The following is a 43734-nucleotide window of genomic DNA, read 5'->3' as shown; positions in this document are numbered from 1 at the left end:
ACTATAAATATAATCATAAAAATTTTCATATCTCGGACTTTTTTTCTTTTTATACAACGTAAAACTAAAAGATAACAATTCATAATATTATTTTTTTAAAAAACAATACTTAAATGTTTATCACACACAAATACATATAACAATCCTTATATAGTTAACTTTATAAATATTCTTTTATTCTTGTAAAAGCAAATTGTGAAAAATATTTCCAAAAGTCTATTTTCTGAAAAATATTGTATAATATAAATGAATTCAAGATTAAACACCTTTTACATAACACATTACTATCAGCAAAAATTAAAAGAGTCCTAACCGCGAAGGACTCTTTTTTCTACTTTAAAAGATTTCTATTTGCGGGATAAACCTGAGGACTTTGCGCATTACTGTCCATGTTATGATATACTATTATATCCTGCTGTTCATTTTTATGAGCAACTGTCGGAAAGGAAAAAGTCATAAACCAAAATTTTATTTCAAAGATTTATTGACTACTGTGGAAACAGATTTGCTATACAATAATAACGGAGTGATTATATTATATGAGTAAAGCTAAAGGTAAAGGTGGAACAGGTAGAGGAACAGGCAGTAAGGGCTGGAACAGATGGAAAGCCAGTGCCAACAAAAAAAAGAGTGCCAAACCTTATACAAGCAAAGGTGTTAAAAAAGCGGGTGGCGCAAAGACAAACAGTAATACAGGTGACAAATCCGAAAGATAGGGACTGTTATTTACGCTTGGTATCTTTCGTGTAAGTGTAAGATAGATGTTGTGTGGGTTTATTTTGCGAAAAAAAGCAAAGGTTTAAACCAACAAAACAAGTGGTTACTCATTGTAAAAAGACAACTTTTAAAATTCATTAATACGATAATCTATATTATGAAAAAAGCTATTCTTTTAGTAAGTACTTATACAAAAGAATAGCTTTTTTATGATGTGGATACAATTTTCTATTTACTCGATGACGATATGACAGAACCACTTATAGAAATTTTCAAGTTATATTTAAAGCACAATATCGTAATTCTTTATTTTAATCGTTTCTATATTTCGTGTTCATTTCTTTTGCTCTGCTCGAACTATATCATATAATTCCTGTGAGTTTTTATTAATTTTAAGTTTATTTTATTGAATTTTCAGAAATATAAGTTTATACTTGTGGACAAATAAAAAGGAGGACGAAAAATGCAACCAAAACGAAAACTATCCATTGTTCTTATTCTTATACTTTCTACGCTCTTATCAGCATGTAATCAAAACAAATCAGAAACAGCCACTACTAAAACGTCAGAAAAAAGAAAACCAATTTTAAATATTGTAGAATCAGGCGAAATTTCAACTTTAGATTCTTCTATCGCATCTGATGGCTTATCCTTTGGCGCTCTCAATAACGTTATGGAAGGCTTATATATGCCTGGTCTTGAGGGAAAACCGGTACCTGGAGCTGCAGAATCTCATACAGTAAGTCAAGATGGATTAACCTATACATTTAAACTACGTGATACGAAATGGTCAAACGGCGATCCTGTAACAGCTCATGATTTTGTGTATGCATGGAAGCGTGCTATAAACCCTGAAACAGCTTCAGAATATGCACAAATTCTATTCGATATTAAAAATGCAAAAAAAATTAATAAAAAAGAACTTCCTTTAGATGAATTAGGTGTAAAAGCACTCGATAACAAAACATTAGAAGTTCAGCTTGAGCACCCCGTTCCATACTTCCTTGGATTAATGGGATTTGCTACGTTTTATCCTTTAAATCAAAAATTCGTAGAATCACAAGGAAAAAATTTCGGATTAGAAGCTAAAAATGCAATCTATAACGGACCATTCGTACTAAGTGAATGGAAACATGAACAAAGTTATAAAATGACGAAAAATCCAAATTACTGGGATAATAAAAACGTAAAATTAGAAGAAATTAATGCTCATATCGTCAAAGATACTTCAACAGCTGTCAATCTATTTGAAGCAAAACAAGTAGATCGGGTAACTATTAATGCTGAATTCGTAGATAAATATAAAGATAGTGATAGCTTAAAAAAATTAGCACGACCAACGACAACTTTCTTACGTTTCAATCAAGAAAATCAAGTTCTTGCAAATAAAAATGCACGAAAAGCCATTAGCTTAGCTTTTGATAAAAAAGGGGTTGCCAATACAATTTTAAACAATGGTTCTATCCCAGCCAATGCACTCATTCCACAGGGATTTGTAAAAGGACCTGATAACAAAGATTTTCGCAGTACAAGTAATGTAAAACTAGAGACAAATGTTGCAGAAGCAAAAAAATTATGGGAACTTGCTAAAAAGGAATTAGGTACCCAAACTATAACATTAGAAATTTTAAGTACTGATGATTCGAATGATAAAAAGATTACCGAATTTTTAAAAGGAGAGCTAGAAAAGAATTTACCGGGACTAAACATTACATTAACGCAACTTCCTGTTAAAGTATATTTAGATCGCGAATCTAAAGGCGATTACGAGATTTCTCTTTCTGGATGGGGAGCTGATTATCCAGATCCAATGACATTCTTAGACATGTTTATAACAGGGAGCTCATTTAACCGAATGAACTATTCCAACCCAAAATACGATGAGCTTATCCATAATGCCGGTTCTTCCCTGCTAACAGATTTACCAGCTCGCTGGAAGGCATTCCAAGATGCCGAAAAAATTCTCATAGAAGATGATACAGCTATTGCTCCTATTTATCAGGCTGGACTTGTGTATCTGGAACGACCATTTGTGAAAGATGTTTGTATTCGACCTTTTGCTGGAGTTTACAGTTATAAATGGGCGTATATTAAACAGTAAGGGGAATTATCATTGTAACTAAATAATAAACTTCTTTAAAAGTGAAAGCCGACACTAAAATTTTATTAGTGTCGGCTTTTTTAATTATCATACGATTGATGTTGAAATATTCAGAGTTTTAATATTTATTCTATGTACTTTTAACTTAGTTTACTTTATAGTTAAGTTAACTTAATTATTAAGTGAGGTGTTAAGTGTGGAAATTGATCTTATTCAACAAATTAACAGTTTACAAAATCATTTAAACGTTCAATTAGCAAGTAGATTCGAGCATAAAATTGATAATCAACTTACAGCTAAGCAAGTTTTATTATTAGAGCTAATCCGGACAGGTGTCACGTCAACTAAGGATTTAGCTACCCAATTGAATATTTCAACGAGTGCAGTTAGTCAACTTCTAAATAAATTAGAAACAAAAGAATACATTACCCGTAATATTAATAAAGAAAATCGTCGTGAAATCATATTAAAATTGACGACGAAGGGCGAGCGGTATTTCGAAGAATTGCAAATGCTTGAAGATGAAATCAATCGCACTATTTATGGACAGCTACCCTTAGAAGACTTGAAACATTTGGTCCGTATACTTGAAAAATTAAATACGATTGTAAAAGGGGAATAATTTATGTATGTGATTAAAAGAGGAAAGTATATTTGGTTATTATTGTTTTTCGCTATTTTATGTAGTAATTATATTCTCTATCACACTCACATAGGGAATAATCTTCTCCCACCGGAAACGAATGGGGTAGTATTAGGGTCATTATTAGACCTAGTTATTATGCTGCCTTTATTCTTTATGTTGTATAGCAAGAAGTTTTCTGTAAAAACAGCGATTATTTTATCAGCGGCAGGATGTATACTAGCTAGATTTCTAATTCCTAATCATCTTTTAGAACCCTTTGTAGCTATTACTTGGGCTGGAATTGTAGTAGAAGCTGCGTTAATCATCTTTGAAATTATATTAATTGTTACATTTGTTCGTTACATGCCAAAAATCGTGAGAAAAGTGAAAATGAGCGCATTACCGGTAGTTTTTTCTTTCCCACATGCAATTGATGAATATGTAAAGAAAAATCCAATTATTCATGTGATTTGTTCAGAGGCGATGATGTTTTATTATGCTTTCTTCAGCTGGAAAAAGACACCGCTTACAGGTATAACATTGTATAAAAGCTCAAGTTACATAGCATTTCAAATTATGATGATTCATGCAATTGTTATTGAAACATTAGGTTTCCATTGGTGGCTTCATGATAAATCGATGATTATCTCGATCATCTTATTAGTTCTTAATATTTATACTGTGATTTTTTTCTTAGCGGATATTCAAGCTATTCGATTAAATCCAATTTATATAAACAACGGATCTATGTTTCTCTCTCTTGGATTATTAAAGCGTACAGAAATTCAATTTGAAAATATTGAGTGTATTATCGAAGATCCTGCAATTCTAGAAAGTAAGTTATCGAAAGATACGATTGATTTTATTGCGCGAGACCTTGTAAAAGTTTATCCAGACATGATTTTAAAGATGAAAAAACCTGTAAGAGCAACACTATTCATGGGAATTCAAAAAGAATATTCACAAATAGCTATTCGCTCTGACAATCCAACACAACTTAAAAAAATTATTTTAAATAAAATGGAGAATAAAAACCTAGATTTTTAAAATAGTTTATTAATCTATCTATTTGAGCTGTTAGTCCTTCTTGAGTAGAACCAAAACCAAAAATTCATATTTTCTTTTAGGGGGCTAACTTTAAAGAGCCTTGCTACATAAAATGAAACTTCCATCAGCGGGGGTTCTCTTCATCCCCCACTGATGGTTAGTTGAACCAATCGGACTTTTACGGGCAGTTATCCCCCACCTATCTTCTTCGCTTTTCTTTGAGCCTTGAAGTGGGGGTCTTACTGCCCGTTAATGCGGGATAAAAAATTGTAGGAAGGCTCTGACTTTTTCAGCTGAAAATTAAACGACTTTATTAGTGTAGCTTTGAAATAAAGTTTAATTAAAAGCATCTTATAAACACGTATTTTATAGCAAATTAAAAGGATTCATTTTGGATATAGTTTAGTCAAAATGAATCCTTTCTTTTTTAAATAATCTTTCAGTTTTATAAAAAAGTTTGATCAAACCTCATTTATGTTCCATTTAAAAAATGTATTAGACTGAACTTTATTGATACAATCATATTCTTCTTCCTTTCTTCACCTTAACTCATAAAAGAAAGATTTAGATTCACCCTTATATGTCATGAATGGTGAATGGGTTGTATTAAAATAAAGTATTAGACCAAATAGAGGATATGCGATTTTTATACGGAAAGTATGGACAATTCAGATAAATCATTCTTAATAAAAAAGGTATGTATACATTTTTGTATAAAGCTCTCAAAAGAGAAAAAGGCTTAATCCTTGTAAAAAATGGGATTAGCCTCTTTGTTTACTACGTGTAATGATATGTTATGTAAATCTCACATGAATATGATACACAACATTGTATTTTACAGACAGTTTAACTTATGTGAAACAGAATTAAATATAATTCTAATAAAGGAGGAAATCATGAGAAATTTTATTATATTTGGAGCAAGCAAAGGATTAGGAGATGCTTTTGTGAAAGGATTACCTGATAGAGGCGATAAGGTGTGGATCGTCTCCAGAAGTCGCCCAGAGAGTTTGAAAATTAATGATGGAATCCATAGAATTTGGATAGATGCTGACTTATCATTACCTACTTCATGCGATAACATTGCTCGTTTTTTAAATGACGATATCATAGATGTATTAATATATAATGTCGGAATATGGGAGAGAAATGGATTTAGAGATGATTATAATTTTGAGAAAGATGATTCCCAGGAAATTACAGAAATTATCAATGTTAATGTAATCTCCACAATTACTTGTATACAAAGGTTGTTGCCTAATCTAAAAAAATCAGAAAATAGGAAAATTTTGCTGATAGGTTCAACAGCTGGTCTAGAAAATACTGATTTTACGCAAGTTTCATTTGTGGCTTCAAAATTTGGATTGCGCGGTATCGGCAATTCTTTACGGGAGCATCTAAAGAAGTATGGCATAGGTGTAACATGTATCAATCCAGGTGAAATAGCTACACAAATTCCTTATGAAGACGGTATAGAAAAAGTTATATCGACTTATAATGGCACACAAATTCCACTCCAAGATATTGTTTTATTGGTTAGATGTGTAATTAATCTTTCTAAGGCTTCTTGTGTAAAAGAAATTAATATTCCAGCGATGTTTGAAACAAAAGTCTAATTAATCTGTTGAATTCCTTAAAGATCAGATACTTAACTACCGATAACACTAATTATGTGAATGGAAAATCCCTTCAGTTCTTCTGAAGGGATTTTTAAAGGTTTTGCGATACTTTGATTTTATGTTAACAAAAGGTGCTTTCATGTACAGAAAACACCTTTTCAGTCTACAACTATTTTTTAACAGTCTAATACTTTTTTCTATAGTCTAAAACATTTTTTTAATAGGACAATTTAGAATTCTTTGATTGAAGAGATAAAGCATCGCAACTTTATTCAAAACTTCGCGTCTTTTTTAAAAACATCGTGATTCTATTTCAAAGTTACATGCGTCATTCCACTTTTTTCTCTGGCGAAAATTAGGCCGTTTCAGTATTTTTAAGTTTGATCTTTTCTTGTGTTGGGCGGAAAGCCGCCGTTCACCATATTGACCTATTAACCCCAACATAACAAGCTGGCTAGCCTCCCCGCGCGCCAAATCCATGCCATGAATCTAAAGCTTCAGAATTGAAATACAATATTTCACATATATATCCATCTACTTAAATTGACTTTTTTGTTATTTTCCTTTAAATCTGTGTAAGAATATAAACGAGCGGTTCTGAACGGTCTTTCGTACCAAAAAAATATAAATTGTTAGCGAGGAAAAGTTCGTAATAACGATGTTTCGAAGGCTCTGGTTTTCCTCTTAAGCCTATTCTGATCTGCGGAGGAGCATCCGGTACGATATCAAATTTTAAATCTTCCATTAGTTGCATCAAAAAATACATCGCTACAGTAGAATTGTAGGTAGTGGGTGTTTCATCGTCCAGTAACCAGTTCGGTTGTCCCCCTATTTTATTTTCACTACGATCAGTTTCAGAAGTAAGTGTAAGATTCCATCGTCTAAATTGAACTTTCTCTTTGTAATCGTTTCTCAAACTTCCTTCATTTGTTTCAAAAATAATGATTTTAAAGTTCCGTTGATAAGATTCCAGAAAGCCTTTTGGGACATCGACGCCTAGTAAAGTGTCGTGAAGCATTTCCGGGATAAGATACTCTTCATGAGCACAAGAAGTACACGCAAACACAGCCATTGAGAAATCATGCCAAATATGATTTTCTGGAAATGCTACTTGAAAAAAGAACGTTTGCTCAGCACCGCATAATCGACAAACAGGAATCTCTATTGAAGAAGGTATGCAAGGATGACCTCCAATAAACGATAGATCGCTTTCGTTTTGTTGCTGATTGGACTGATCCATCTTTAATAAATAACTAGACTCCATTTCCTTTCATCTCCCGTTTCAGTATTTTAAAAACAGTTTATCTTACCTTATCGTCCACTAAAATTAATAATTTTGATTGTAAAAAAAGCTGTCCCTTCTTCAAAACGTTCAAATTCGTTTAATTTATGGGTTTGGAAAAATCCTCGAGATCGTTTCCCCATTGATTCTTACTTGATATAGAACTTCATACGGTCTTTCTGAACCGGCAGCATATTTTGGTACGACACGAACAAAAACAGTTTTACCGGCTTTAACTTCTTCTGCAATCATTCCTTCAAATTGGCTGAATCTCCCTCTGTTAACGGACAGGTTTTGTGGAAAAATATTTCCTGAGTTCTTTGATCCAAGACCACCTAGTCTGGAACCAATTCCGTGACCGGCATCGTCTTTATTATTTTTTCCAAGTTTTCTTACAAATTCTCTGGAAGCTTTATTTGTATCTGTCCCCGTTTTAATATGACGCCGTTCGATTTTCGCGAAAACAGATCGTAGTTCACCGTTACTTCCATGTATTGTTCGATAAGTTAGCCCTCCTGTAGTCGTAATTTCATGCCTTGTAAATCCTTTTGCAGTTTTTAATACTTTTGCTGCAGCAATCTTACCGAATGGAAAACGACTTAACCCCAGAGTAAAGATAGTTGCAGCTGCATATTCAGGTGTAAGTAATTTTCTGGGATTCCGTATCATATCTGCTGTTTGATGACCACTGGCTGCAAAGCCAACCCCGGCTGAAACAGCTCCAATAGCAGTCCAAACCCCAAGAAAAGGGACCGATACGGCAAATGCCCCAGCAATAATTATTCCCTTCTCCCATCCAGATAGTCCGTTCCACCAGTTTTGCAGACTGTCAAATAAACAGGCAAAACAAGCTTCCTGGCTGCCATATGAACTTTCCCAATTGACTAGAACAAGTGCAAACAATAAGACTATTGCTGCAATTAGAGTTACCGCTTGATAATACTTCTGAACGCTTGTCATTAATACAGGTAAACGATTCTTTGCTTCTGTATTTCCATGTATCATTGTAAAACCAAGGTCTCTTCGTTCACGATAAAAATACAGTAAATTGCCAAATCGCCGTCTATCCTTTATTAGAGATTTGATCAGGTTCCACAATTCGGTTACAGGATTAATGTTTTTTTCATCTTCAAGTTTCGGAATATGCTCCCGTACTCGATTCAATTCCCAATAATCAATGAGTAAAGCAACAACTAGCATCAGTAAGAATACTGGTTTTGAAGCATAACCGCTTCCAAACAAATCATGAATTCCCGCCAGCCATTTCGGAGCATTATAATCCGCATTCCAAATGGCATGATCTAAAATGGACCATATCAATAGGAAAACGGGAAAAATGTAGGTATAATTCTTAAAGCGATTTTTATATCTCACAGCTAACCCGATTCCCAATGCAACCATTGCGGTGAGCAACGAATGCCCAGCGGACATTTTATCAGGCAAAAAACTTTCCTCAAAATACCCCGGAAACAATGTGAACAAGTCCCAATGAAGCACTTTGCCTGCAAGAAAGGAAACTCCATAATGATCTCCAGATATTAAACGGCGGGTTGTTTCCTCTAAAAATTGAAAACCGGCTCCCGATGCCGCTCCAATAAGGGCATAATCGGATAAACTTAAGGATGAGGCACGTCGTGACAAAAAAAGATAGACACCAAGTGGGATCAATTTCAACATTTCTTCCGCAATGGGTGTTAAAACAGCTTGGCTCCATACATTAGAAGCCTCGCCGCCGAAAACCACGGTAATCGAAGCAACTAAAACTGAATTCAGCGGCACGATCAGCCATGCTCCTGCCAGAAAGAAATAGGTATACTGTTTCCAAGACAACGTTTTACTGCGACAGAGTAACCAAAATTGTAAAATCACGTAAAACGACCAAAAAAACTGAACGAATATTTTTCGTGAGTCTTCCATGAAGATTAAACTGAGAACAAAAGCAATCAAAGAAATCCAAGAGAAAATGGTATAATATCGTAAAACCGATGGATGTTTACGGATCCATTCTTTCCAAAAATGAAAGGTGGACTCCAGATTCGTCCTTACTTTTAATCTAATACTTTCGATTCTACTTGTCATACTTTTCACTCCTATCACGAGTTTAGCAAGCATTACTATATGATTGATGCTGGTATCGTCTGCTTACATACTATACCCTATAACATTAATCGTTTGAATAGCTCAAATTTTACAAATATTATACTCTTTAATGTGTCTTTAAAATAAAGTTTGATCTGTAGCATTTGAATAATGTTTGATCAAATTGATACTAAAAACCTTGATAAACGAACAAAAAGAAAGAGCATGTTTTGAAAAAAAGATTGATCAATACACGCTCTTAATATACTCAATTGAATCATTCTATTATAAAAAAGTTTGATCATTTCTGTGATCTTTCCTCCATTAAAGCGCCCGTTTGTGGCATAAAATGACAAGGTCACGGAAATGAGCCACTTTATTTAAAGTAACGTTCTTTCTGCATTAAAGTGAATAAAATCAATTTAAGGAAATAAATTAAAAATAATAAAGGAGTAAACAAAAAAGAGAAAGAAGAAACCGGGAATTTCCAAGGAAGGTTGTGGTGAACATCAAGGTTAGAAATTTTTATTATCTGATTGCAGGCGTCCTTGCGATGCTGTTTGCCGTCACGCACGCATGGAACGGGCAATACGCTGTGCTACCGACGCTCAACATTGAGGCGATATCCGTGGGTACCCGGACAGTATTCACGTATGTCTGGCACATCATCACGGCGGAAAATCTGGTCTTCGGCATCGCTTTCATTTTCATGTCATTCCAAACCGAGCGATCAAAGATCCGGTTTGCCGCATGGTTGATTGCGGCGATCCTGATCGTCCGACTGATGGTTATTCTTGGTGTAACGGCATTGCTTGACGTATCGGGGCTTACGAATACGCTTATAGATTCGATTGCCATCGTAATCTATGTCGCCCTCATCATACTGGGCACAAGAATGAAGAAAAAGCAGTACGATGGTCAGCAACCACAGTAACAGAGATGTCCGAGTTGTCTTCTAACTCTGTAAGAGGGTAAACCCCATGCCCATCAAGCTAATAACAAAAAACGAGTTACATACTACCGTTTTTCTCAAAATCCGAATCAACTGGGACCTGAACAGAATGTCGTACAGACCTAAATGAGCGTTATCAAGATAGAGGACATTAACACCAGGAATTAAAGATTCTAATGTCCTCTAAGGCTTAACCAAAAAGGATTTTATTATTTCCGCTAAAGTTTAAATGTAAAAGTTACAGGTATCTTGGGGTTACCCGTTATTCCAGAATATGGACCTTTAGTGGAGTAACTTTATTGCTACTCAACAGTTCCTTAATCCGCCTTTCAGTTCCGATCTTCTTTTCACTTTTCACTATAAATACCCCCCTTTAGATAAACAGATTCAAAGGGGCAAAACATCGCATCTTTTTTATAAACACCGTGACTTTATTTAAAAGCGACAATTAGCTCTATATAATCATTATGTATACACAAAGATGTTTGCTACAAACAAGCAAACATCTTTTCTTTCAGCATTCTTTCTCAGAACAGTATTCACTTAGTCTACTTCGGTCAACCGCTTCGTTTCAAAATATAACACTTGAATAAATTTCTTCGTATTAATTCTCGTATGTCCAGATGAGGCTAGTTCATCTTTTGTCAATTCCGACATACGTTTTCGTACAATTGTAAAATCGAAAAATTTCGGGGCATAGCTTTCAAACTTCGGATTTGAAAAATCTGTTAAACCGAGAGAAGCCAAATGATTTAACGATTGATAAATCGCTCGGCGTACTCGTTGTTCAGAAGCTTTTCTTTCTTTATCAACCTCCGCTTCCGAAGCCGTTTCTCCTAATTTTTTAACAGTAATATGTTGAAAAATATCTTTTAATGCTGGGAATCCATACTCGAAGGTTTCTTTCTTTTCTTGCCCGAATAAATACTCTAGCATACTCAGTAAATCTTTACTTCCGTTCTCTCCGGCAATTCCGAGTTCCGATAATAAATATTGACCCGAATCAATAATTTTTTTCTCTTCTAACTGTGGTTCACTTCGTAACCCAGGCTTCTCCCACTGAAATACATTATTTAGTGACTTTTGAATATCTTGAATGGATCGTTCTAAACGAATACGCTCTATCACTTTTTGTACAACTGACAAAACCTCAAGTTTATTAAGAGGTTTTGTAATATAATATTCAACACCAAGAGAATAGGCTTCACCAATTAATTGCTTCGATTCTACTTGAGAGATCATAATCACTTTTCCTGCAAATGACGGGGCAATGCTTCGAACAGTTTCAATCCCATCTCGAAGGGGCATTAATAAGTCAATAAATAATATATCTACTTTTTTAAAATTCAACTGATCTCCTTCTATGAGAGCACCATCTTCTGCTTCTCCTACTATTTCTCCAAGGTCTTCATCTTCAATGATTTGTGATAGCATAGAACGAAATACTTCGTCATCATCTACGATGTAATAAAACATCTCCTCACCCTTCCTTAGTCAAACTAGACTCCGGCAGTCTCACAATAAACTTGCAGCCTCTTTCATTGTCTCCGTCTTGTAGTATAACCTCTCCCCCGAGTTCCGTCACCATTTCTTTTATATAAGACAGTCCAATTCCTGTTGATGGCGTTCCTGTTTGATCATACTTCGAGGTAAAACCAGGCTTAAACACTAGCTCCTTATATTTCATTGGGATTCCCGGACCATCATCCATCACTTCAAATATGACGAACGCATCTCTCTTCTTTACATGAATCATAATGGTACCATTACTATCAATTGCTTCTACAGCATTGGCAACTAAATTATTTAAAATCGACAAAACAGTGTATACATGATACTGCGTATGCTGCCCTTCTAAACGTTTAGAAAATGATATTTCTTTCTCTAATAACTGCGCATACTTCTCGTTAATTCTTATAATCATTTCTATTAGTTCATTTCCATTTATATATTCTGAAAGATTTTTATCTAAAAGAAGTTTGGATAACCCTGCAAAAATTCTTTGATTATCTTTTTTTATTTCGTGTACTTCCCCTGCAATTTTCAGCGCCTTTTTACTATACGCTTCTATATCATTTTCAGTGTATCCTACTTTTTTCTGTTGTAAGTTCCGATATAGTTGATATGCTTCTTGTGTGATCATTTCTGCATTTTGCAGCGTTTTCTTTAAATGAACAGATTCCACATACAAATTAGAAAGATGCATAAACATCTTTTCATTTTCTTTCCGAACCTGAGCTTCTTTTAATTTTGTTTCATATAAATTCATCATATTTAAAAAACCGAGAGCAAAAAAGCTCCGAAAAATAGCAATGATAATAATTTTATTGAATTCTGAAACTGTAATCATCGTGCCAAGCACAAAAACGTGATAGAAAGCAAGTTCTGACATACTCGAGATAATTTCAATCGTTATCCCAAAACATCCAATGATAAATGGTTTTTGGTGAAATCTGTTTACTTTACATAGTGAAAAAAGACTTCCATAAACGAAATAGTAAAAAAAGACTGGGTAACGCATAGAAAAGGAGGTTGAAAAATGAAAAGAACCTTGCAACATCCAGTCAAGACCCATGCGAAATGTTACAACAGCCGCACCAACAAGTAAACCTGCTAAAGCAGCTGGAATTTTCCTTAAAAATAATAATAAAAAGAAAAAAATTGGTGTTCCAAAGCTAACACGAAATGTATCATTAAATGGATGAAAATTCAGTTCTCCAGCTATCGGAACAATCAAAATTGCAATGATTAAAATTGAAAAATCTTTCTTCCATAATTGGTGCCAGCTCAAATATGCCACTTCCTATTATTTATTATTCTTATCTTGACTCGTAATATTGAAATATAATAAGGAAAGCCCGCTTATTATATAAACGGGCTTTATTTCTATATTGTCACCTTTTCAACTGCTTTTATTTGACGATAAACAGGTTGCCACATTGCAGCTTGAACAGCCTTCCTGATATCGTTATCATTTAATTCCTCACGAGCAACGCCTTCAGAAACTGCCGCTTTTGCCACTGCAATCGCAACTATCTCTGAAATGTTACGTAGTTCTTCTACTTCTGGAAGAATCGGTGCACCAAGCTGACTTGTATCTACCATACTTGCTACCGCTTCTGCCGCTGCCGCAAACATACCATCTGTCATCACACGAGCACGAACAACAATTGTACCAAGGCCAAGACCTGGGAAGATAAGCGCATTGTTAGATTGTCCAATTACATGGGTAACACCATTATATGTAACTGGCTCGAATGGACTTCCAGTCGCGACAAGCGCTCGTCCTTCTGTCCAAGAAATTAAATCAGCTGGCTTCGCTTCCGCAAGAGGCGTCGGATTAGACATTGGTAAAATAATTGGTCGTTCCACATGAGCTGCCATCTCTTTTACAATCTCTTCTGTAAATGCCCCAGCAACTGTTGATGTCCCGATTAAAATAGTCGGTTGTACATGTTTCACAACTTCAGCAAGACCAATCGCTTCAGTTTTCTTCCATTCTTTTATTTCTGATTCTTCACGCGCATACGGACGTTGGAAATCAAGAAGATCGCCCATGTTATCTGTAAGTAAACCATTACGGTCAATACACCAAAAACGACGGTTTGCTTCTTCCTCTGATAAGCCTAAACATACCATCGCATCACGTACTTGATCTGCAATTCCAATTCCAGCAGTACCCGCACCGAAGACAACAACGCGATGTTCACAAAGTGGAACACCAGAAGCTTTCACAGCTGATAACACAGCTGCAAGTGAAACAGCACCCGTTCCTTGTATATCATCATTAAATGTACATACGTTATCACGATATTTATCTAAAATTTTGCGTGCATTACGTGAGCTAAAATCTTCCCAGTGTAGTAATGCATTCGGAAACTTGTTACATACAGCCTTTACGAATAAATCAATAAATGAATCATACGCTTCTCCAGCTACACGTGGATGACGATTTCCAATATAAAACGGATTATTTAATAAATCTTCACGGTTCGTACCAACATCTAAAATAACAGGTAATACGCGGCTTGGATCGATACCAACTGCTGCTGTATAAACGGCTAACTTTCCAATGGCAATATTAATACCACCTACGCCCCAGTCTCCAATTCCTAAAATACCTTCACCATCTGTCACAACGACTAAATCGATGTCTTCTGCAGTTGCACCAATGTTAGAAAACGCTTCTTCAATGCCGCTTGGATCATCAATTGATAAATATACACCACGTGGTTTACGATACTCATGACTATATCTTTGGATCGCCACACCAACAGTTGGCGTGTATACAATTGGAAGCATTTCTCGCAAATGATCTGTAAGCAAACGATAAAATAATACTTCATTACGATCGTGCAACGCTGTTAAATATACGTTCTTTAACAAGTCATCGGGCTGTGAGCAAAACTGCTCATACGCACGACGTGCTTGTTCGTCTAACGTTAACACAGCTGGTGGTAACAATCCTTTTAATCCTAGTTCTTCTCTTTCCTCTGCTGTGAAAGCGACACCCTTATTTAAAAGTGGTGTTGCTAATACTTCTACTCCTCGTAGTGTTGTTTCTAACGTTCCATCCGAGGAAACCATAAATTTACTCATACAATCCCTACCTCTATTTATATATATCATTTCTATATTGTAAACAAAAAAAGGGGGAAAGTCCCCCCCTCTTTTAATTTTTCTTTAAAAGAGCTGCTCCCGCAATTCCTGGGTGCGTCATTTCATATGGATCTAAAATTAAGTCTAATTCTTCTTCTGATAATACACCGTTTTTCAAGCAAAGTTCTCGAACAGATTGACCAGTTGCAATTGCTTCTTTTGCTAAACGAGCTGCTGCTTCATATCCAATATGTGGATTTACAGCTGTAATAATACCAACGCTTTTCTCAACATACTCTTTTAAGCGTCCTTCATTTGCTTCAATTCCTTTTAGACAGTTATCTGTAAAAGCACGGAATCCATTATTCATAATGCTGATGGATTGAAGTAAGTTAAAGACAAGTACTGGTTCCATTACGTTTAGCTCTAATTGGCCCGCTTCTGAAGCAAGACAAATCGTATGATCGTTCCCAATTACTTGGAACGCAATTTGGTTAATAACTTCTGGCATTACAGGATTTACTTTTCCTGGCATAATAGAAGAACCAGGTTGACGAGCTGGAAGCATAATTTCGCCTAATCCAACGCGTGGACCTGATGCCATTAAGCGCAAGTCATTTGCAATTTTGGACATATTCATCATACATACTTTCAGTGCAGCTGATACTTCTGTATAAGCATCTGTATTTTGCGTTGCGTCAACTAAATCCTCAGCTCCAACAAGAGGAAGCTCACTAATAGCAGCTAAGTGTTTTACTACAGCCTCAATATACTGTGGATCTGCATTTAATCCTGTACCAACAGCTGTCGCTCCCATGTTTACTTCATATAAGTGTTGACGAGATTGCTCAATACGCTTCATGTCACGTCCAAGTACACGAGCATACGCTTTAAACTCTTGTCCAAGACGAATTGGTACAGCATCTTGCAAATGTGTGCGTCCCATTTTAATTACATGATCAAATTGTTCTGCTTTCAATTCAAAGATATCATGCATATAGCCCATTGTTTGCAATAATTCTTCTAACATATTTAACGTTGCAATATGAATTGCCGTTGGAAATGCATCATTTGTTGATTGTGCCATATTTACATGACTATTTGGGCTAATATAATGATAGTCTCCCTTTTCCATTTCTAATAATTCAAGGGCACGATTGGCAATGACTTCATTTGCGTTCATATTCATAGAAGTCCCTGCTCCTCCTTGAATCGGGTCAACGATGAAATGCTCATGCCATTTTCCTTCTAAAATCTCTTGTGCTGCTTGTGCAATTGCTGAACCTTTCTTTAACTCTAATCGTCCAACTTCTGTATTCGCAAGCGCAGCCGCTTTTTTCACGATTGCTAATGCTTTAATTAATCCTTCATGGATTTTATAACCTGTAATCGGAAAGTTTTCAACAGCACGCATCGTTTGAACACCATAATACGCATGCATCGGTACTTCTTTCTCACCTAAAAAGTCTTTTTCAATTCGTACATCTTTTGTAGCTTCAGTTATTGTTGCCATGTTTGTTCACTCCTCAATCTATTTTGTCCCTCATTAACAAACAATCATTCCCATACCTCAAAAATTGTGCAAGAAATAAAAAATTGGGCAGGAGATATACTACTCGTAAAGATCCGATTCGTTCAACGAATAATCAGCGAGAGATAAAAATCCCTCACTGATTAAAATTTCGTTTTTTACGCTGCTTCTGTTGTTTTTACAGCTTCTAGATAATTCTTCGCTTTCTCTTGATCGAATTCACCTTCCCATTTCGACATGACAATCGCTGCTAATGCGTTTCCTAACACATTGACAGCCGTGCGAATCATATCTAAAATGCGGTCAATACCAGCAATTAAAGCAATTCCTTCTACCGGAAGTCCCATAGAACCTAACGTTGCCAATACAACAACAAAGGAAGCACCAGGAACACCAGCCATTCCTTTAGATGTTAACATTAGAACAAATAACAATGTAATTTGCTCCGTCAATGACATGTGTACATTATACATTTGTGCTACAAATAGTGCTGCCAGCGCTTGATAAATAGCTGATCCAGTTAAGTTAAATGTATAACCAGTTGGTATAACGAAAGAAGCAACAGCCTTCGGACAGCCGAACTCTTCCATTTTGCGCATAAGATTTGGTAAAACTGCTTCTGAACTTGCTGTTGTAAAGGAAAGAATCAATTCTTCTTTTAAAACTTTCATTAAGGTGAAGATATTTACTCCCACCATTTTTGCATTTAGACCTAATACAACAATAACAAATAAGATAACTGTTACATAAACGGCAAGCACTAATTTTCCTAGTGGAAGCAGCGTACCTACTCCAAATTTTGCAACCGTTACAGCAATAAGTGCAAATACGCCAACCGGAGCAAATTTCATAACTTGGTTTGTCACCCAAAACATCGCTTCTAATACACCTTCAAAGAAACTAAAGACCGGTTTGCCTTTTTCTCCAATTGCAGCAACCCCTAAGCCGAATAAAACTGAGAAGAAAATAATCGGTAATAAATCACCTTTTGCAATCGACTCAAACACGTTTGTTGGTACAATATGAACAATTGTATCTGCAAAGCCTTTTTTCTCCGTTGCCTCAGCCGATGCTTGGTATGATGAAATATCAGTTTGCTGCAAATGACTCATATCAACCCCCGTGCCCGGATGGAACACGTTTGCTGCGATTAAGCCCATTAAAATTGCAATCGTTGTAATAATTTCAAAATAGAGTATTGTCTTTCCGCCTAATTTGCCAAGCTTTTTCATATCTCCTACACCAGCTACTGCTACAACAAGTGCAGAAATAACAATTGGAACGACAATCATCTTAATTAAATGAATAAAGATATCTCCAAGCGGTTGAATATAGGAAATAGCTGTTTTATTACCAGAAAAGATTGCTCCTACTACAACCCCTAAAACAAGTGCTACAAAAATTTGTGTAGCTAATCCGAATTTTTTCATGTATTTTCATCCCCTTCATGCGAACGCTTTCAATTTGTATGTATAAAAGCTTTATTCACATGATATAGATGAACCTACAAAATCAGACAAAAATCTACAAGTTTGTCACAAAACTTTCAAAAATTTTTCTTAAAATGTTCATTAATGCGCATCTTCAGTATACAATCAAAAAATAGTATTGATAAAACATCTAATTATTTTGTATAATCTAAAAAATATGTTTATTTTAAAAATGAAACAAAAAGGAGTGGATGTTATGAAAAAACATACAATGACTTTCATTATATACCTTTCTTTTCTGTTTCATTTTCTCGTAAAGGAGCAAAGGCATTCGCCTTCGCTCCTTTTTTATTGTCATTTTTAAAGGGGGAAACATCGATGAAGCCGTATAAGCGAGTATTAATCAAACTAAGTGGAGGCGCTCTCGCCGATCAAGATGGAAACAGTTTTGGTTCCAAGCACTTAGAACATATCGCTACTGAAATTTTATCTATTGTTGATTTAGGTATTGAAGTTTCTATTGTTGTGGGTGGAGGGAACATTTTTAAAGGGAATTTAGCTGAAACATGGGGTATTGATCGCGTAGAAGCAGATAATATAGGTACATTAGGCACAATTATTAATAGCCTAATGTTACGTGGTGTCTTAAAAAGTAAAACAAATAAAGAAGTTCGCGTCATGACATCTTTTCCCGTTACAGCTGTTGCCGAACCCTACATTCATTTACGAGCTATTCATCATTTAGATAAAGGATACATTGTTATTTTGGGTGGTGGAAATGGCCAACCTTTTGTTACAACTGATTATCCAAGTGTACAACGAGCAATCGAAATGAATAGCGACGCCATTTTAGTCGCAAAACAAGGCGTAGATGGTGTCTTCACAAGTGACCCTAAACAGAATAAGTCAGCAAAAATGTATCGTCATTTAAATTATAATGATGTCGTTCCAAACAATATAAAAGTTATGGACCAATCAGCTTTACTACTTGCTCGTGACTATCATTTACCAGTCCATATCTTTAACTTTGATGAATCAGGAGTAATGAAAAAAATATGCTTAGGGGAACATATCGGCACCTTAATCAGTCATGAGCTAACACAACTTGAAGATGAAAAATAGCCTTTTCAAACCGTTATGAAATAAGGTGCGAATTATACCGCACCTTTTACTTTCTACAAGAGGGAGCGAGAACATAGAAATATTCAACTCCCATAGTTCATAACTTTACAATCACAAACCGTTAAATACAACTACCGGTTCTTCTATATTATTATTAATCAAAACCACATCTGTACAATCCTTTGGCGCATGCTCTTCTATGTACATGTGACAAGCCGCATGATATCGCTGTAAAAACATTTCGCCTGCCTTCTCTTCACTTCCAAAAGCTTGCGCCTCTCGCTTACACCCACGTTCTCTAGCAATATTAAAATCTGTATCTACAAATATTTTATAATCAAACAACTGTTTCAGCTCTTGCTTAAATAAAAAGGTTCCATCTACTATAAATATCATATCTTTTGAAGCCAATATTGGATTTGAATGAATATACATATCTGTCTCTAAATCATGTGATTTTATCTCATAGCGCATCGCACCATTAGGCCCTAATGGAATTAATAACCGTTCAGAAATTGCTTTATAATCATGAGCATCCTCATAATATCCTTTCGCTGATTCCTTCCCTTGTGAATATCTAATTGCCCTCGGATGATGGAAATGATCTATACTCGTTCGAATTACTTTTCTTCCTTGATTTTGAATTTCTTTCGCCAATTCATTTGCAAATGTTGTTTTCCCTGAAGCTGTAACACCGCTCACACCTACTCTTACAGGATGATTGAATTCAAGCATGCATATATGCTCTGCAATCTCATGAATAGCAGTTTGACGTTTCACCATAATTCCTCCCCCATGGAATCTCACCACATATTTTCCCATATTAACGGAAAATAATTCCTCCCTGCCATTTCAGTTTATCACCCAAAATATATGTTGTAAAAATATGTTTTCGTTTCTCGAGTGATTATTACAAACAAGAAAAAATGCCGCATTACGCCGCACTTTTTCTTATTTATATTACTAATCCTATAAATAGTAATCAAACAACCCTGCTATCTTTTCTTTACACCGATCCCAAAAAGATAACTTATCAAAGAATGATATCGTCATTTCTTTTGAATCTTGAAAATCCTGTGCCAATACCTTATTTACTTGTTGAAGAATAGGACCACCCTTTATATAGAAATTCATCTCGTCATTAATACGAAAACTACGTGAAGTAAAATTTGTTGTTCCTGTAACGATTGTTTCATGATCAAATACCATAGCTTTTCCATGAAACATTCCTTTTTTATATCCGTATACGGAAATACCATTCTCGATAGCTTGACGAATATAAGGATATGCAGCCTCTTTTATAAGAGGAATATCTGGCTTAAAAGACCAAAGTATTTTAACGGAAACACCACGCTGCCTCGCTTGAATTAAAGCGTTCATAAGTTTTTCATCTTTTGGTATAAAATACGGTGTGGCAATAACGATAGATTGTTTTGCCTGCTTTATTAATTCAATGTACTTTTTAATCACATCATGACCATTATAACAAGACAATGTATGTAACGTTTTACCTGGGACAATCTGCTTAAAAGTGCTTGTTATTCCTTCAGAAGTATCTCGTTTCCAGTCTGATACAAACTGTTTTTCTAAATCTTGCACTCCTTCTCCTTGTATTCGTATATGATAATCTCGCCAATATCCAAAACGCTTGTCTTTTCCTAAGTACTCATCACCTATATTGAAACCACCGCTATATCCTATTTTCCCATCAATCGTTGTAATACGACGGTGATTCCGATGGTGTAATGAATAAAAAAAGAATGGAAATTCAGGTTTTCTACTATATGTAAAATGAACACCGCTCGCTTGTAATTCATTTTTCATTTTTCTTTCGAAAGACAAATCATTAATCCAATCGACTGATAAGTATACTTGTACACCTTCTTCTGCTTTTTCTTTTAACAACTTCAAAAAAGAATGACTGCTTTTATCATCTGAAATAATGAAGAAATAAGTGAAGATGGAATGTTTCGCTTCTTTTATATCAGAAAATAACTGCTCATATAAGGATTTCCCCTCAGCAAATAATTGGAAATCACTATAGTGCAGCTCATATTCTTTAGATTGATTTTTTTTCGCTTCTATTTTTCTTCCCAGTGTTACATCAAAATGCATCCAAATTATGAGAAAAGCTAATATGGCAATAATAATAGAAATAATCCGAAATACCTTTTTCATCATTTTGTTTTCCTTCCGCACAAAATAATTTTCTCTACATAGTATTTCAAAAGCAGCTGCTTTTAATGCTCGTTTTAATGCTTAACGTCATTACGAATAGTATTTTTCTTTTAAAAGGAGACTGTATGGAACTCTATAAAAGCATATCAATATTACAAAAGCTGCTTTAGTCAGCCAAGATACAAAAGGGATGCAGTATCAAACTGCATCCCTTTTGTATCTTTAATTAAATAAAATTCCTTGCATCGTTATTACGCCCAAACTTATAAATTGCGATTAGGAAAAAGGCAATGGCAAAGGCAAATAAAATTAAAATGTTTAAATATAAATCTGCGAACTGTGTCCCTTGCTGTAATTTCGTGATTGTGTCTAATAGCCAACGCTGCGGAAGAAATTCAGCAATTTTTTGCACAGATGCTGGCATAATTTCAAATGGAAAGAAGCATCCGGCAAGCAAACATGTTGGTGTAATAATAATATTTTGCATTGCATTCGCAGAAGTTGAGTTTTTCGCAAAAGATACAATCGCTAATGATAAACCAATTGCGACTAAACCAAACAACATCAGTACTCCAATCATAACAATTAAAGGCATATTTATATCAATATGAAATACATTGGTCATAAATAATACTGTTACAACAATTTGCACGATCAAAATAAGCATATTAACAGCAACATTAGATAAAATATATTTCTTCCCATCTATCGGTGTTGATAATAACCTGAAATACGTTCTGTTCTCTTTTTCTTTCAAAATTAATTCTGAGAAATTCACTGCTGAAAAAAGCATAAACATAATGAGATAACCAACTGTTTGATTCGTCATATCTTTATTTTTTGAAGTGTCCTTAAGCGTCTCGGCTGTTAACTTAAATGAATTTTTTTGATAATCTGCATACATTTTCTCGAACATATTTTGATCATTTTGTGCTACTTTACTAATTGCCGTTATATTATCAATATAATTATACAAATACGATTTTATAAATTCTGTTACTTGAGCACCTTTAATTGAGGAAATTTGAATGTGACTCGGTTTACCATTGCGAACACTTTCTGAAAAACCTGAATCTAACGTAATCACTCCATCCAGCTTTTTCGAGGCAAGCTTCTCCTCTATTTCCGATGCTTGAATTTTACTCACTTTTACATGATTTAATCCTTCTATAAATTTCACTGTATCATTTGCTATATAATGATTTTCATTATTTACAACCCCAATGTTTAATGTCCCTTGTCCTGCATTTCCATACATTAGAAACGCAATGAGTGATCCCGCTATTGGCAATCCAATAATAATAAGTAACCCTTTTTTATTTTTCAAAAGTACAGATAATGTTTTTTGTATGAGCCATAAAATATCTTTCATATTATAGCCCCTCCCGTCTACGTAATGCGATAATCGCAATCAATAAAAACAATGCTGAAATTCCAAGATTTAAAGAAATTACCGGAAGTGCTGCCCCTAAATCATTCGCATAAATAATTTTCATAATCGCTGTATTTGCCCATGTTAATGGCGACATATTTGTAAGCATATTTTCTTCGACCACAAAATATGCTCCTCCAAAAATAGAGGCCAATTGTACAACAACCATAATAACCGCTTTAGCTGCCTCACCTGTTTTCGTAATATATCCTATCCCTAGTCCAAAGCTAATCGCGAGTAATACTTCTGTCAGTAAAATAAGAAAAACTACTCCAAGATGGTCACCCCAATTTGCCTTATACACAAACTTACTAAAGAAAATAACAAGAAGAAGACAAAGCCCATTTGCTACAAGACTACCAAGTATTTTCCCTATGAAAATCTCCGCTTTACTAACAGGTGCCGCGATTAAACGATCTCCCGTTCTTCGTAATCGCTCTCCACGAATGAGATAACTCGCTCCCATCGCTCCGTACAAGGCAATCATTGTCGTCATCACAATTGCATAGTAATCCATAGAACTTGGTTTTTTAGCAGCTTGTAAAGATCTTTCTTTTATATAATCATCATGATTTCCACTCGAAATAACTGTACTAACTTTCCCAGGATCTACTTTCGCAACTTCTACTGCTACGTTGTACTTATCGACAAATGTAGTAAGCATTCCCTCAACAATACTTCCTTCAATACTATTCCGATCACTCTCATATAACTTCACGCCATCTTGATTCATTTCTACATAGCCAGCATATTTATTTTGTTTCACTTCTTCTTTTCCATCTACATCGGTTGAAGCTTTTTTAAAGTGAATTCCCGATTTACCTGTTTCTTTTATAAATGCTTCAAAGGACTGTGAAAACTTACTATCGGCTTCATCTTTATATAATACCTGTATATTGTTAATAGAAAGACTGTCACTATTAAATGCATTTGTTAAAGCTGTTCCCAAGACTAGCATAAGCACAATTGGGAATGCTAACATAAAAACTAATGTTCTTATATCTCGAAAATCTCTTTTAATTTGCATGAAAGCAATATTGAAGATGTTCAAGCGATGAACCTCCTTTTTCTATTCACTCTTAATCTTGTTAGTCTCGTAATTTTCTCCCCGTTAACGTCAGAAACACTGTTTCTAAGTTGGGTGCCTGTTCTTCTACTGATCGTATTTCTATATCATGACTAATAAAATATTGAATAATTTTATTTAAATTGTTCACTCCTGTATCGGAATTCACTTTAATTACGTTTTCTTCTATTTGAACAGCTTTAACCCCGCTAATTTCTTTTAGTTGGTTCACATCCATATTTTCAAGTGATTTTACTTCAATCCAAATATCTTTCGTATCAGTAATGATAGCTTTTAACTGTTCTTTCGTTCCTTCCGCAATAATCTTCCCGTGATCAACAATCGCAATCTTCGTACAAATCTCTTCTACTTCCTCCATATAGTGACTTGTATAAATGATTGTGCTACCCATTTCGTTTAATTTTCGTACAGACTGGAGAATGTAGTTTCTTGACTGTGGATCAATCCCTACTGTCGGCTCATCCATAATAATTAATTTCGGATGATGCGCAATCGCACAAGCAATGTTAAGTCTTCGCTTCATTCCACCAGAGAAATTTTTCGGATAGCTTTTATGTTTATCACTGAGGCCTACAAACTGGAGCGCTTCTTCTACTCTCGCTTTCAGTTCAGCTCCTCGTAACCCATATAATCCTGCAAAGAATTTTACATTTTCATAGGCGGTTAACTCCTCGTAAATCGCTAAGTCTTGCGGCACAATACCGATGTTCATTTTTGCAAATCGGCTATGCTTCTTACTATTTTTTCCTAATATATTAATCTCACCTTCGTTACTTCTTAGCAATCCAGCAATCATATTAATTGTTGTACTTTTACCAGCACCATTTGAACCTAAAAATCCAAATATCTCTCCCTCTTTAATCGCTAAAGACATATTATCTACTGCGATGAAATCACCAAATTTTTTCGTTAAGTTTTTTATTTCCAATGCGTTCATCATTTCACCCCTATTTCGGTTTCTCTGCTGTTATTATAAACAAAAAGAATGAACCTGCTCAGTGCAGAAGTTCATTCTTTTCACATGAGAATATTCACTTTTTTCCTGTGAGATCATTCATCTTATCTATTCCTTACTGTATCGGTAATAACATTGTTACTGAAAAACCATTTGTACCATCTACAATAATCGTTCCGTTAATAGATGCGGTACGTTCTTCCATGCCAATAATGCCAAGTCCTTTTTTTACTTGAGGTACACCTTTTCCGTTATCTTTCACTTGCACCTTCACAACAGTATTGAGAACATGTATATCGATTGAAATAACAGTTGCCTCCGCATATTTCATAGCATTCGTTAACGTTTCCGTTACATTTTCTCCAATGATTTTCCATTGAATTGGAGAAATAGCATCCAAATTCCCTTTATATAAAAATGAAATTTTCGTATCATGTTTCGCTGCAAATTCGTCTATGAATAATTTCATACGATGAATACCGATTTGCTCAGTTGGTGGTTTCATGTTCTTTAACGTAATTCTAATACTTTCAATTCCATCTTTGGAAATATGAATAGCATTTTGAAGAAGCTCCGCCGCTTTCTCCTTATCGATATCCATCAATCTTTTTGCCGCTTCCATTTGAATTAACGCACCGGTCATAGAATGACCAATTTTATCATGAATTTCTTGTGATAATCGATTTCGTTCTTCTAACTTAAATGTGTATTCAGATTGTCTGATGTATTCTTTATTTTCATTCAAGTTTTTTGTGAGCCTTTGCATATCTTTTCGCATGATGTCATTTTGCGTCTCAAATTTCAACAACCTTTCCGTATATAGCCTTGCCATTGTGAAAATAACAAAATTAAATACAGCAATTAAACCGTATGTCATACGTAAATCTTCCTCAACAAACACAATCGGAAGAAGCACAATGAAAAAAATCAGCCATTTTTCATTTATGTAATAAGAAATAAATTCATATAAATTCAGAGGTAACAATAAAAGTAATAACGGATGAATCTGTCCATATGAAACAATTGCAATGACAATCGATGTAAATATAACCACTTTCTTCGCTGCATCTTTTTTCAAAATATAAATCGTAACATTTATACAAAGATACAGAAGTAAAGCAAATACAATCCATGGTAGATTCGTAACGTTGGAATGGATATAACTGAACACAATATATAGAAAAACTATGAGCTTACTAATAATGATCCAAAATTCCATATTTCTAATCCACTGTTCCTGTTAAATAGTAAATTGCGATTTGCGTACGATGCTCAAGCCCCGTTTTACTAAGAATAGAGGTAATATAGTTCGCAATCGTCCCTTCTGATATAAAAAGCTGTTTTGAAATCTCTTTATTCGAAAAACCTTTAGCAATAAGAGCAATAATACTAAGTTCTCTTTCTGTGAAAAGATTCTTATCTATTTTCGGTTCTTCTTCTTTATTTTCTTGTAAGTTTGATTTAATTTTATCGAGGACTACATCTTGAATCACAGTATGTCCGTGATAAACACTTTTTATCGCATCTCGGATTCGTTCTGGATCATTATTTTTTAATAAATAACCTTTTGCTCCATTTTTCACTGCATCTAAAATATATTCGTCATCATCAAATGTAGTTAAAATGAGCGGCTTCGTTTTTGTTTGTTCACAAATTAATTTCGTTGCTTCCACGCCGTTCATATTCGGCATACGTACATCTAAAAGTGCAATATCCACATCATATTTTTTGCAATACTCTAGCGCTTCTTGACCATCATTTACCGTTACTAACACTTCAAATTCCGCGTATGTACTTAAAATGATCTTCATGCCTTCTCTAATAAAGGAATTATCATCAGCTATTATCACTTTTATTTTCATAGTTGTTAGTATAGGTGTTACCTTACTAACATTCACATCCTTTCAATATACACATTGCATCATTTCATAAGTAACATTTTTTATTTTCTCTCCTACTCTACAGTTACAGAAAAAGTTTCTTTCTTATCCTATTAAATTCACATTTGTGGTACCCTTATTACTGAAATATTAATAGTTCATTTAGAATTACACAGTTTTATAAACAAATTAACTGTCCGATCTGATTACATTCTTCTGCAAACCATATTGCTCCATCTGGTCCTAGTACAATCCCATGTGGTTCAGAGTTTTCCTTAGGAATTTGATATTCCGTAATTTCTCCATTCACCGTAATTCGTCCAATCTGATTGCTTGCCCACTCTGTAAACCAAAGTACTCCATCCATCCCTGCAACAATAGCATGTGGTCGGGCATTTAAAGTTGGGATAGGATACTCGCTAATTTTTCCCGATGTAGTAATTCTTCCTATTTTATTTCCGTTTATTTCTACAAACCATAGCGCTCCATCAGGTCCATTTGTAATGCCTACTGGAGCAGAATTCATTGTAGGTATAGAGTATTCGACAATTTGACCAGATGTAGTAATTTTCCCTATTTTATTACTTTTGTTCTCCGTAAACCAAAGTGCCCCGTCTGGTCCTGATACGATAAATGACGGATAAGATTCCAAATTAGGTAATGTATACTCGGTAATCTCGCCTAACAATGAAATTCTTCCTATCTTATTACCTGTTAGTTCCGTAAACCATATTGCTCCATCAGGTCCTTCCGTTATTCCATAAGGAGCTGATTTTGTAGTAGGTAGCATATATTCAGTAATCTCACCTTGCGTTGTAATCTTTCCAATCTTATCGGTCTTGTATTCTGTAAACCATAAATCCCCATTCGTATCAGATGCTATGCATGAAAGCCCAGCATCTGATGTAGGAACGAAGAATTCCTGTATTTCACCGGTTACAGTCATTCTTCCTATTCTATTACCCTTATGTTCCGTAAACCAAAGAGCTCTATCAACACCGACCGTAATTCCATATGGACCTGATTCAACCATAGGAAGACGATATTCATTAAATCTTACTTGCATTGTACGAAAACCTCCTTTTTGTTGATACATGTACTTATCATATGAAAACAAATATGTAAGTATTTCCGTGAATATAATTCATATACCTTCATTACTTAGAAGAAAAAACTATAAAAAAATTGCACTCAATAAAACATTGAAGACAAAACGCCATAAAAAAACCTTTCACTGCTACATTTCAAGCTGTGAAAGGTTTTAATTCCTATCTTTTATATGTAGGAATATGATATATATTTTTCCTTATCACTATTCAAGTTGTTTTTTATTATATAACCGCTTTTAAGCTTTCCAAAACCAATCCAATCATAAATCCACAAACAGCGCCATTTACACGAATCCACTGCAAATCTTTTCCTACATTATTTTCAATCATCTCAATAAGTGTTTTATCATCTAATTTATCTAAATTTTCCTGTACAAGTTTTCCGATTTTAGAATGATTGCTTTCAACTAATTTTACAATTTGTTTTTGTAACCAATCTTCCATACGCTGAACTGTTGCTGCATCTTCTTTCATTTTATTCATTTGTGTTGTCAGAAACGGCAGAAGATATTTGTCCGTAAACTCATCTTTTTGAATAAAATCTACAAATTTTTGCTTTGCTTGCTCAAGAAATTCTGTTATCTTCTCAGCTGCCTCCCAATTCACAATCCAATTTTCTTTCCAATTCTCCAGTTCTTTTAATACCGCTTCATTCTCCTTAGTATGTAGGATTTCGTAGCGAATTTTCATCAATAGAGCTTGTCTCGTGCTATTATCAACGTTTTGCAAACTACTAATATTATTAATAATAAACTTTTGCAGAATGCTGCCAACTTTTTCTTCATCGACAATACTCATAAAGGATTTAAGCGTAAACTGTAAGAAACCGTCTACTTTTATATTTTCCAGCGCCTTCATACCTAAACTACCAAGTTGATAGCGTGCTGCATCTTGCGCTGTCCATTCTTTCGCTTTGACTAACAGATAATCTAACGCCTTTTCATCATATTGTTGCGTAACTATTTGATCGACAAGTACTTGAAGAATATTACCTACGTTAATTGTATGTAAATACCTTTTTAATTCTTTTTCCAAAACAATAGCTAACTGTTTTGTATTCAATTGCAGAATCGCCTTTTCAGCAATTGTAACAATCCCTTTCTTTAACGCATCGGAATGCAGCTCTCTTTCCGCAATATGTAATACCGTTGCAGCCAACTTCATTTCTTTTATTTTATCGGTAATACTTTCTTTCGTAAGCCAATCATTCTCCAGTGTGGAAACGAGCCCTTTTGTAATCCGTTTTCTATTTTTTGGCAATAGAGCCGTATGCGGAATTGGTATCCCCATCGGATGGCGAAACAGTGCCGTAACTGCAAACCAATCCGCGAGTCCCCCTACTAAACCAGCTTCAAATCCACCTTGTATAATATTCCCTACTATCGTTCCTTGAAACGGGATTGTTGCAACAAAACCAACTCCCATTACTCCAAGTGAAATTCCTGCTAAATATTTTGACTGTAGTGACATTGTATTCCCACATCCTCTTATTATGTAAAGTAAACCTCTCAATTTGTAAATTCATTGAATCATTTAGACCTTTATGTATAGACCCCAAATTTTCTTCAACAAAAGCATATATATATACTATAATAAACCACGTCGAAAATAACAAAGAAATGCATAACAAAAACGAGAGGATTATACGCCCCTCGTTTTACAACTTCATGAAATTGTTAGCAATTCAGCAATCCCTTATTGATGAAAGGTTTCCTTTCGCATACTACTGACTATAAACCGCTACGAAAAAAGAAAGTGCAATATACAAACAAAGCGGACTGTATAACCACGTATCATACACTGAAAATTTTGTTCCCTTTACCTTTTTAAAGATTCCGACATACTTTCTATCACCAACTGCACGTAAAAAGAAAATTCCCGCTAGAATCATACATCCCCATTTTGTGTAACGACTCGCATTCCAAAAAGACAAATATCCACTTTGAGCTAATAGCATCATAGCAAAACATAAAATGGCAAGTGCCACTAGAAAAGTCCCTGTTTTGTGTGGAATAAAAGCATATTCTCCGCTATCTTTTTTCATCGGAAGAACAACCTTACTTCCCCAAGTTCCACCACATGCCCAATACATATGAATAAGGCTGATGAATGCAAGGATACCAGCGTCTACAATGATTAAAAATGATATCATTATATATTCCCCCCTACTTGCATCATTCTTTCTCCTCCATAATTTCTCTAACTTCTAGTAACTTACCTCCTATTTCTTTTGTTCAATGTGTACAAGTGTCAAATTTATCCCGCACTAACGGGCAGTAAGACCCCCACCTCAAGATTCAGAGAAAGCGAAGAAGCTAGGTGGGGGATAACTGCCTGTAAGAGCCCGATTGGTTCAACTAACCATCAGTGGGGGATGAAGAGCCCCCACTGATGGAAGTTTCACTTTATATTTGTACCCTTTAATCAGTAGCATATGTACTAAAAAAAGGAAGCATAACTTTACGTAAATTGAAGGTTTATGCTTCCTTCTTTATTACGAAAGAGTAATCTTTAAAATTTGTATTTTTATTAGGCTTTTTTTGGTTTAATGCATAGTAAAGATAATAAAGCTCCTATAAATGCTAAAAAAATTGACAGATAAAATATATAATTATCCGGCCCTTTCATTAATACTGCAAACAACGGAGGGCCTGCGGCTACTCCTACAAATCGCATTGAGCTATAAAGAGATGTAATCGATCCTCTCTGTTCCTTCTGGATTCCTTCTGTTATTAGAGCGTCTAAGCTAGGAAGAGCAACACCAATCCCAATTCCACTAATTACAAGACTTATTATAATCATGTAAATATTTTTGAGAAATATTGGAGTTATTAATGTTATTCCTAATAAGAAAAAACCAATACATATACACCACTTCATTATTACTTTCTTATCTCCAATCTTTTTTCCTGTTATATAAGAAGTAAGAGAAAGTGAAGCTAACGGAATAGCTAATACAAAGCCTTTCCAAACGCCCTCTAAGTGATATCGCTTTTCTAAAATTGAAGATAAATAAAAAAGGATACCAAACAGAATAAACATAATAATACCTCCAAGTAAAAAAATAGGAAAAAGCCAACGACCTTTCTCGCATAAAATCAACTTTACATTTTGAAGAAAAATACGTAATGGAGGAGCTTCTTGTTTTTGTTTAGGCGGCTTCACAAAAAAGAAAATTAAAATGATGGATATTATACACAAAACCGGAATGAACCAAAAAGGAAGAAACCAAACAAACGAAGCTAGTAAAGATCCTAAAATTGGACTTAAAACCTTACCTAAAGTATTCGATGTCTCGACTAGACCTAGGCCACTGCTCACTTGTTTTTCATCTTGAAACATATCGCCTACACAAGGAATCACAACAGGCATTGCCCCAGCTGAGCCAATTCCTTGAATTATCCTCCCTATTAAAATCCATATATAAGGATTTTCAAGCTTCCATGATACCCAACCTGTAATAGCTCCTCCTATAGCCGCTATAAATAAACTAGGTATAATTACTTTCTTTCTTCCCCACTTATCAGATAAATAACCCGCTATAGGAATTAAAATAATAGCGACAACAGAATAAACGGTAATGATAAGAGAAGCTTGAAAGTCATTAATATTTAATTTCTTTTCAATTACTGGAAGTACAGGGATTAACATGGAGTTTCCAAGCGTCATAACTAAAGGAACAGATGAAAGGGCCCATAAGCTCCATTTTTCTTTTCTATCCATATCTACAAATCTTCACCTCTTAATGAATATATTTCAAAAATATAATTTTTATTTTTTAGCAATAAATTTACTATTCCCAATACCTATATTTATGTTGCATGAAAGCATTAAGTAATTTATTAAAGCTGTTCGGGGTTATACTTTTTTTAGCAAGTCCACTTAATAAGAGAGAAAATGTAAAAGGAGTTTACTCTTATAGGAAGCAAATTAAATCAAGGATCAAAAAGCAGTTTAGACAATAACATGATTGTTTAGTTAATCTTATTTGTTTCGTATGAAAATTCCCCCAAGTTTATTTGGATTGACTATTTTACTATAATTTTATAAATCACAGTACTTTATCTAGAATCCTATGAAAAAATCCCCTCCAGATAAGTAATCTAGAAGAGATCTTTTGTTCACATATTTATTTTTGTATCTTATTTCTATTAGTGCTCCATTTGTTTAACAAGAAAAATGATACCAAATCTTTAGCTAATAAGACGCGTAATTCGCTTCTTCTTCCACGACAACCTATAATATCCGTATTGTAAAAGCAAGCTCGCAATAAACGCAGCTGGATATCCAATCCATATACCTTTTATTCCAAGGCTCGTATGATACGATAGGAAATAGGCTACCGGAACTTCTACAAGCCAAATCGATACAACCGCAAAAATAGTCGGCCACAATACAGTTCCGCTCGCTCGCATTGTTGCACCAATAATTTGCGCATGACCGAAAATTAAGTAACTCCATAACGTAATCATAATGAGACTATGTGCAATATCAATCGTACTCTGACTCGTTAAAAACAGCGCTAAAATTTCTTTTGAGAACAAATAAATAAGAGATACTAATACTCCTCCGATTACATAGTTCATTACAATTCCTGCTCGGATTACTTTTTGCAGGCGATCAAATCGATTAGCTCCAATGGACTGAGCTGCAAATATAGAAACGGTAATCCCAAGACTCACAGCTGGCATCTGTACATAACTTGCCACTTGGTTCACTACTCCGTATGCCGCAGTTGCATCTGATCCAAAGCGATTTACAAATGAAATAACCGCAATCTCAGATAATGAAACTAGTATCATATTAATACTTGCTGGAATACCAAGACGTAATAATAATTTTAACAAGTCCCAATCCATACGAAGATACTTTCGAACTGTTGCATCAAATTGCAATGGATGTTTCGTTTTTCTTAAATAAACTAACAGAATAATAAATGTAACAATTGTTGATATAACAGAAGCATATGCTGCGCCGTACACACCAAGTTTCGGCAGGCCTAACCAACCAAAAATAAGAATAGGTAATAATGCCATATTTAGTCCTGTACTAACAATTAAAAAATAAAATGGTGTTTTAGAGTCCCCTGTACCACGCATAAAAGTCGTATAAGCAAAATATAAAAACAGAATTGGCATAGAAATAAATAAAATTCGTGCATAATGAACACTCATGTTAATTATGTTTTCTGGCGTACCAACAAGGCGCATAATATCCATCGCAAACATACTACCCACTACCGCTAAAATCGCTCCAAGAACAAACGTAAATGTCAACGTTGTACCAACAATCGCCTTTAAACGTTCTTCATTCCGAGCTCCATAAGCCTGACCGATTAAAATCGAGCTACCAGAACCAATACCAATTACAAATGAAATAAGTAGAAAAAACAACGGGAAGAAGGCCGAAATAGCAGCTAAGTCATTAATGCCAAGCCAACGCCCCACTACTACCATACCAAACAACTGTCCAAGCGACTGCAATACATTACTTAACAGTAAAGGAATGAGAAACATAGACATAGAACGCCATATCGGTTTACTTTCTGTTCCTTCTTCAATTTTTTTCAAATTTCATAACCCCTTTTATCGAGATGTTTCGCGGTTATATCCACGCTCTCCATATGGCTGCAATTCCTCTAACCATTTCTCTTCTAATTTTTTCAATTCTTCTTTTGCGTTAAAATATCCAGTCTCTTTCTTTTTCAACACTTCTAATATTTCAAACTCAAAAGCATCTGCCCCGTATTCCTTCCAATCATCTTGCAATGCCTTATTCATATGAGTACCCATATTAAGTAAAAGTCGTCTTCCACTCATTGTTTTCAAATTCATCGTTCTCTCAACATACACTTTTTCATTTTTTGTATTTTTAATACAGTAAACCCCAGCCTCTATTTCTGTTTCTTTGTACAGCTGTTTTAATTCTTCTCTTCTATTCAATTTCCTTTCTCCTTTCATGTTATCTGCATTTTTTTCTATAATTTCACCCAGTACTGACTTCCATCAGGTGTTCTATCTAGAAAGCCATATTCAATCAAATATCTTCTTAACGTGACATAGTCAGAATACACATTTTCTAAAATCTCATTAACTTCTTTTTCTGTATACTTTTGATTACTATCAAACTTTTTCACTAAATGTTTCAAAATAATTAGCTTTCGCTTTTGTTTCTTCGGAAATTTAGAAAGTGGTCCATCTAATCCTTCTGTAAAATGTAACTTCAAAATTTCTTCATTCTCATCTTCCGTAATATTATATCTTTGGTCGACCATTGTAGCTGTTCTATGAATTGGCAAGAATGTAGGCTGATTCGATACCTTTTCTTCTGACAACTCCATCAACGCAAGAAACACTTTTGCTTGCTTCATCTTCTCTCTTAATGTAAAACGATGATTCCGAATTGTTGATGTGCTTCCACCGTCCATTTCTTTTACAATTTCTTTATCGTTTAAGCCCATATGAAAGAACTGTACCATCTTCTTCTGTAAATCTGTTAAACCTGTTAGCTTCTTATCCAAACCTAATAAATAATCAAACATAGAAGTATGTTCGTTTGCGATGTGAAGCTGTGCAAACTTCTCCGCTTCATAAAAAACGTTTTGCTCTTGATAAATCACACCTTTCACAAATCTTTCTCCGCACGCTAAACAAATGTATTCTTCAGTTTCCTTCTCAAATACATATCCTTTTTTCAATTCTTCTACTGAGGCATTCCAAAACCATTCCGAAATATCATTCACACTAAACAATCCCCCAAAAAGTTTATTCTAAAAACAAGCAAATTATGATTTAGTTTACTCCATCATATTATCATAACAAAAATAAACTTTTCAATACATTGTTTACCTATTTTCAAACAAAAACAAATAATGTTTACTATTTCACTAAACATTCTTATTATCAGTTACAGAGTAAATTTATTTTTTAAGTATGTAAATACAAGACAAAGAAGTGTAACAGATATGATAATTATTATTTACATCTCTTAGTCCACATACAATAACGTTTGCGATTCATAAACGTTACATGTATTCCTAAATAAAGTAAAACTTCCATCAGTGGGGGATAACTGCTCGTTAATGCAGGATAAACGAATGCCAATTTTTTTTACGTATACATACAAAAAACAACAAATAGGATTCTCAAGTGAGAATCCTACTTGTTATAAAACATTTCATTTATTCCATTGGCTCAATCATTTTCTTTGGATCTACAATTTCATCGAATTGTTCCTCTGTTAATAATCCTGATTGTAATGCCGCTTCCTTTAATGTTAACCCTTCTTTATGTGCATGCTTGGCAATTTTTGCTGCATTTTCATAACCGATATGTGGGTTTAAGGCTGTTACAAGCATCAAAGAGTTATTTAAATGTTGTCCGATCACTTCTTCGTTTGCTTCAATACCTACTGCACAATTATCGTTAAATGCAACAATTGCATCTGCTAATAATCTAGCTGATTGCAAAAAGTTATATGCAATAACCGGCTTAAAGACGTTTAATTCGAAATTCCCTTGACTTGCCGCAAATCCAATTGTTGCATCATTTCCCATTACTTGCGCTGCAACCATCGTTAAAGCTTCACTTTGCGTTGGATTTACTTTCCCTGGCATAATCGAACTTCCTGGCTCGTTTGCTGGAATAATAATTTCGCCAAGACCACCGCGCGGACCACTTGCAAGCCAGCGTACATCGTTTGCAATTTTCATTAAATCAGCAGCTAACGCTTTTAGGGCACCGTGCGTATAGACAACTTCATCATGACTTGTTAGCGCATGAAATTTATTTGGTGCTGATACAAATTGTTTTCCTGTAAAGTTACTAATTTCTTCCGCGGCCATGTCACCGAATTTTGGATGGGCATTAATTCCTGTTCCAACCGCAGTACCACCGATTGCGAGTTCTTTCATATATGTACTGCTTTCTATAATCATACGCTCTGTCTTTTCAAGCATACGATGCCAGCCACTCACTTCTTGTCCTAACGTTAATGGCGTTGCATCCTGCAAATGAGTACGACCAATTTTAATAATATGCGAAAATGCAGTTACTTTTTCTTTTAACGTTTCCTTTAATTTAGCTATTGCTGGTAATACTTGTTCTTCTACTGCAATAACACACGCAACATGAAGTGCTGTGGGGAACGTATCATTTGAACTTTGAGACATGTTTACATCGTCGTTTGGATGAATATGTACATCCAGCCCTTTTTCTTTTAAAATTTGATTCCCGCGGTTTGCGATCACTTCATTCACATTCATGTTAGACTGTGTACCACTTCCTGTCTGCCAAACAACAAGCGGAAAATGTTCGTCCCATTTTCCAGATAAAATTTCATCAACCGCCTCTACAATCACAGCTGCTTTTTCGTCTGCCAGTTTTCCTAACTTCTGATTACTAATCGCTGCACTCTTCTTTAAAATCGCAAATGCTCGAACAATTTCAAGCGGCATATGCTCTGTACCAATCGGAAAGTTTTCTTTACTGCGCTGCGTTTGTGCTGCCCATAATTTATCAGCTGGAACTTTTATTTCTCCTAATGTATCTCTTTCAATTCTGTACTTCATTTTTTCATCCCCTTAAATTGAACTACCTTCTTTTTCATTTTACTAAAAATACTAATAAATGATAAATATTTCCATTAATAATGAGAGTCATTTATTACTTTCTATAGATTCTATTAAATGATGATTTTTATAATATAAATTACTACACAAATATAATAGCCCATTAAAACAAAAAATCATCCCCCGCTATAAGCAAAAGGATGATTTTTTCATACTATGATACTTGCTTGCTTTTCTCCACATCATCTACATACCAAATAAATTTACCTGTATATCCGTAAATAACAGCAATCGCTAACGATACAAAGCTCAGCCACATAAACGGAAGGTAAGATAACGTCGAAACGCCTAGAATACCAGCCATAAAAATACCGTTATCAGACCATGGAACCATCCCCGACGTTAGTGTTCCGCCAACCTCTGAGTTGCGCGCTAAAATGCGGCGATCTAATTTTAATTTATCATAACTTTCTTCCATAATTTTTGGCGTTAAAATTAGTGATACATACATTGCACAGCCAAATACGTTTGCTAAAAAAGCAACGATTAAAGTCGAAAGTGTTACATTACCTGCTGAGGTTAATTTTTTCTCAAACTTAGATACAATAACTTTTAAAACACCAAGCTTTTCTAATAGGCCACCAAAACCAAGTCCAAAAATAATAACGGCAACTGAGCCGAGCATTCCTTCAATTCCACCACGATTTAATAACTTATCAATGAAATCGATTCCAGAATCAATAGAAAAACCTTTATAAGCTGTGCCAATCGCTTCTCCAAAAGGCATACCTTGGAACAAAGCTGCCCAAATGGCACCAAGAAGTGCTCCCATTGCAATTGTAGGCATAGATGGACGTTTCATCGCCAAAAGTATAATTACAATTACTGCTGGAACGAGCATCCATATGTGAATATCAAACTGCTTTAGTAAAGATGACTTTAGAAAATCTACTTTTTCTAAATCTACATTCTTACCGCCATATATCCATCCTGCAACCGTAAACATAATACCCGTAATAATATAAGCTGGAATATCTAAATACAACATCGCACGGACATGCGCAATAACATCTACTTTCGCCATAGAAGCTGCAAGTACTGTGCTGTCAGATAATGGTGATAATTTATCTCCGAAATATGCACCGGACAGAACTGCACCTGCTACAAGAGGAAGTGGTAATCCAAGTCCTTCTCCAATTGCCATCATTGCAATACCAGCTGTACCTACCGTCCCCCAAGAAGTACCTGTTGCAATAGATGTAATAGAACAAATAATTAATGTTGCTAATAGAAAGATACTCGGATGAATAAATTCTAAACCATAATAAATTAATGTTGGTACAACGCCGCCAGCAATCCACGTTCCAATAAGTGCGCCAACCGATACTAAAATTAAAATCGCTTCAAGACCATTGGAAATTCCTTTCGTAATCGCATCTTGTAATTCTTGATAACGAAACCCAAGCCTTAATCCAAGCGCAATGACAAGAAACCATGAAATAAATAACGCCAGCTGAATTGGTAAATCAAAAATTGTCTGAAATGAAAAGACAACACCTAAAAACAACAGCAAAAGAATGATGATTTCTATCATCGATGGTAATCTTACACTTTTCAAATTTCTTCTCTCCTCACAAACAACAATACGAATATTCGCATAATTTCGATTTGTTTTTTTAGTATAATAAATATAACGACTGTTTTATTGTAAAAGCACATCATGTATTTCGCAATGCCTATTCGAAAAAAGGCATTATTTTTCTTCTTTAGTTTTTATATAAAATGAAACTTCCATCGGTGAGGGTCTTACTGTCCGCGAATAGCCGGATAAAAATAACTTCCGTAATAAAAAACTGTTGAGAAACAATTCTCAACAGTTTTTCACCCAACAATTCTTTCTTCCTGCTTTTCTTTTTTCTCTGAAAGTAAAGCATACGGCGTACACATATACGCCATGGCAACTGGATCATATACAACGCGCGCTTTCACACCAAACACTGTTTCAAACAATTCATCATTTAAAACATCCTTTGGCTCACCTTCCATTACTTTATCCCCATCTTTAATCGCAACAATGTGATCCGCATACTTGGCCGCGTGATTTAAATCATGTACAACCATCACAACAGTTCGATTTTCTTCTTCATTTAATTTTTTCAGTAACTCTAGTACTTCTAGCTGATGAGCCATGTCTAAATATGTTGTCGGTTCATCTAATAACAATAACTCTGTATCTTGCGCAAGTGCCATTGCAATCCAAACGCGCTGACGCTGCCCACCTGACAGTTCATCTAATGTACGTTCTGTAAATTGATTCATACCAGTTACTTCAAGTGCCCAATTTACCATTTCATGATCTTTCTCTGTTCGTTTTCCAAGTAATCGCTGATGCGGATAACGCCCATGCCAAACAAGTCCTTCTACCGTTAATCCTTCGGGAGCCGTCGGGGATTGCGGTAAGATGGCTAATTTCTTTGATACTTCTTTTGTTGGTATCGTATGAATTGCTTTGCCATCTAAGTATACATGTCCCTTAGTTGGCTGCAGCAACCGCGCTAACGATTTTAAAATCGTTGACTTTCCACATCCATTTCGACCGACAAGTGCCGTAATTTTCCCTTCTGGTATATGTAAATCAAGATGATTAATAATTGTTTGATCTCCGTACGTAAGCTCCAAGTGTTCCGTATATAAACTTGTCATCTTGTTCACTCCTTTTTTATTTATGTTGTTTTTCTAATTACCAATAAATATATAAAATACGGCGCTCCAATTAATGCGGTAATAATGCCAGCTGGTATTTCAATTGGCGGAATAATAATTCTCCCTACCATATCTGCCCCGGTAACAAGCAATGCACCGAGCAATGCAGACACCGGCAAAAATAATCTACTGTCTGAGCCAACAAGTAAACGCGCTGCATGCGGAATAACAAGCCCTACAAAACCAATTGTACCTGCTACCGCTACTGAGCTTGCTGCTAAAGCAACTGCTACACCGATAAGTACAAGACGAACAACATCAATACGCATTCCTAAACCCTTTACAGTTTCTTCATTTAATAATAAAAGATTAATTTGTTTATAACTCATAAATGTAATCACCGCACCAATCAAGGTCCATGGCCATAGCATTTCAACATGTTGCCAAGACCTCGCATATAAACTTCCCTTTAACCATACGAGAGCTTGTGAGGAGTCAAGTGCAAATTTCACAATAATAAATGTAATGAGCGCATGTAAGCCCGCAGAAATTGCAACGCCGCATAGTGCAAGACGCTCTGGCTTCACTCCTCCTTTTTGATACGATAAAGCGTATACTAATAAACTCGCAAGCATTGCTCCGACAAATGCAGCAATAGGCAGCATAATTGGCGGTACATTTGGAAACATAAGCAACATAATAACAGCTGCTAATCCTCCGCCAGCAGAAATCCCAATAATGTCAGGTGCAGCAAGTGGATTACGTGTAACACTTTGTAAAATGGCCCCTGATAATGCCATATTAATTCCAACTAAAATCGCTATAACAAGACGCGGTAAACGATATTTTACTACAACACCTTGTCCTGTCATCATTCCTTCTATAATATCAGCAATTGGTGTTGGCACAGCTCCAAGCCGTAAACTAAGCAGAGCAACTGCAATTAGCAATATAAGGCCTACTATCATAACAATTGTAAATCGACCAAACTTCTTCATTTGACAGCACCTCGCTTTCTTCTCATTAAATAGATGAAGAACGGTGTGCCTAAGAGTGCGGTTATAACACCCACAGGTGTATCCGCTGGATAAGAAACCCACTGCGCTGCAAAATCCGCTATGACAAGAAGGTTTGCACCGAGCAATGCTGAAAATGGTAAAATAACTCGATAATCTTGACCGACTAGTTTTCTTGCAACATGCGGAACTATGAGTCCAATAAACCCAATTGGCCCCGCTACCGCAACCGCACTACCGACAAGAAGAACAATTAAAAGCGCAAATACTCGCCGAATACGAAGAACGTTTATGCCAAGCCCACGTGCTGTCTCTTCACCTAGAGACAAAATGTTCAATTGATTTGCTAGAAAAAAAGTAATGATTGTAACAGGAAGTGCCGATACTAACATCATTTTTACATCTAACCAACTTGCTCCTGATAATTTCCCAGCCATCCAATATAAAATTTCTGTTAGTTTCGTTTCGTATAACAAAATCGCTCCTGTTGTTAATGATCCAAGAAATAAACTCACTGCAATACCGGCAAGAACAAGACGTGAAGGTGTATATTCACCGCGAAACGCTAATGAATAAATGACACTTCCGCCTACTGCTGCTCCAAGAAAAGCTGCTAGTAAAATAACGAAAGATGCCTCCTTCTCTCCAAACACTAAAAGGGCAATCACAACAAAGCAAGAAGCTCCTTGGTTTACTCCCATAATTTCCGGATCAGATAAAGGATTTCGTGTAATTCCTTGTAATAGACATCCCGCTACGGCTAACGCTGCTCCTAGTAGAGCTCCTAGTAGTACACGCGGCACACGTACTTGCCAAACAGTATAGTAAATTAAGTTTTTTGTATCTATTGCAAATACTTCTGATATGTTATGAAATGATAATCCTTTTACACGAAATAATGCGGAGAGGGCTCCAAACATTACTAATAGTAGAAAAAAGAAGATAAATTGCAAAGTAGAAGAAGCATACGGGTTTAATGCCCGTCTGCTTCTAGTTTGTGTATGATACAAAGTCTCCAACTCCTTATTTAGAAGACTGACCTGTTAATGCCGGAATCGCCTCATCTAAAATTTTATCTGCTGCAATTGGTCCGCGTCCGCGAGCCCAAAGATTACGATCAACGTCAACTACATGCTTTTCTTTCACTGCTTTTAAGTTATTATATAGTGGATTATTTTTAAACTTCTCTACATTCTCTCCATATAAGAAAATATAGTCAGGATTAATTTCATTTAGACGTTCCATCGTAATTTTTGCAATTTCTGCCTTACCCTCTGTTTTTGCTTTTTCTCCTTCATATGCATATGTAACGCCAATGTCTGTCATTAAAGTACCAATAAAGGAATCTTTAATCCATACAGAAAACTCATCATCAAAAGCTCCGATTACAAGTACTGTTGGATTTCCTTTTACTTTCTCTTTTGCTTTTGAAATTTTATTATCTAAGTCTGTTTTAACCTTTTTCGCTTCTTCTTCTTTTCCAACTGCTTTTGCAATCGTATCCATATTTTTCATTACTTCTTCATAACTGTTATCATCAAATGCAATTGTTGGCGCTATATCTTGTAATTCTTTTTGAATCATATTGTGGCGATCCTTACTTGCAATAATTAAGTCTGGATTCACGGATGAAACAACTTCCAAGTTCGGTGCTTTTCGCTCCCCAACATCTGTCACTTTTGATACTTTATCTTGTAAATACTCTGGTATTTTTGTTGTTCCTACCCCAGCATTCCCAACTGGTGTAACGCCTAAAGCCGTTAATGTATCAATAAATGAAAAATCAAGAGTTACTATATTTTTCGGTGTTTCCTTTAACTCTGTTTCTCCCCACTCATGTTTAACTTTCACTGAGCTTGCTTGTTTCGTTGCTTCCGCTTTATCTTCTTTCTTTGCTGTTTCTTTTGCTCCTCCACTGCAGCCGGCAAGTGCTCCCACCATTAATGACATAGCTACAAGTAAAGTGCTAAGTTTTTTCCCCTTCATTATGTAGTCCCCCATTTAAACAGTATTGATAATCATTTTCATTTAATATAATAACATAATTTTAAGAATTGTCTACCATTTATTGAGAGAATATTTATTAATATATAATAATTCACGCACTCTCTCGTACTAACAAACAGTAAGACTCTCACATCGATATTTAATGGAACTAGGAGAGAATACAATCACAATTAATGAAAGTTTCACTTTATCCCGCTATTCATGGGCAATAAGACGCCCACCTCAACATTCAGAGAAAAACGAAAAAAATAAGTGGGGGGATGAAGAATCCCCCCACTTACAGAAGTTTTACTTTTATAAGATAAGCGCTTTTTGCAGTACATCATCATATACATATTCTTTTTGTACAAGTGAAGAAACCATGCCGCTTTGCAATGCACTATACGTCGGAACGAATGTCATTTTATCTCCTATGCTATACGGTGTACTATCCGTTATATCAACAATTAAATGGTCACTACTTCCACCAAGAATTTCAATATTCCTATCGAAGGGTCGTAAACCGCTAATATCAAGATCCTGCCTTCCTATTGCAACAATCGCTCGTAATCGCTCCCCTTTATCTTCAAAATACGGAACTTGCCCAAATGCATCTTTTCCAATAACGCCTTTGGGCATAGACGGCTTTCTTTTTATTTCAATGATTTCTGCTTCTATTGAGAATACATCTTGGTACATAAAAGAAATATTCTTTCCATATGCTGTTTCTTTTCCAAGAAAAATAGCTTCTCCAACCCGTAAAGAGTTAACACGTCCAATTTGTTTTCTTTGCATGATAAGTGGTAACGAACTTGAATTACCGCCTGAGATAAACCGAAGCGGTTTCCCAATTTTCTTCTCTACCATTTTTGCTAATTGCGTTAATTCTTGTAAAGAATGTTCAGTTGGAATAACACCGCTAAAACAAGTGAAATTCGCTCCAATACCATCGAGTACAATTCCAGATATATTCGATACTTTCTGCGCTGCTTCCACAACTTGATATGGCATTATTCCTTCGCGTAGATCACCTAAATCAACCATTAGAATCACACGATGCGTTGTTCTGTATCTTCTTGCTGCTCTTCCCAATGCTTCTATGATGCATAGTTCAGAGTTCAAACTAATATCTGCACAAAGAACCGTTTCTTCTACTTCTGACAAAGCTGGTGCACGAATTAATAAAAGCTCAGCTTCTTTCCCTACAATAGAACGGATTTTATAAAGATGCTGTAATCTAGAATCAGCAAATCTTGTATACCCTGTCTCTTGAAGGGTTTCAATTACTTCTTTTGCAGCGCCGACCCCTTTTGTTACAGGAAAACATATAATATTTGAACGCTCGCATAATCGTTTCATTATCATGGCATTATACTTCAATTTTGAAAGGTTTACTTTCATGATAGGTAGCATGTTTATTCCTCCTATTATATACAAAGCGGGTTATGAAAACTTGTATACAAATAAGATTTTGCTTGATCTTGTATTCTCATTGCGAACAATGCTTTCGTTTCAATTTGCTTTGCAAATATAGCTGCCTTTTCCTCTTCGGTTGCATCTACCATGTACTCTTTAACAATAGCAGCAACAATTCTCCATAATTCTTTTTCCTGTACGTCATCTATCGAGCGAGCTAACGTAAATAATAAATCCCCAAAATGGTTCTGCAGTACCGAATGAATAAACTTGTTATAAACCTCATTCATATCATCTGT

Annotated in this window: 36 protein-coding genes (1 of these 36 cut by a window edge); 7 read left to right on the top strand and 29 right to left on the bottom strand. The window is 35.2% G+C overall.

Annotated features, from left to right (window positions below; genetic code table 11):
* Nucleotides 1-539 precede the first annotated feature (539 nt).
* The 5 genes from LRP84_RS05560 to LRP84_RS05540 all read left to right on the top strand — a co-directional run bounded on the left by LRP84_RS05560 (nucleotide 540) and on the right by LRP84_RS05540 (nucleotide 6106).
* On the top strand, nucleotides 540-716 hold the full coding sequence (locus LRP84_RS05560) for a DUF3934 family protein (RefSeq protein ID WP_020060606.1): 177 nt from the start codon (nucleotides 540-542) through the stop codon (nucleotides 714-716).
* A gap of 464 nt (nucleotides 717-1180) precedes the next feature.
* Nucleotides 1181-2818, top strand: coding sequence for a peptide ABC transporter substrate-binding protein (locus tag LRP84_RS05555; protein WP_230574157.1), 1638 nt, complete (start codon nucleotides 1181-1183; stop codon nucleotides 2816-2818).
* A gap of 196 nt (nucleotides 2819-3014) precedes the next feature.
* A complete protein-coding gene (locus LRP84_RS05550) occupies nucleotides 3015-3440 on the top strand; it encodes a MarR family winged helix-turn-helix transcriptional regulator (RefSeq protein ID WP_230574156.1) in 426 nt (141 codons plus the stop codon).
* 3 nt (nucleotides 3441-3443) lie between these two features.
* Complete coding sequence (locus LRP84_RS05545) at nucleotides 3444-4490, top strand: beta-carotene 15,15'-monooxygenase (RefSeq protein ID WP_230574155.1); 1047 nt, start codon at nucleotides 3444-3446, stop codon at nucleotides 4488-4490.
* A gap of 896 nt (nucleotides 4491-5386) precedes the next feature.
* Nucleotides 5387-6106 carry an SDR family NAD(P)-dependent oxidoreductase gene (locus tag LRP84_RS05540; RefSeq protein WP_230574154.1) on the top strand — a complete coding sequence of 240 codons (720 nt, stop codon included), beginning with the start codon at nucleotides 5387-5389 and terminating at the stop codon, nucleotides 6104-6106.
* Nucleotides 6107-6674: 568 nt separating this feature from the next.
* Here LRP84_RS05540 and LRP84_RS05535 read toward each other — a convergent pair.
* Together LRP84_RS05535 and LRP84_RS05530 are read right to left on the bottom strand one after the other, a co-directional pair.
* Nucleotides 6675-7373 carry a hypothetical protein gene (locus tag LRP84_RS05535; protein ID WP_230574153.1) on the bottom strand — a complete coding sequence of 233 codons (699 nt, stop codon included), beginning with the start codon at nucleotides 7371-7373 and terminating at the stop codon, nucleotides 6675-6677.
* Nucleotides 7374-7496: 123 nt separating this feature from the next.
* Nucleotides 7497-9470 carry a PrsW family glutamic-type intramembrane protease gene (locus LRP84_RS05530; RefSeq protein ID WP_230574152.1) on the bottom strand — a complete coding sequence of 658 codons (1974 nt, stop codon included), beginning with the start codon at nucleotides 9468-9470 and terminating at the stop codon, nucleotides 7497-7499.
* 499 nt (nucleotides 9471-9969) lie between these two features.
* Between LRP84_RS05530 and LRP84_RS05525 the strand changes: the two genes are divergently transcribed.
* Complete coding sequence (locus tag LRP84_RS05525) at nucleotides 9970-10404, top strand: hypothetical protein (protein ID WP_230574151.1); 435 nt, start codon at nucleotides 9970-9972, stop codon at nucleotides 10402-10404.
* Between the two features lie 561 nt (nucleotides 10405-10965).
* Here LRP84_RS05525 and LRP84_RS05520 read toward each other — a convergent pair.
* The 5 genes from LRP84_RS05520 to LRP84_RS05500 form a co-directional block, all read right to left on the bottom strand.
* Nucleotides 10966-11898 (bottom strand): response regulator, encoded by a 933-nt coding sequence (locus LRP84_RS05520; RefSeq protein WP_230574150.1) that lies wholly within the window; start codon nucleotides 11896-11898, stop codon nucleotides 10966-10968.
* Between the two features lie 4 nt (nucleotides 11899-11902).
* Nucleotides 11903-13213, bottom strand: coding sequence for an ATP-binding protein (locus LRP84_RS05515; RefSeq protein ID WP_302850570.1), 1311 nt, complete (start codon nucleotides 13211-13213; stop codon nucleotides 11903-11905).
* 95 nt (nucleotides 13214-13308) lie between these two features.
* The gene (gene malS, locus LRP84_RS05510; RefSeq protein ID WP_230574171.1) at nucleotides 13309-15042 is read right to left on the bottom strand and encodes an oxaloacetate-decarboxylating malate dehydrogenase; all 1734 of its coding nucleotides are present in this window, start codon (nucleotides 15040-15042) and stop codon (nucleotides 13309-13311) included.
* Between the two features lie 52 nt (nucleotides 15043-15094).
* Nucleotides 15095-16534, bottom strand: a complete 1440-nt coding sequence (gene aspA, locus LRP84_RS05505) for an aspartate ammonia-lyase (RefSeq protein ID WP_230574148.1) — start codon at nucleotides 16532-16534, stop codon at nucleotides 15095-15097.
* Between the two features lie 176 nt (nucleotides 16535-16710).
* Complete coding sequence (locus LRP84_RS05500) at nucleotides 16711-17982, bottom strand: cation:dicarboxylate symporter family transporter (protein ID WP_230574147.1); 1272 nt, start codon at nucleotides 17980-17982, stop codon at nucleotides 16711-16713.
* Between the two features lie 378 nt (nucleotides 17983-18360).
* Here LRP84_RS05500 and pyrH point away from each other — a divergent pair, with 378 nt between their 5' ends.
* Complete coding sequence (gene pyrH, locus LRP84_RS05495) at nucleotides 18361-19104, top strand: UMP kinase (RefSeq protein WP_230574146.1); 744 nt, start codon at nucleotides 18361-18363, stop codon at nucleotides 19102-19104.
* 111 nt (nucleotides 19105-19215) lie between these two features.
* On the opposite strand, the gene LRP84_RS05490 is transcribed toward pyrH, so the two are convergent.
* The 22 genes from LRP84_RS05490 to LRP84_RS05385 form a co-directional block, all read right to left on the bottom strand.
* Nucleotides 19216-19884, bottom strand: a complete 669-nt coding sequence (locus tag LRP84_RS05490) for a nucleoside/nucleotide kinase family protein (protein WP_230574170.1) — start codon at nucleotides 19882-19884, stop codon at nucleotides 19216-19218.
* Nucleotides 19885-20073: 189 nt separating this feature from the next.
* Complete coding sequence (locus LRP84_RS05485) at nucleotides 20074-21285, bottom strand: phospholipase D-like domain-containing protein (protein ID WP_230574145.1); 1212 nt, start codon at nucleotides 21283-21285, stop codon at nucleotides 20074-20076.
* A gap of 223 nt (nucleotides 21286-21508) precedes the next feature.
* Nucleotides 21509-22654: an ABC transporter permease gene (locus LRP84_RS05480; protein ID WP_230574144.1), complete on the bottom strand. Its 1146-nt coding sequence runs from the start codon at nucleotides 22652-22654 to the stop codon at nucleotides 21509-21511.
* 1 nt (nucleotide 22655) lies between these two features.
* Nucleotides 22656-23765 carry an ABC transporter permease gene (locus tag LRP84_RS05475; protein WP_230574143.1) on the bottom strand — a complete coding sequence of 370 codons (1110 nt, stop codon included), beginning with the start codon at nucleotides 23763-23765 and terminating at the stop codon, nucleotides 22656-22658.
* A gap of 37 nt (nucleotides 23766-23802) precedes the next feature.
* Complete coding sequence (locus LRP84_RS05470) at nucleotides 23803-24738, bottom strand: ABC transporter ATP-binding protein (protein WP_230574142.1); 936 nt, start codon at nucleotides 24736-24738, stop codon at nucleotides 23803-23805.
* Between the two features lie 133 nt (nucleotides 24739-24871).
* Complete coding sequence (locus LRP84_RS05465; RefSeq protein WP_230574141.1) at nucleotides 24872-25975, bottom strand: sensor histidine kinase; 1104 nt, start codon at nucleotides 25973-25975, stop codon at nucleotides 24872-24874.
* A 4-nt stretch (nucleotides 25976-25979) separates the two neighbouring features.
* On the bottom strand, nucleotides 25980-26618 hold the full coding sequence (locus LRP84_RS05460; RefSeq protein WP_230574169.1) for a response regulator transcription factor: 639 nt from the start codon (nucleotides 26616-26618) through the stop codon (nucleotides 25980-25982).
* Between the two features lie 196 nt (nucleotides 26619-26814).
* On the bottom strand, nucleotides 26815-27702 hold the full coding sequence (locus LRP84_RS05455; RefSeq protein WP_230574140.1) for a Vgb family protein: 888 nt from the start codon (nucleotides 27700-27702) through the stop codon (nucleotides 26815-26817).
* Between the two features lie 265 nt (nucleotides 27703-27967).
* Nucleotides 27968-29215, bottom strand: a complete 1248-nt coding sequence (locus LRP84_RS05450; RefSeq protein ID WP_230574139.1) for a DUF445 domain-containing protein — start codon at nucleotides 29213-29215, stop codon at nucleotides 27968-27970.
* A 253-nt stretch (nucleotides 29216-29468) separates the two neighbouring features.
* Complete coding sequence (locus tag LRP84_RS05445) at nucleotides 29469-29897, bottom strand: DUF3995 domain-containing protein (RefSeq protein WP_230574138.1); 429 nt, start codon at nucleotides 29895-29897, stop codon at nucleotides 29469-29471.
* 377 nt (nucleotides 29898-30274) lie between these two features.
* Nucleotides 30275-31468, bottom strand: coding sequence for a bacillibactin exporter BcbE (bcbE, locus tag LRP84_RS05440; protein ID WP_230574137.1), 1194 nt, complete (start codon nucleotides 31466-31468; stop codon nucleotides 30275-30277).
* Nucleotides 31469-31938: 470 nt separating this feature from the next.
* The gene (locus LRP84_RS05435; protein ID WP_230574168.1) at nucleotides 31939-33267 is read right to left on the bottom strand and encodes an MATE family efflux transporter; all 1329 of its coding nucleotides are present in this window, start codon (nucleotides 33265-33267) and stop codon (nucleotides 31939-31941) included.
* Nucleotides 33268-33330: 63 nt separating this feature from the next.
* Nucleotides 33331-33687: a GIY-YIG nuclease family protein gene (locus LRP84_RS05430; RefSeq protein WP_230574136.1), complete on the bottom strand. Its 357-nt coding sequence runs from the start codon at nucleotides 33685-33687 to the stop codon at nucleotides 33331-33333.
* 35 nt (nucleotides 33688-33722) lie between these two features.
* The gene (locus tag LRP84_RS05425; RefSeq protein WP_230574135.1) at nucleotides 33723-34487 is read right to left on the bottom strand and encodes a DUF2087 domain-containing protein; all 765 of its coding nucleotides are present in this window, start codon (nucleotides 34485-34487) and stop codon (nucleotides 33723-33725) included.
* A gap of 438 nt (nucleotides 34488-34925) precedes the next feature.
* On the bottom strand, nucleotides 34926-36314 hold the full coding sequence (fumC, locus tag LRP84_RS05420) for a class II fumarate hydratase (protein WP_230574134.1): 1389 nt from the start codon (nucleotides 36312-36314) through the stop codon (nucleotides 34926-34928).
* A 214-nt stretch (nucleotides 36315-36528) separates the two neighbouring features.
* A complete protein-coding gene (gene nhaC, locus LRP84_RS05415) occupies nucleotides 36529-37932 on the bottom strand; it encodes a Na+/H+ antiporter NhaC (RefSeq protein ID WP_230574133.1) in 1404 nt (467 codons plus the stop codon).
* A gap of 263 nt (nucleotides 37933-38195) precedes the next feature.
* Nucleotides 38196-39017 (bottom strand): ABC transporter ATP-binding protein, encoded by an 822-nt coding sequence (locus tag LRP84_RS05410; protein WP_230574132.1) that lies wholly within the window; start codon nucleotides 39015-39017, stop codon nucleotides 38196-38198.
* A 20-nt stretch (nucleotides 39018-39037) separates the two neighbouring features.
* Entirely contained in the window at nucleotides 39038-40015 is a 978-nt protein-coding gene (locus LRP84_RS05405) for a FecCD family ABC transporter permease (protein ID WP_230574131.1), read from the bottom strand.
* Nucleotides 40012-41043, bottom strand: coding sequence for a FecCD family ABC transporter permease (locus tag LRP84_RS05400; protein ID WP_230574130.1), 1032 nt, complete (start codon nucleotides 41041-41043; stop codon nucleotides 40012-40014). Before LRP84_RS05400 ends, LRP84_RS05405 begins: the two co-directional genes overlap by 4 nt.
* Nucleotides 41044-41056: 13 nt before the next feature.
* Nucleotides 41057-42019 (bottom strand): ABC transporter substrate-binding protein, encoded by a 963-nt coding sequence (locus LRP84_RS05395; protein ID WP_230574129.1) that lies wholly within the window; start codon nucleotides 42017-42019, stop codon nucleotides 41057-41059.
* A 315-nt stretch (nucleotides 42020-42334) separates the two neighbouring features.
* Complete coding sequence (locus tag LRP84_RS05390) at nucleotides 42335-43432, bottom strand: alanine/ornithine racemase family PLP-dependent enzyme (protein ID WP_230574128.1); 1098 nt, start codon at nucleotides 43430-43432, stop codon at nucleotides 42335-42337.
* A gap of 14 nt (nucleotides 43433-43446) precedes the next feature.
* Nucleotides 43447-43734, bottom strand: the final stretch of a protein-coding gene (locus LRP84_RS05385; RefSeq protein WP_230574127.1) for an IucA/IucC family protein. The gene runs 1518 nt beyond the window's last position; the window shows 288 of its 1806 coding nt (coding positions 1519-1806); its start codon lies beyond the right edge, outside the window — the gene reads right to left on this strand; its stop codon occupies nucleotides 43447-43449.

The organism is Bacillus rhizoplanae (assembly GCF_917563915.1).
Classification (GTDB): domain Bacteria; phylum Bacillota; class Bacilli; order Bacillales; family Bacillaceae_G; genus Bacillus_A; species Bacillus_A rhizoplanae.
This window is presented reverse-complemented; position numbering and strand designations above follow the sequence as displayed.

Bases quoted from the DNA above. Each gene is read 5' to 3' on its own strand.
- LRP84_RS05410 (WP_230574132.1), bottom strand. From the start codon at position 39,017: ATGACAAGTTTATATACGGAACACTTGGAGCTTACGTACGGAGATCAA.
- LRP84_RS05540 (WP_230574154.1), top strand. From the start codon at position 5,387: ATGAGAAATTTTATTATATTTGGAGCAAGCAAAGGATTAGGAGATGCT.
- LRP84_RS05435 (WP_230574168.1), bottom strand. From the start codon at position 33,267: ATGTCTATGTTTCTCATTCCTTTACTGTTAAGTAATGTATTGCAGTCG.
- LRP84_RS05470 (WP_230574142.1), bottom strand. From the start codon at position 24,738: ATGAACGCATTGGAAATAAAAAACTTAACGAAAAAATTTGGTGATTTC.
- LRP84_RS05535 (WP_230574153.1), bottom strand. From the start codon at position 7,373: ATGGAGTCTAGTTATTTATTAAAGATGGATCAGTCCAATCAGCAACAA.
- LRP84_RS05500 (WP_230574147.1), bottom strand. From the start codon at position 17,982: ATGAAAAAATTCGGATTAGCTACACAAATTTTTGTAGCACTTGTTTTA.
- LRP84_RS05460 (WP_230574169.1), bottom strand. From the start codon at position 26,618: ATGAAAATAAAAGTGATAATAGCTGATGATAATTCCTTTATTAGAGAA.
- LRP84_RS05530 (WP_230574152.1), bottom strand. From the start codon at position 9,470: ATGACAAGTAGAATCGAAAGTATTAGATTAAAAGTAAGGACGAATCTG.
- fumC (WP_230574134.1), bottom strand. From the start codon at position 36,314: ATGAAGTACAGAATTGAAAGAGATACATTAGGAGAAATAAAAGTTCCA.
- LRP84_RS05555 (WP_230574157.1), top strand. From the start codon at position 1,181: ATGCAACCAAAACGAAAACTATCCATTGTTCTTATTCTTATACTTTCT.
- LRP84_RS05450 (WP_230574139.1), bottom strand. From the start codon at position 29,215: ATGTCACTACAGTCAAAATATTTAGCAGGAATTTCACTTGGAGTAATG.
- LRP84_RS05390 (WP_230574128.1), bottom strand. From the start codon at position 43,432: ATGCTACCTATCATGAAAGTAAACCTTTCAAAATTGAAGTATAATGCC.
- pyrH (WP_230574146.1), top strand. From the start codon at position 18,361: ATGAAGCCGTATAAGCGAGTATTAATCAAACTAAGTGGAGGCGCTCTC.
- LRP84_RS05520 (WP_230574150.1), bottom strand. From the start codon at position 11,898: ATGTTTTATTACATCGTAGATGATGACGAAGTATTTCGTTCTATGCTA.
- bcbE (WP_230574137.1), bottom strand. From the start codon at position 31,468: ATGGATAGAAAAGAAAAATGGAGCTTATGGGCCCTTTCATCTGTTCCT.
- LRP84_RS05465 (WP_230574141.1), bottom strand. From the start codon at position 25,975: ATGGAATTTTGGATCATTATTAGTAAGCTCATAGTTTTTCTATATATT.
- LRP84_RS05545 (WP_230574155.1), top strand. From the start codon at position 3,444: ATGTATGTGATTAAAAGAGGAAAGTATATTTGGTTATTATTGTTTTTC.
- aspA (WP_230574148.1), bottom strand. From the start codon at position 16,534: ATGGCAACAATAACTGAAGCTACAAAAGATGTACGAATTGAAAAAGAC.
- LRP84_RS05455 (WP_230574140.1), bottom strand. From the start codon at position 27,702: ATGCAAGTAAGATTTAATGAATATCGTCTTCCTATGGTTGAATCAGGT.
- LRP84_RS05395 (WP_230574129.1), bottom strand. From the start codon at position 42,019: ATGAAGGGGAAAAAACTTAGCACTTTACTTGTAGCTATGTCATTAATG.
- LRP84_RS05405 (WP_230574131.1), bottom strand. From the start codon at position 40,015: ATGAAGAAGTTTGGTCGATTTACAATTGTTATGATAGTAGGCCTTATA.
- LRP84_RS05560 (WP_020060606.1), top strand. From the start codon at position 540: ATGAGTAAAGCTAAAGGTAAAGGTGGAACAGGTAGAGGAACAGGCAGT.
- LRP84_RS05485 (WP_230574145.1), bottom strand. From the start codon at position 21,285: ATGATGAAAAAGGTATTTCGGATTATTTCTATTATTATTGCCATATTA.
- LRP84_RS05445 (WP_230574138.1), bottom strand. From the start codon at position 29,897: ATGATATCATTTTTAATCATTGTAGACGCTGGTATCCTTGCATTCATC.
- LRP84_RS05480 (WP_230574144.1), bottom strand. From the start codon at position 22,654: ATGAAAGATATTTTATGGCTCATACAAAAAACATTATCTGTACTTTTG.